Below are 50347 nucleotides of genomic sequence, written 5' to 3' on the forward strand. Positions count from 1 at the left end.
CAGGAATTTCGGCGAGCACCCTCAAGGGGGCCCATGGTCCCGGGTCTTCGTTACCGGCGCCGCGCGAACGGATCCATCGTGCTTTCCCACGCATGGCCCATCCGGGGAGGTTCAATTCCCGTGCGACCGGACGAGGCGGTTTCCCAACTTGCCTTCGCAAGCCTACCCTGGCCTGACCTGCCTAGGCGCAAGCGAGACCGTCTCTCCCACCCGCACCCTCCTGACCCTGCCCCCCACAACCAGAACGGTACCTGATCCGGCTCCTGTGAGGGCAGGCATATAGTATGGGGTGAGAGGCTATCAGACGGATTGGAGGGGACGGGAAGCGGCCTGTCATCCTTCGACTTCGCTCAGGATGAGTCCGTTTTGTGAGGCGCCAACGAAGCGCTCATGCTGAGCGACGTCGAAGCACGGGCGCAGGCTAGGGAGCTGCCGGCACGCTCTCCCACAAACCGTATCCCCGGCGGATGCCGGGGTCTCTTGCAGAAACTATGCGGCGCCAGCCGCGCGAGACTCCGGCATGCGCCGGAGAGGCCGGGAGAGGGGGGGACTCGGTCCCGGATATTTGCTTGCGCAAATTCCGGGATGACAGGAGGGGTCAGGCGGCGTCGGCTTCGGATTTGGCGACGGCGGCTTCGAAGCCCATGACGCGGTTCTTGCCGAAATTCTTGGCGACGTAGAGGGCCCGGTCGGCGCGCGACAGGAGGGTGGAAATCTCGTTCATCCGGTGGCCCCGGCAATAGCCGAGGCTGATCGTGACCGACAGGCGCCCGCCTTCAATCGGGACCGATGTGGTCGCGAGCTGCGCCACGAGACGGTCAAACGCCTCGCTCGCCTCGGCCTCTGAGGCAAAGATGCCGGCCAGCGCGAATTCCTCGCCACCAAGGCGCGCGACAATGCAGTCGTCCGGCGCGCGCGCGTTGAGCAGAGCCGCAATCTCGCGCAGGACATGGTCGCCGACATCATGGCCACGCGTATCGTTCACCCGCTTGAAATCATCCACATCGGCAATGGCGCAGAAGAACAGGCGATGGGTGAAATCGGCGCGGGCCTGGAGCTGGCGGGCACCTTCGAAAAAGGCGCGGCGATTGGGCAGGCCGGTCAGCTCGTCCATATGGGCAATGCGGAAATTCTCTTCGGCGAGACGGTAAACCTTGAGCCGGGTGCGCAGCATGATGACGCTGAGCGTGGGCGTGATGGTCAGCGGCAGGGCAATGGCGAAGGTCATGGCTGCCGTGCCATCAATCTCGCCATAAGCATGGATCCAGAGATAGACCGGCGTCACGACGCTGAGCAGGACCAGCATGGTCACCGACGCTCCGACGCGCACGGCCCAGGCTACATTTCGTTCAGACATCCGCAATGGCTCCGTCCCCCTCACGGCATCCCTATGACATGATGTGGTTAAATCCCCCGTCAGCGCGCAGGGCCAAATCGGCCGGCCCGGTTAAGGGTCTGGTAAGGCTGGAAGGGCGCGGAACATGAAAAAGCCGGCCCTGTGCGGGGCCGGCCGGGAGGCTTCCGGGTGTGCCGGGGATCAGCGGCGCATGCGGCGGGGCTGGTTGGCGACGCTGGTGACGTGTTCGGCCACGGCCGGTATCAGGCGCGGGCCATTATGGGTGCCGCGCCCGAGAAAGGTCAGCACGCTGCGTTTGGCGACATAACCGACCGCCGTGGTGAGGGCAGCGGTTCCGGCGGCGATGGCGAGTTGTTTCCAGAGTTTCATCAAAGGGCTCCTGTCGGGATGGGGGTCCCCCAATCAATGCGCGTCCGGGCCTGCCGGTTCCCGTGAACGCCGTTAGCGGCGGCCCAGGACGGGCGGCATCATCCGCCGGGTGCGCAGGGCGTGGGCGATATCCGACGGGGTCGGCGCATCTGGCGCGCGGTCAAGCTCGCTGTCGCCGAGGCGCGCATGGCGCAGGCCCTGCCGGAGAAAAATTTCTTCAGGACGTGTCGCAGCCGCATCGGCGGCGCGGCGCATGGTTTTCCAGAGATTCATGTCGTGTCTCCCTTGCTGGTGATGCGAGGGCGGGCGTGGGCCCGCCATGAAGGAAGTATAGCACATTGGACGCGGCGGCTTGAGTGAAACCCTTGTCAGGATAGCGCGCACGAAAAAGGGCCGCATCAGCTGCGGCCCCTGTTTCATCGGTCGGCCTGGCGGGTCAGTGCGCGGTGACCGGGTCGCCATACGGGCTGGAGACGCCCTTGTGTTGGCGGAACTGGCCGGACGTGTCGGCACCGTTCTGCGCAGATGTTTCGTCTGCGTCCTGGCGGTGCTGGCGGAGGAATTTGCGGCCGTATTTCTGGCCGGCAAAGGCGGCACCTGCTGCGCTCAGGATACCGGCAGCGATCATTAACTGGTTGCGACGTTTCATAGTCGTGTCTCCTGTGGTTCGCGTTGTCATGATGCGCGGCACCATCGCCGTCGCATTCACCTAATCAATGCATGGCCCCTGCCCCCTGTTCCGTTACAGACCTGCAAGGCGCTTTCCTTTGCCGGCGCCGGGCGCTAAAGGCGGGGCATGAGCCTGAAGACCCGCATCATCCCCTGCCTTGACGTGAAGGACGGGCGTACCGTCAAGGGCGTCAATTTCGTGGACCTGAAAGACGCGGGCGACCCGGTGGCGCTGGCGAAAGCCTATGATGCGCAGGGGGCGGACGAGCTGTGCTTTCTCGACATTTCCGCCACGCATGAGGGCCGGGGCACGCTGATGGACATTGTCTCGGCAACGGCAGAGCAATGCTTCATGCCGCTGACCGTGGGCGGCGGGGTGCGCAGCGCGGAAGACCTTGTGGCGCTTCTGAGGGCTGGCGCCGACAAGGTAGCGATCAATTCCGCCGCCGTGGCTGACCCCGGCGTGATCGCGCGATGCGCGGCAAAGGCCGGGTCGCAAGCCGTCGTCGTGGCGATTGATGCGCGGGCCGTGGGCGACCATTGGCAAATCTTCACGCATGGCGGCCGGAAAGAGACCGGCATCGACGCGGTGGCCTTTGCCAAGGAGGCCGAGGCGCGCGGGGCGGGAGAAATCCTTCTGACCAGCATGGACCGGGACGGCACGAAATCAGGCTATGATCTGCCCCTGCTGAAGGCGATCACCGGCGCGGTGAACATTCCCGTCATCGCCAGTGGCGGCGCAGGCAAGGTCGAAGATCTCGCCCCGGCCGTGATCGAAGGCGGGGCAACGGCGGTGCTGGCCGCCTCGATCTTCCATTTCGGAGAGGCGACGATTGCCGAGGCGCGCGCCGACCTGGCCCAGGCCGGAGCACCCGTCCGCCCCCTCTGACCGAAACGTCACAAAGCCTTCAATTGAGCTGCGCCCGCATTGGAGTAGTCTGACCGCTTACACACAAGCAGGAGGGAGACAGTCATGAAGGGTCATTGTCTTTGCGGCGCGGTCACCATCACCGTGCCGGACATCAGCGAGGTTGCGGCCTGTCATTGCGCGACGTGCCGGCGCTGGGGCGGCGGGCCACTGTTCACGCTGGACCATGACGGCAAGCTGGAAATCGAGGGCGAAGACAACATCGCGGAATACCAGTCATCGGACTGGGCCGAGCGGGCCTTCTGCAAGATCTGCGGCAGTCATCTCTACTACCATCTGAAGTTCCACGACCATTTCGCCCTGTCAGCCGGCCTGTTCCAGGATGCGAAGCTGACAAAGCTGTCGCAGCAAATCTTCATCGATGAGAAGCCGGATTTCTACGAATTGGCCAATGACACGCCGAAGCTGACGGGCGAAGAAGCCTTCGCCGCATTCAGCCCGGCAAATGGCGAGGATGCCTAGTCCGTAAAAGCGGGCTTGCGCTTCTGCATTTCGGCAAACACCGCTTCCATCTGGTTCGGTGTGCGGATGATCTTGTCCTGCTCGACCGATTCCGCCATCAGTAATTCGGCGTCGGTCGAATCCTGCATGGAATTGAAGATTCGCTTGGAAGCCTTGATCGCGTCCGGATTCTTCAGGGCGATCTGTTTCGCAAGTGCCATCGCGTCATCCAGCGGATTGTCAGAGACATGGGTGGCAAAGCCCATTTCCTGCGCCTCGGTGCCATTGAAAATGCGGTTGGTGTAGGTCAGTTCACGTAGCACGTCGTCGCGGACATTGCCGCGCCAGAGCGGGAAGCCGGCCATGTCGGGCACGAGGCCCCATTTCAGTTCCATGATGGCGCAGCGCGTGTCCGGGTGGACGAAGCGAATGTCCGCGCCCGACAGGATCTGGAAGCCGCCGCCAAAGGCGACGCCATGCGCCGCCGCGATGACCGGCGCCGGTATCTCCCGCCAGCCCCAGGCGACATATTGCGCGCGATTGGCAATGCCGTGGGTCCGGTCAGACAAGTTGTTCTTGCTGCCGGTGACGCTCTTGGACTCGTCGCTGCCGGAATCGCTGCCGAGGCTGGAGAGATCCAGCCCGGCGCAGAAGGCGCGGCCCTCGCCGGAGACTACCACGGCGCGCAGGCCTTTGGTCTCCTTCAACTGGGCGATGGCCTCATTGATCCCGTCGAACATGGCAGGGTCGAGGGCGTTCATCTTGTCGGTGCGGATGAAGCGAACGTCGGCAATGCCGTCGTCCAGCATGGTAATGGAGACCCGGTCTTTCATGACTCTCTTCCTGATCTGATGGCGTTTCCTGGGATTAAAGTGCGCGCACGGGCCCCCGCGTCAAGCGCCCGCGCTTCCTCACGTCGCGTAAGTGCGCTAAGCCATCGCCATGACAGATCTCGGCTCTCCTGACCGCCTTGCTGCGGCTTTGGCACATCTTGGCGACACCATCGACACGCGCGCGAAAGAGGGTGACGCCTCCACCTCGTGGACCGCAAAACTGCTGGCCAAGGGGCCGGAAGCCTGCGCGGAGAAAGTGCATGAAGAGGGGCAGGAACTGGCCGAAGCCGTGCGCCACGAAAGCGATGCGCATGTCGCCAGCGAAGCGGCCGATGTGCTGTATCACGCCTTTGTCGCGTTGCGCTCACGGGGCGTAAGTCTGGATGATGTGGCGGCTGCGCTGGAAAAGCGACAAGGCATCAGCGGAATTGACGAGAAGGCAGGGCGGGCGGGCTAGACCAAGCCCGCGCTTGTGCTTCGACTTCGCTCAGCATGAGCGCTTCTAAACTACGATCCTTACTGGACTCATCCTGAGCGAAGTCGAAGGATGTTTGGTAAACAACGCCTTAGGACACCTCTTTCGGGGCTTTCAGGCGGCGTTTGGTCTGGTGGGTGTCGGCCTTGTCGCCGGTGGGTTTCTCGCCGCGCATATAGTGGCGCTGCCAGCGTTCCTTCATGGCGTTTTCTTCGCCCGTCTTGAGGCGCTTGTTGAAGTCTGACCGGCTTTCGGTCCAGGCATTGTACTCCTTCACCAGATCCTCGTTCGAACGCAGCAATTTGCGCTCCGGCTGGACCTCTTCGAGCTTCTTGTGTTCCATCAGCGTGATGAAGGCGAAGGGCTCGTCCTTTTCGAAAATCACTTCGCCGGGGCGCGTCATCTGCCAGTTCATCGTGAAGGGGAAGGGCAGCCAATCGGTCTCGACCAGGCCCGTCAGCGGATAGATGCCATCCTTTGGCCAGTTTGGCGGGCCCGTGACCCAGACGCCCCAGCCGGGCGGCGTGCGGAACAGATGGCCGGTATGGAAGGTGACGATGCCGCGCATGAAATGCGCATCCGCAAAGCTGGAGATTGCGTTCGGATCGCCGCGCGTCAGGATCTGAATGTCTTCATTGCGCGTGCCGCCATTCCATTTGATCTTGATGTCCATCGGGCAGAGCAATTCCCAGCCGGTGGAATTGGCCATGGTCAGCGGCAGGCAACGATAGGGATGGCGATCTGTGAAGGCGTCCATCCAGTCTCGGTTGGAGCGCGCGGGCACCATTTGTGGCGCGACGTCGTAGATCTTGTAGCAATCGAGATGCATGAAGCGGTGTCCAGGGCAGTGCTTGACGGGAAGCTAAAGTCTTGGCCCAAAGAGCGCCATGACCGCAACCCCTGATGATCTCTTTGCCTATCTGGATGAATTGGGCATCGCCCATACCACGCAATGGCACGATGCCGTGTTCACCGTGGAGGAAGGTCGGGAGCTGAAAGCCTCGATGCCGGGCGGGCATACCAAGAATTTATTCCTGAGGGACAAGGATGGCGCCATCATCCTGATCGCGGCGGAGGCGCATTCCGAGCTGAAGCTTAACCGGCTGCACCGGCTGATCGGCACGCGGCGGCTGTCCTTTGGCCCGGCGGAATTGATGGAAGAATTGCTGGGCGTCACACCGGGATCGGTGACGGCGTTTGCCCTGATGAATGACCGGGAAGGGCGCGTGCGATTCCTGGTCGATGCCGCGCTGATGGCGCACGATCCGGTCAATTTCCACCCGCTGACCAATACCGGGACAACAGCGATTGCGCGGGACGATCTGGAGCGCTTCGCCCGTGCGACGGGGCATGGGTTTGAAGTGGTGGACTTTACCGTTTTGCTGGATGAGGCCTGAAAAAGCCAAGCCTGAAAAAGGGTGGGGCCGCCCATGACAGGCGACCCCGGGGATTGATCTGTGGAATAGTCAGGAAGCTGACTATTCAAACGTGTATTTGAACCGGACCCCGATCGAGCGCGGCGCGCCGACATGGGTGTAATAGGTCCGCTGGTAGACAGGACCCCCATCATCATCCGTCAGCACCTGATTGTAGAGGTTCGTGCCGACGACGCCGGTCTCGTAGAACTCGTCAAAGAGGTTGTTGACGAAGAAGGTCGCCTGCCATTCGCCGGTATCATACACGGCCGAGACATTCGCCAGCCCGAAGGAATCGAGCGTCAGGCCATCGCCGAGGCCACCTGTGCGGCTGAGCACATCGCCCTGCCAGGTGTAGCCGGCATTGAAGGCCAGCTCTGCGCCATTCTCCATAGGCATGACATAAGTGCCGAAGAGCGCGAACTGGTCTTCCGGTGAGCCGGGCAGGCGGTCGCCATCGCGGCCATCAAGCAGGACTGTGCCGAAGCCCGGAGGCGAGATGGTGCCAACGAGGCCGGGAGCATCTGCGGTCAGCGACGCCTCGGAATGGCTGTAGCTGCCGCGTACGGAGAGGTTCTCGCTTACGGCCCATGCGCCATTGACTTCAAAGCCCTTGGATTCAGCACCTTCCGCATTCACCGTGATCGGGATGGAGGCGTTGATCGTGGCAGAGCTGAGCTGCGGATCGGTCCATTCAATGTAGTACACCGCACCGTTCAGGGTGACACGGCCATCCATGAGCGTTGATTTGAAGCCAAGCTCGTAATTGGTCGTCGTATCCGGCCCAAACTGGCTCTCGTCCCGGGTGGAGAAATCGCCCGTTCCTGGACCGAATTGCTGGCCGGGCAGGAGCGCGCAGGCGCCCTGCTGATTGTCAGTCGGGTCATAGTCCGGGCAGACGCCGATACCGTTCGAGTTACCAATCCGGTAGCCTTCGCTGACCGTGAAATAGCCCAGCACATCATCGGTGACCTGATAAGATGTATTGAACTTGAACAATGTTCCGTCATCCGACTGGCTTGTCCGCTCGGTACCGTTCGGGCTACCCGCAGCAAAGTCAGCCTTCAGACTGTCTTCCATATCGCTGATGCCGACCGGCTGGAGATAGTCCGGGAAGGCGTCAAACAGCGGGAAGTCCACGTCACTGAAGGATTCCAGATCATATTCATAATAGCGGCCGCCAACCGTGACGGTCCATCTGTGGGTGATGTCGAAGCCGACTTCACCGAACAGCGCAGCTTCTTCAAGTTTGGAATAGAACTGGGAATAATATTCCAGATCGTCCGGGCGGTCGAAGCCGACATAGTCCGCATAGCCCGGCGTGTATTCCTGGGAATAGGAGGTCACGTCGGAATTGTTGTAGAACGCGCCGACGATCCAGTTGAACCGGCTGTCGGTGGTCGAAACAAGACGAACTTCCTGGTTGAATGTGTTCTCGCGGCCCTTCTCATGCGTGAAGGAGGTGAAGGTCGGAAACAGCTCATAGCTGTATTCGAGCGAGATCAGGAGGTCGGTCTGGTCGCGCTGGCCATTGTCGTCAAACCGGGAATAGCCGGTGGCAGACGTCAGCTCCGCAAAGCCGAGATCGGCTGTCAGTTCAAGCGCGAGCAACTGGTTGGTGATCTCGTTCGGCTCTTCCACACGCTTGGCAAGTTCATACTTGCCGGTCTGCAGCGTGCTGCGCCAGCTGGAGCCCTGACGGCCGTCGATTTCGGACTTCTGATAGTAATACGTCGCCGTACCGTCCAGCCAGTCGGTCGGCTCCCAACGCGCGGCGAGGCGACCGGAAAGCGTGCGCTCGCCATTGGCATCGGTCACGCCGCGCAGATTCGCGGCCACGTCAGACGGGTCAGTAAAGTCCGGATCCGGATCGGAGACGCCGATTTCCTGTACGATATAGGGATAGTCGATGAAGCCGGAATCGTCTTCGTAATCGACGGAGCCACGGATGGCGAAGTTCGGCGCAAAGGTCTTGTTGAAGGTCAGGCCCGTCTCATAGCTGAGGGAGCCGGCTTCGGAATATTTCGAAAATTCCGAGCGCACTTCCAGAAGGTCGCCGTCAAAGTCGGGCTTGTTCGGAATGTAGCGGATCGCGCCGCCCAGCGTTCCGGCGCCATACAGCGTGCCCTGGGGCCCGAGCAGGACCTCAACACGCTGCATGTCGTTGAGCTTCAGGTCCACGAAGACCGGAATCTCGCCGATATAGGTGGCCACCGTTCCGCCGCCATCATTGTTGCCATCGCCTGAGCCGAGACCGTCAGCATTCAGGCCACGGACGATTAGCGGGTTGCCCTGGCGACCGCCGCGATCAACGACATTGATTCCCGGTATGTAGGACAGCATGTCGGACAGTTCGTCGAAGCCCTGCTCCTCGATCTGCTCACCGCCGACAGCGGCGATGTTGAGCGGAATATCCTGGACACTTTCGGCGCGGCGAGTGGCCGTCACAGTGATGGTCTGGGCGCGCAATTCGCTGTCGCTGGCAGCGTCTTCCTGGGCAGCAGCGCCCAACGCAACCCCGGTCGCGAGCACGGCAAGGCTGGTTTGCCGCAATAGACTAGATTTAGACATTTGTAGAAACTCCTGTAGTTCCTACCTCACCTCCAGCATTAGGAGGCAGGGAAGAATTTGGTACAAGCGGCCGGTCCACATGGTCGCAAGTTTATGCCTCCGGCGTAGTATTTTTGGCACAGACATGCGCCTCTTTGGGGCAGTTCGGGAATAAAGGAGCAGGTGCTGACTAAAAATTGGGCATCTTCGCCAAATCGTGCGCTTCTTGATCAGGCAGCTGAGTTCCTGTCCCGGAAGGAATACCAGAAGGCCCATGCGGCTTGCATGGAAGCGCTGCAGCGCGATCCCGCTGAGGCGCGCGCATTCTACCTGCTGGGTGTTCTGACGGCAGACCATGCTAATCACGCCAAGGCGATCGACCTGTTCGACCGTGCCCTGACGCTCGGCCCACACCGTCCGGATGTGTTAGCCCAAAAGGCCCGCAATGAGATGGCCCTGCTTCGCCGTGACGCCGCCGTCCGGTCTGCGGACGCCGCTACAGCGCTTGCGCCCGAAGATGCGTTCACTCTCGACACGCTGGGCGTTGTCTACAGCCGCGCAGGCCTGCATGATCGGTCCCTCGATTTCTATCGCCGCGCCACGGCGACCGCCCCGGACATTTCCGCCTACCAGTATAATTTCGGCGCAGCGCTGCAGTTTGCCGGTCAGATGGACGAGGCCCGCACGGCCTATCGCAGATGCCTGGAACTCGATCCGTCAGACACGCGCGCGCTGGCCGCGATCGTGCAGATCACGAAACAGACCGAAACCGACAACCAGATTGCGGAGCTGGAAACGGTATTTCCGTCTGTCGCCGACAATGCCGATGATGCCCTGCGGATCGGTCATGCCCTGGCCAAGGCGCATGAGGATCTGAACCATCCTGCCGAGGCGATGGCATGGCTCGCCAAGGCGAAGGCGGCGAAATGGGCTGAGGTGAAGCATGATGCGGCATTTGATGACGCCATCTTTGCCGCCGCAGAGAAGACAACAGCCTTGCCGACAGCTGGCGGTCATGCCGGGGCCCGTCCGATCTTCATCGTCGGGATGCCGCGCACCGGGACCACGCTGGTCGACCGCATCCTGTCGAGCCACAGCGAGGTGACGTCTGCCGGCGAACTCGCCGATTTCGGGATCAGCCTGAAACAGCTTGCGGGCACACGGTCGAACTATGTGCTTGATGTCGAGACCTTGCAGTCCGCCGCGCAGGTGGACATGCCGGAACTCGGCCGGATGTACATGCAGCGCGTCGAGGCGACGCTGGGCCTCAGCGGACGATTCATCGACAAGCTACCGCTGAATGCGATCTATGCGCCGATCATCCTGGCGGCCCTGCCCGAAGCGCGGATCATCTGCCTGCGGCGCCACCCTGCCGACACGGTGCTGAGCAATTACCGGCAATTGTTTGCGACGCGCTTTCCCTATTATGACTACGCGCTGAATCTCGAGACCACGGCCCACTATTATGTCGGTTTCGACCGCATGGTCCGGCACTTCAGCGCATCGCTCCCCGCCGACCGGTTCACGCAAGTCCATTATGAGGATGTCGTTGGCGACATTGAGGGCCAGACACGACGGCTGCTCGATTTCTGCGGCCTGCCCTTCGAGGTACAATGCCTGGACTTTCACCAGAATGCCGCGCCGGTCGCCACGGCCAGTTCGGCGCAAGTGCGCGAACCGCTCTACACGCGCGCGCTGGCCCGGTGGAAACGCTATGAGGCGGACCTGGCTCCGGCGCTCGATATCCTGGAAGCAAATGGCTGCATCAATTCCGTTGAACGAAGCGGTCCCTAAGGCATCGCTGGCCATTCCGGCCAGAGGCACTAGACTTGTCCTCGCAAAAGGGAGACCGCCATGAAACACCGCCGCCTGGGCAAGAGCGCCATTTACGTGTCCGACATCTGCATGGGCACGATGACCTTCGGCGCGCAAACCGATGAAGCCGAAGCCCACAGGATTCTCGATGCCAGTTTCGAGGCGGGGATCAATTTCTACGACACTGCCGAAAATTATCCCGTGCCACCAAAGCTCGAATGGGCCGGACGCACCGAGGAAATCTTCGGCCGGTGGATGAAGACCAAGGATCGCGACCGCCTCATCGTGGCGACCAAGGTTTGCGGGCCGTCACATGGCTGGATCAAGGGATCCCAGCGCGGCGAGATGACGGCGCTGGACCGGCACAATATCCGCCGCGCCATCGATGCCAGCCTGACCCGGCTGCAGACCGACTATGTCGACCTCTACCAGACCCATTGGCCGGATCACGGGACGGACTTCGACGAGACGATGGAAACTCTGGACGATTTGGTCCGCGAAGGCAAAGTCCGCGTCGTCGGGTGCAGCAATGAAGATGCGTGGGGCCTGATGAAAAGCATCGAGGCGTCCAATCGGCTCGGCGCCGTGCGCTATCACACCATCCAGAACAATTTCAGCCTGAACAATCGCCGTTTTGAGGATGCGCTGGCGAAAGTGTGCCGCCGCGAAGGCGTCAGCCTGATCCCGTATTCGCCGCTGGCGGGTGGGGTGCTGTCGGGCAAATATCAGGACAATGCCCGGCCGGAAGGTGCGCGGTTCTCGCACTATCTCGACATGGGCGGGCGTCAGGCCGCAATGGCGCACCGATTCGTGAACGAAAAATCGCTCGAAGCGACGAGGCGCTACATGGACATCGCCAAAGAGGCCGGCATGTCGCCCGTGACGCTCGCCACCGCCTGGTCGAAGCAGCATGATTTCGTCGCCTCAACGATTGTCGGCGTGTCGAAATTCGACCAGCTGGCCGATATTCTTGCGGCGGCGGATCTCGAATTGTCTTCAGACGTAATGAAAGCGTGCGACGCGGTCGGACACGATGTGATGTATCCAATGGGGTGAGGCGATGAGACATAGGGCTGGACGTTCGACGGCGGTAATCCTGAGGGGCTGGCTGGCCATGGCGGGCCTCTCGCTGGCGCTGGTTGCGGGGTGTCACTCGGCGCCTGTCGTTGATGAGGCGCCAGTCGCGCAGGATGTCTCCGAAGAGGCGGGCCAGGCCCGTCTCGCGCCGCCCTCTGAACGCTATCCGGACCTGTTCCAGCGTATTGCGCTCAGCGGGCTGGTTGATCCGAAGGATTGGGTCGACGCCGAGCCGAAAGCGCCCACCGACATGATCAATGCCGCCTTCGAGCGCAAACGCCCGGCGACACAGGCGGAACTCTCGGCCTTCGTGGAGACCTATTTCGACCTGCCGGACAGCACGCCGGAGGCGGCCCCTGACCCGATTGTTCCAGACGGCCTGTCGCTGAGCGAGCATATCGAGGCGCTCTGGCCCCATTTGACACGGCAGGCTGATGCGGCAAGCGGGCAGGGGTCGCTGATCCCGCTGCCGGAACCCTATATTGTGCCGGGCGGACGGTTCCGCGAAGTCTATTACTGGGATTCCTATTTCACGATGACCGGGCTCGGGCCGGAGCATGAAGCGATCAAGCGCAGCATGGTGGAGAATTTCGCCTCGCTCATCCGCGAGGTCGGGCATGTGCCGAATGCGAACCGGACCTATTATCTCAGCCGGTCCCAACCGCCCTTCTTCTTCGCGATGGTCGGCCTGCTGACTCCGGACGATCCAGCGCAAAGCTGGGTGGAATACCTGCCGGAGCTGCAATCTGAATATGAATATTGGATGCAGGGGGACCGCGCGGTGGTTCTGGAGGATGGCAGTGTCCTCAACCGCTATTGGGATGCCCGGAATGTGCCGCGCGACGAGTCCTATATTCAGGATTTCACCACGGCAGCGCGAAGCGGGCGCGAGCCAGCGGAGATCTACCGGGAACTGCGCGCCGGCGCCGAAAGTGGCTGGGACTTCTCCTCACGCTGGCTGGCAGACCCCGAGGATTTGTCGACCATCCGGACCACATGGATCGTGCCGGTGGATCTCAATGCCTTGCTGTACGGGATGGAGCGCGCCATCGAAGCAGGCTGCGCGGAGATCGCTGACGTCATATGTGTGGACGACTTCTCTGCCCGCGCCCAAGCCCGCAAGCGCGCGATGAATACCTTCCTCTGGGACGAAACGCTCGGCGTGTTCAATGATTATGACCTGGAAGCCGGCCAGAGCACGGGACGTGTTTCTGCTGCGAGCCTCTATCCGCTCTTCTTCGGCGTGGCGACAGAGGACCAGGCCGAGCGTACCGCAGAGTTCACCCTGACACACTTGCTCGCGCCAGGCGGATTGCTTTCGACGCCGCTTGAGACCGGCGAGCAATGGGATGCGCCGAATGGATGGGCACCGCTACAATGGATCGCGGTAAACGGCTTTCGGGACTACGGGAACGACGCGCTTGCCGAAGAGATTGCCGCGCGCTGGCTCGCCACCGTGTCCCGCACCTATTGCGAGACAGGCAAGCTGGTCGAGAAATATGATGCAACAGAAGTTAAGCCGGGCGGGGGCGGAGAATATCCGTTGCAGGACGGATTTGGCTGGACCAATGGCGTTACGGTCGCTCTGCTCGAACTGTATCCGGATCTATCGGCCTACGGAGCGACCGTGCCATCCACAATCTGCACATCACCATAGAGTCGAGCCCCCACCCGCTTCTGTGTCGGATGGAGGCTCTTCCTTTGTTCCCACCAAAGCTTGTGGGATCTATTCCGGGCTGGGCCGCGCGCTGGCCAGGACTTCGCGCTTGCCGGCATGGTTCGGCGCTGAGATGGCACCTTCTTCTTCCAGTCGGTCGATTACGCCGGCAGCCTTGTTGTAGCCGATTTTTAGGCGGCGCTGGAGATAGGAGGTCGAAGCACGCTGGTCCCGCACGACAATGGCGAGCGCCTGGGCGTAGAGATCATCATCTTCGTCGCCCGTGCTGGTGCCGAGCATCGCGTCCATGACGGCCGATCCGGTTGAGCCATCTTCCGGCGCTTCGAGAACGTCCATGACATAGTCCGGCTCGCCCTGTTCCTTCAGCCAGTCAACCACTGTGCCAACTTCTTCATCGGAGACGAAGGGGCCATGCAGGCGCTGGGATTTCTTGCCGGGCGCCTGATAGAGCAAGTCGCCCATGCCGAGCAACTGTTCGGCGCCTTGTTCGCCCAGGATCGTCCGGGAGTCGATCTTCGTCGTCACCATGTAGGAAATCCGTGTCGGGAAGTTCGCCTTGATCGTACCCGTAATAACGTCTACGGACGGACGCTGGGTTGCGGTAATCAAATGAATGCCTGCCGCACGGGCCATCTGGGCAAGGCGCTGGACACAGCCTTCGATTTCCTTGCCGGCCACCATCATGAGATCGGCCATCTCGTCGATCACGACGACGATGTTCGGGATGTGATCCGTTGGCAGAGCTTCGGTTTCGTAAATCGGCTTGCCGCGCTCATCAAAGCCCGTCTGGACCTTGCGGACCAATTCGTCGCCATTGGCGCGGTACTTCGCAGCCTTGTCATTGAAGCCGGCAAGGTTCCGCACGCCCGCCTTGGACATCAGCTCGTAACGGCCTTCCATTTCGCGCACCGTCCACTGCAGGGCGTTCACCGCCTTCTTCGGATCGGTCACAACCGGCGCCAGCAGGTGCGGGATACCTTCATAGATCGACAGTTCGAGCATTTTCGGGTCGATCATGATGAAGCGGCACTGTTCCGGCGAGTGGCGATAGAGCAGCGACAGGATCATCGCGTTCACGCCGACAGACTTACCGGAGCCCGTCGTACCGGCGATCAGCAGGTGAGGCATCTTGGCAAGATCGACCACGGTCGGGACGCCGCCAATGTCCTCGCCGAGCGCCATCGGCAAGCTGGCGCGGGTGCTGGCATAGGCTTCGGCCTGCAGCAGGGTACGGAGGTAAACCGTATCGCGGTCTTCGTTCGGCAGCTCGATACCGATCGCGTTCTTGCCGGGCACAACTGCGACACGTGCCGAGATGGCGCTCATCGAGCGGGCAATATCATCGGCCAGGGAGATCACGCGGGAAGATTTGACGCCCGGTGCCGGTTCCATTTCGAACAGGGTGATGACCGGGCCGGGGCGCACTTCCTTGATACGACCGCGTACACCGAATTCTTTCAGGACGTCGGTCAGGCGCGCGGCCTTTTCGAGCAGCGCGTCCTCGTCCACCGTGTCGCCGCGCTCTTCAGGCATCTGAAGCAGGTCGATGGATGGCAGGCGCGTCGACTTGCGACGGCGGTCCGATTTGGTCACGCGGGGCTGGCTTGGCAATTTCGGCTTGGAGACGGGGACCGACAGGCGGCGCGTCTGGATCGGCTCAATGCCGTCATCCTCGTCATCATAGATGTCGGCGTCGAGCGCGGTTTCGTCTTCCGCGTCATAGAGTTCGTCTTCGTCATCATACTCGACATCATAGGAGTCGGCGTCGACATATTCGTCATCGCCCTTGATGACACGGGCGCGGCCCATGTCACGGCCGGCGTCCAGTTCCTCGTCCTCAAGGTCGCGCGGTCCCGGCTTGAAGTGCGAGATGACGCCAAACAGGAAGCCTCCGATGCCGGTGGCCTGGCGAGCTGCGTGGCGTCCGGACTTGGTCGCGGCCTGGTGGAGGAGGTGTGCATCGCGGCGACGGAAGCCGAGCGCAGAAAGTGCCGCCCATGCGGACGCCATACCCAGAACGACGCCGGCCCATGCGTTCGGCGACGGCAGGAGCAGCGCGCGGAACGGCATGGACGCATAATAGAAGAGCGCGTCCCCCACGACGCCCCCAAGACCCGCAGACAGCGGCCAGCTTTCCGGCACGGGCCAGGCCGCAAAGAACGCGGTCGAGAGGGGCACAAAGGCGAGCCCCATCATCCAGCGGCGCACGCGCGGTACACCGATCAGGACTGTGCGCATGGCCCCACCAATCATCATGGCCAAACCGGCTGCCCAGGCCGACCAGCCAAGCATCTGGCGCGACAAATCCGCGAAGATGGCGCCGGGACCGCTGAACAGATTCTGCACTTCTGCATCGGTCGCCGCATTCCAGCTGGGATCGCTCGGCATGTAGGAGCCGACGCTGCCACATATAAAGACGCCTATTCCGAAAGCCGCTGCCCCTGTCAGGATCCGCCAGACCGGGTCGCTGACGCTCGGGATATCGTCTTCGGTATAAACATAATCTGTCATGAGGTGGGGCAGCTCCACTTGTGTCGCGGGAGCCCACACTTTGCCCCAACACGCTTAACGCGCGGCAAACGCCGGTGAAACTTGTGCATCTGCCGCATTAACTTTTTCCACGCACCGAATACAGGACGAAAACAGGCAAAAAACCCCGCATTGATCGAAATCAGGCGAGCTGATCCAGCCTAAAGAATCGCGTGTAATCTCCGTAATATTGGGAACTGGAGCCACCGCACTCCCATTGATCGGGCGAGACCAACACCAAAGGAGAGCTCAAGATGAAACGCACATTGATCATTCCCGCGACAATCGCCCTGTTAACAGGTATGGCCGCAACCGCTCAGGAACCTAACGCGACCGACATGGATGTTAACGCCTCCGCGAGCATGGAAAAAACTTCTGACACTCAAAACATTGATGAGCTATCGATCGAGGAACTGAATGCGCTGCAACTGAAAGTGCTGGAAGACCCGAAAGCGTCCGACGCAACGACTGAGACCGATACAATCATCATGGCCGAGGCTGACACCAGCATGAACGCCGAAACTGACGTTGAAACCGGTCTGGATACCCAGGAGACCTATGATCCCGCCATCACCAACCCGGAACAAATGGATCCGGCCGGCGATGTGAAGACGCCTGACTGGGACGAAACCCAGTCCGCAGACGTCACAGTCGATGGGTCCGTGGATGCCGACATGAACGACACCACCACGGCTGAAGCTGACATTACGGCCGATACCGAGATGGGTGTGGGTGGTCCAGACTACGCGTCCGAGACCGACGCCATGGCTGACCTTGCCATGCAGGGCACAATTGCCGATCTGGCTGCGGAAGACCCGCGCTTCACCACATTCGTGGCGATGGTTGAACAGGCAGGCCTGACCGACAAACTGGACGGTGATGCTGAATACACTGTGTTCGCGCCGACCAATGCCGCATTCGAGAAGCTTGACCCTGAGCTGGTGACGAAGCTGAAATCCGGCGATGCCAATGACAAGCTGACCTCCATTCTGAAGGCGCACATTGTCGAAGGTGAAACGCTGAGCAGCAATATCGCCGACGGCGAAATGAGCGTTGCCACGCTGGCCGATGCGGACATTTCCGTGAACAAGTCAGGTGACAGTGTGACCATCGGAAACGCAACTGTGGTTGCCGCTGACATCGATGCCTCGAATGGCGTCATTCATGCGGTCGATACGGTGATCATGCCGGATGAGGAATCCTAAGGCGGCATCACCCCACACATCCTGATTATGAAAAGCCCCGGCAGAGTGATCTGCCGGGGCTTCTTGTTGGACTGTCGCAAAGCCTAGTTCGCGAATTCCGGATAGGCTTCCAGACCGATCTCTGCCTTGTCGAGACCCATCTCTTCTTCCTCGGCCGTCGGACGTACGCCGATGGTAAGTTTCAGGATGTACCAGACAATCGAAGAGGCGATCATGACAAAGACACCGGTCAGGACCACGCCGACCAGCTGGCCGAGATAGCTCGGATCCCCTGCTTCGTTCGGCGCAATGGCGTTCGTATAGGAGAACGGAACGATCATTGTGCCCCAGATGCCGCAGACGAGGTGGGCCGGGATGGCACCGACGACGTCATCGATCTTCAGCTTGTCGAGCAGCGGGACGAACACAACGACCAGGATACCGCCCACACCGCCGATGAGGATGGATGCGAGCATGGTCGGCGCCAGCGGCTCTGCCGTGATGGAAACGAGGCCACCGATCGCGCCGTTGAAGACCATGGTTGCATCAACCTTGCCCTTGTAAAGGATCGACGTGGTGAACATTGCTGCCAGCACACCGCCTGCGGCAGCGAGGTTTGTGTTCGCGAAGATCTGCGAGACGGAGTTGATGTCTGCTGCCGTACCCGCAGCAAGCTGCGAGGCACCGTTGAAGCCGAACCAGCCGAACCACAGAATGAAGGTACCCAGTGCTGCGAGCGGGATGTTGTTGCCCGGCATCGGATTAACCTGCTTGCCGAAATACTTGCCGATGCGAGGGCCGATGATGATGGCCCCTGCGAGCGCTGCCCAGCCACCGGTCGAGTGCACCAGCGTGGACCCGGCGAAGTCGGAGAAGGCCCATTTGGAGTCGAGATAACCAGCACCCCATTCCCAGGACACGACGATCGGGTAGATGAAGGCGGTGAGGACGGCCGTGAAGATCAGGAACGGCCAGAGCTTCACGCGCTCTGCCACTGTACCGGACACGATGGATGCGGCCGTGGCCACAAACACCATCTGGAAGAACCAGTCGGATGCCGGCGCATAGCCTGCATCGCTTTCGACGGCGAGATCGCCGCCATCCCATGGTCCGGGCGTGGTGCCCAACAGGCCGCCAATGGATTCAGCCGGATAGGCCATGTTGTAACCGACGACCCAGAACATCAGACCGGCGATGGAATAGAGTGCCACGTTCTTGGTGGACTGCATGGCTGCGTTCTTGGAGCGGACGAGGCCCGCCTCAAGCATACAGAAGCCGGCCGCCATGAGCATGACGATGATGCCGCCAATGAGGAACAAGTAGCTGTTGTCGACATAGGCGCTGGCGCTTCCCGCAACGCCCTCTTCCAGCGCAGCAAGCCGCGCCTCGATGTCTGCATCCTGAGCGTAGGCAGCTGCCCCGACCATTAATGCGGCCGGCAGCAAGGCTGCTCCGCGTATCATATTCTTTAGTGTTTGGCCCATCTGGCCCCTCCTTCGTCACGAGACTGCAGAGCTCGGGACCCCCCGTGCTCTCCCAGAACCGATATGATTGTGCGCCCGCAGGAAAGTCGCACGGGCATAGGGGCAGACCGGTTTTTCTGATGGGGCATGGTCAAAGCGTGGGCAGGGATGCGGCGAATCGCCTAATTCTCCATCATCGCTGGACGATCCGTGCGAGGACACCTAGCTAAGAGCCATGACGAAAACCGCCCTTCAGTCTGACCACACGTATGACCTCGCCATTGTGGGCGCAGGACCGGTGGGCACGACCCTGGCGATTCTGGCCGCCAATCGGGGCTTTTCTGTAATACTTATTGACGCTCGCCACCCTGACGCCGTGCCGCGGCAGGACACGCGGACCTTTGCGATTGTCCGCGGCAGCTGGCGCCTCTTGGGCGCGGCCGGTGTGACTGAGGCCCTGGGCGGATTGACCGAGCCGTTGAACGGACTTGAGGCAATTGATGGCGGTACGCACTGGTTCGGGGCACCCGGCGTGCTTTTTGGCAATGAAGACCTGCCAGACGATCCAGACGGGCAGCCGCTTGGCCAGATGGTGCCGGCGGCCGCGCTTCAGGCCGCACTGGATGAAGCGTGCGGGAGAACCGACGGCATCGACTGGAGACGCGGCCAATTGTTTGAAGGGATGGAGACCGGGCCCGCCGGCGCCACCCTGACGCTGTCAGACGGGCGCCGGATCGAGACCCGCCTTGTCGCCGCGTGTGACGGCATGAAATCCTCCGTGCGCGCAGCGGCAGGCATCACGACCGAAGGGCATGATTACAACCAGTCGGTCTTTGCGGCGAATGTGAAGCTGGCGCGTCCGCATGGCGGCATTGCTCGCCAATTGTTCACGCCGGAGGGCCCGTTCGCCACGCTGCCCATGCCGGACAATCGCGCAAACCTTGCCTGGTACATGAAACGCGGCGCCGCTGAGGCGATTGCCGCCATGCCGGTTGAGGACATCAATGCCGAGCTGAATGCGCGGTTCGCTGAGTTTGCCGGACCGATGGAGATCGACGGGCCCTATTCCGCCTATCCGCTGATCATGCAATTGGCGACCCGAATGGTCGGGGCCCGGACGGCCCTTCTGGGCGATGCGGCGCACCGGATCAATCCGCTTGCCGGACAAGGACTGAACCTCGGGTTCAAGGATGTTGGGGCCCTGATTGATGTGATGGGCGAAGCACGCGATGTCGGTCTTGATCCGGGGTCGGATGTCAGTCTGGAACGCTACGAGAAATGGCGGCGCTTCGATGCCACCGCCGCCGCCATGTTCATGGACGGCATCGACCGCGCTTTTACCAATGACAGCAATTTTCTGAAGCCCTTGCGGGGGCTTGCGCTGACCTTGGCTCAACGGGTCCCGCCCCTGCGCCAGGCTTTGGCGCGTCAGGCGAGCGCGGACCAGAACCATTTGCCGAGCCTGATGCGCTAGGCGCCGATGGTCAGCTCTCTCAGGAATTTCCAGGTATAAAGCCCGGAATCATGGCCATCTGAAAACTTGATGCGGATCGCATACCGTCCGACCGGATCAGCGCCGAGTACGGAAATGTCCTGCGGCACAGGCGGTTGCGGTGGGCGCGGGCCACTGCCATGACCGCGAACTTCCGCAGACGGGCTTTCCTCGCGCAGGCGCTTGTAAGGGATGACACCAGACGCGCCGTCCTCGAATTCGACGAACAATTCCTGTGCGGATTTGCGAAAGGCCAGACGTACCGGCCAGGACGGATCGCTCATCGCGCGGAATCGCCTGCAGGCCGCGTCTCATCCAGATCACGCGCCTCGTCCGCCAGCATGATCGGAATGCCGTTTCGGATCGGGTACGCCAGCCGGGCCTTGGGCGAGACAAGTTCGTCATTGGCGCGGTCATACGTCAGCGGCTGGCGGCTGACCGGACAGATCAGGATTTCCAGCAGGCGGGGATCGACCCCGGAGGGGCCCTTGCGCGGGGCTCCCGTATCTTTGCCACTCTCTTCAGACATGAACGCCCCTATTGCAGCGTGCCGCCATCCTGGCCGGACACATCCATTTCCAGGAGGGTGATGAGCGTTTCCGCGCGATCTTTCAAGGTGGGCGCCTCAACGAGCGCCTGTTTTTCCATCACCGAGAAGGGACATCCCGAACAGAGGGCATTCACGAGGGTTTCGAGCGGCGCCTCTTCCACAGCCGACCAGTCGGTCGCCATGTCATGGGTCTCCGTATAGTCATGCAGCGCGCCCACGAGGCGGGTGCGGTCTGGCAGGCGCGCCGGCGGCACATCCTTCAGATCGTCAACATAGGGAGTCCAATCAGCTTCCACCTGACGATAAGGTGTCATGACAGAGAGTTCGTTGGAGACATCAAAGCGCGCAATCCCGGACAGGGTAATCAGATACCGGCCGTCGCCGGTTTCGGACCAGGTCGTGATGCGGCCTGCACAGCCGGTCTGGGCAATATCCGGCTTGGCGCGCGTGCCCCCGACGGTCTGGATCATGCCGATCATCCGGTCACCCTGGATGACGTCATCCACCATGTTCAGGTAGCGCGGCTCGAAAATGTTCAGCGGCAATTGCCAGCGCGGAAACAGCAGCGCGCCGGGCAGGGGAAAGATGGCCAGCTGCTCCGGCAGGTCTGACACGCGCGTATAGGTCGGCTGGGTCATGGGCTCGCGCCTCTTTCTGCTTGGGCCTGAAAGAGATGTGGAGCGAATGCTCCCTCAGGCAAACATCAGCGATGCAAGCCGCCGGCGGCCACTCACCGTCGCCGGATCTGTTGCGCCCGCCGCTTCAAACATCTGTAGCAGTTTTTCCTTGGCCTTGCCTTCGCCCCAGTCGAGCGAGGTGCCGAGAATGATCAGCAGATGGTCGATTGCATCGCCAAACCGGCCAGCCGTGGCGTATTTCTCTGCAAGCTCGAACCGCTTTTCGTGATCATCCGGATTGGCGAGGACGGCAGACAGAGCTTCTTCGAATTCGTCCGGCTCGGCCGCCGCGTCGCCCATCATCTCGATGGCCGTGCGCACGCCTTTGACGGCACTGTCATTTTGCTTGTCCGCCGGGATCATGTCGAGCGTCGCGGTGGCGCGCTCCTTGTCCCCATTGGCGAGGTAGCAGCGCGCGAGACCGGCAATGGCCGTCACGTTTTCCGGTTCCTGTTGGATGACAGCCGCATAAATCTGTGCCGCCGTGCCGATATCGCCCGCCTGGCTTGCGGCTTCGGCCTGGTCCAGCGCTTCGGCGATCATCTTGCCGGTATCGGTGCCGCTCATCAGTTTTTCGATGAAGGCATTGATCTGGCTTTCCGGCAGCGCGCCCATGAAGGCGTCGACCGGGCGGCCTTTGTCAAAGGCATATACGGCCGGAATGGAGCGCACGCCCAATTGGCCGGCATAGGCCGGGTTCTCGTCAATATTGATCTTCACCAGCTTCACCTGGCCATTGCGCGACTCGACCGCCTTTTCGATGATCGGGCCCAAGGTTCGGCATGGGCCACACCAGGGCGCCCAGAAATCCACAATCACAGGCTGTTGCTCGGAAGCCTCCACGACATCGGCGATGAAGTCCTGGTCGGTTGTGTCCTTGATGTGAAGCGAAGCCGTATCGGTCATAAGCTGTGTCCTTGAATATCTGCAGGGAACATGGGCCGGAGACCCGCTTTTCGCAAGAAGCCGTCCTGATACCAAACCGGCCAAGCTGTGTTCATCTGGCAGTCAATCTGGAGATGCGATCCGGTGAAGCTGAATGCGGCGCAACGAAAAGCGACGAAAATACCTTTTTCGCGCCCTGTTTCTGCAAGGTCGGCGCGCTTAAGTGTAGAGCCATTGGTCAACGAATTGAGGAGACCGCACAATGTTGAATTTCCTGGCAAGCCTCGGCGCAATTACCGCCATCGCCGCATCCCCCTTTGCGATGGGCCTGCAGGCCACAGAGGCCGCAGCCCCCGCACCCCAAGTCACCCAGCCCGCCGGCCTGAGCGATGCTGATCGGTCCCGTCTGCTGGAGCGCGCCTCGACAGCGCTGGCAAAAGTAAAGACCGCGAGCGGCACGTTCGAGCAGCTTGCCCCGGACTATACTGAATCGACCGGGCGTTTTGCCCTGTCGCGTCCCGGCAAGGTCCGCTTCGAGTATGACGCGCCGACCCCACTGCTCGTAGTCAGCGACGGCACAACTGTGGCGCTGCAGGATTCCGAACTGGAAACCACCGACCGTGTGCCACTCGGCACCACGCCGCTGGCCCTGTTGCTGGATGACGAGATCGATTTCGCCACCGAAGCGGAAGTGCTCGACGTGACGACCGGCAATGGCCGGGTCGCGATCACACTGCGCGACCAGTCCGGCGAGATGGACGGCACGCTGACCCTGTTGATGCAGGAAAGCGATATGGCCCTAACCGGATGGCGCACAGTGGATAGCGGCGGGAACATGACTCAGGTCCAGCTGACGGACGTCAATTACGGCAAACGCCTGAACCCGCGCCTGTTCGTCCTCAAGGATTTTGATGAGAATTGAGGTGGGTTTTGATCTCAGACGACTCAAAACTGGAGCGCTGGCGACACAGCCAAGCACATAACACAATATTCACTTGAATATTTTTGCGGGAGTGACATCTTTGCAACTGTGGACGACGCAGATACCCCGCGCAGCAATTGACCCCCCCGCTGTGAACTAATGCGTTGTCACCGTCGGAGCCTTCCCCTCCCGACGAGACGTGCAAAGCAAGCGTCTGGCGCGCCCGAACTTCCCCGCGTTCGGGCGCGTTGACGTTTCCAGAAACACTGTTACGCAGCGTGAATGTCGAACTCTCTCAAAATTGTCAGCTGGAACATCAATTCGGTCCGCTTGCGCGCGCCGAATGTTGAAGCCTTTGTCGCCGCCGAACAGCCGGACGTGATCTGCCTGCAGGAAACGAAATGCCAGGACGGGGAATTCCCGGAAAAGGCGTTTCGCGAAATGGGCTTGCCGCATCTCGTGCTGAACGGTCAGAAGGGCGGTCATCACGGTGTGGCCATCGCCTCGCGCCTGCCCATCGAGCGCGTTGAGTCCCCCGATCTTTGTCGCCACGGACATTCCCGTGTGATCGCTGCGAAAGTCGCGGGCGTCGAGATTCACAATATCTACTTGCCCGCCGGCGGCGATGAGCCGAACCCGGACGTGAATGACAAGTTCGCCCACAAGCTGGATTTCCTCGAACGCCTCGGGCCCGCCTACAAGAAGCAGGGCAAGACGCCGCGCGTGCTGGTCGGTGACCTCAACGTGGCGCCACATGAAAATGATGTCTGGTCGCACAAGCAATTGCTGAAGATCGTCTCACACACGCCCGGTGAGACCGAACGGCTCGAAGACTCCCGCAACCAGGCTGCGTTTGCGGACATTGCGCGCCTCGCCGTCGAGGACCACCAGAAACTGTATTCCTGGTGGAGCTATCGCGCGAAGGACTGGGCCAAGAGCAATCGCGGGCGCAGGCTCGACCATATCTGGATGAACCCCGCCGCCCTGCCGGATACGAAACTGGACACGTTCAAGATCCATCTCGGCTGGCGCGGCGGCTGGAAACCGTCAGACCACGCGCCGATCAGTGTCGAGATGAAGGTCTAGGGCTGGAGACGGTATCCGCCGGCATCTGTCAGCAACAGGCGGGCATTGGCCGGGTCGGGCTCGACCTTCTGCCGCAGACGATAGATGTGGGTTTCCAGCGTGTGCGTGGTGACCGTGGCATTGTAGCCCCAGACCTCTGACAACAGCTCGTCCCGCGCCACCGGCTTGCCCTGCGCGCGGTAGAGATATTTCAGGATGTTGGTTTCCTTCTCCGTCAGGCGCACCTTGCGACCGTCTTCGGTTACGAGCAGCTTCATCGACGGCCGGAATTCATACGGGCCGACCTGGAAGGTCGCATCCTCGGACTGCTCAAAGCTGCGCAAATGCGCCCGCACCCTGGCCAGCAAGACCGAGAATTTGAACGGCTTGGTCACATAGTCATTCGCGCCGGATTCTAGGCCGAGGATCGTATCGGCGTCGCCATCCTGTCCGGTCAACATGATGATCGGGGCACGGACCCCCTTCTGGCGCATCAGCTTGCAGGCTTCGCGGCCATCCATGTCGGGCATGTCGACATCCAGCAGCACAAGGTCGATCCGTTCGGCCAGCGCTTGGGTGATGCCTTCATTGGCATTTGCCGCCTGCAGGGTCTCGAATCCATCATGCAGGTCGAATTGCTCCGCGAGGGCTTCGCGCAGGTCTGCATCATCATCAACCAGCAGGATCGTCTTCTTACCTGTCACGGGCATCTCCTTGGACATCGGCCATCGCTGTGTATTGCAGCTCGCGCCAGATGCCATAAGACTTTGCCTGACACGCAATCACAAGTTTGGGAGCCTTCCGTGAGCATGAAATTCACTGCGACGCAAACGGGCAAGCTCTCCGGGCCCGGATTTACGGCGCGGTGCGTGCTCGGCAAGGGCGGCGTGGTTTCCGCGTCGCAGAAGCGCGAGGGCGACGGCGCATCGCCGGCCGGCGTTTGGCCCATACGGAATGTCTTCTTCAGGCCCGACCGGCTGGACCCGCCTGCAACCAGCCTGCCACTTGTCCCGCTGAAGCCTTATGATGGCTGGTGCGACGCGCCGGAGCACCCTCTGTACAACCGTCCCGTATCCCTGCCTTTTGCGGCGAGCCATGAGAAATTGTGGCGCGATGACCATGTCTATGACGTGATTGTCGAGCTCGGCTATAATGACGACCCGGCCGAACCGGGCCGTGGCAGTGCGATCTTCATGCATGTGGCCAGGCCGAATTTCGAACCCACGGAAGGCTGCATCGCACTGGAGCGGGAGGATTTGCTGGCCTTGCTCGAAGTGATGCTGCCGGACACCGAGATCGAAATCTCGTTCTAGGCAGTGTAATCGCGCGCCCCGAACAGGGCCGACCCAACCCGCACATGCGTTGCACCGAAGCGGGCGGCGATATCGTAATCTGCACTCATGCCCATGGAAAGTTGCGTGAGACCGAGCCTACGGGCGATCTTGGCGAGCAACGCGAAATGCGGCCCGGCAGGTTCTTCTACGGGCGGGATGCACATCAAGCCGACCACATCGAGCCCCTGGTCGCGGGCGGCGCGGAGAAGCTCCTCGACGCCATCGGGCGCGACACCCGCCTTTTGCGGCTCCTCGCCCGTATTCACTTGGATCATATATTGGCGTTTCTGCCCGGTCTTCTCTTCCGCCTTGGCCAATTCGCGGCAGAGTTTTGGGCGATCAAGCGTTTCAATCACATCGAACAGGCGCACAGCGTCTTCGGACTTGTTCGATTGCAGCGGGCCGATCAGGCGCAGTTCGAGATCCGGGTAATCTGCCCGGCGGTCTGCCCAATGCGCGTAAGCTTCCTGCACGCGGTTCTCGCCAAACACGCGCTGGCCAGCCGCCAGGATCTCCTCCAGCGCGGCGTCCGGCTGCGTCTTGGTCACCGCCACGAGTGTGGGCGGCGTTTTAGAAAGGCCCCCAAGATCGCTCAGGATCTCGGCGCGGCGCTTGGCAATTCCGGGGAAGTCCGTATCAATCATCTTGATGGCGCAGAAACCCCAAGATGAGGCAAGACGCAAGCTGATCTCTGCGGCAAGACGGGCAGGGTGCCATTTGCCGTCCTGGCTGCCGCCGGCCCTCTTCCTGACCGATCCCCAGCGAACCCCTGATCCGTTATCCGTCGCCGAGCACCTGCCGGCCGGGTGGGGCATTATCTATCGTCATTATGGCGCCGCGCACCGTCTATGGCAGGCCCGCCAGCTGTCCGACATTGCGAACCGGCGGGGCCTTGCCCTGCTGATCTCGGCAGATCCTGGTCTCGCCATCAAGGTCGGCGCAGCGGGCGTACACTGGCCGTTCTCACAGAAAGACAAAGCCCGGAAATGGCGGGGACGGTTTGATCTCATGAGTGTGAGTGCGCATGGACGCGAGGAATTGCGCCAGATTGATGCGCACATCTTCGATGCGGCGCTCGTCTCGGCTGTGTTTCCATCGAAGAGCCCATCGGCCGGATCTCCGCTGGGCACTCTCACCTTGCGCAACCTGTCAAAGCATAGCCCCGTGCCCCTCTATGGGCTCGGCGGTGTGAATTCCCACAACGCATCAAGCATCTGCGATGCAGCGGGATTGGCAGCAATAGAAGGAATAAGGGACCCGTTCAGGTCCTAGAATTTGAAAGCGGATTTGAGCCGGATGCCAGCTTCGACTTCGCGGGATTCCCACGTCGATGTGTCATTCAGTTCGTCTGCGCCCACGCTGACTTCACCGCCGACAGAGAAGCGCGGGGTGATGCGGAACGTGGCGCCCGCCTGCATTTCCTCACGCGGAAGCGGAGACAGGTCATTACGGGACACCTTGTCGATGTTCAGCTGCCAGCGTGTGTCGCCGCCAAACTGCATCGAGAATTCCCGGTCTGCCTGGGCCTGCCAAACAGGTTCGGCGCTGGCCGGCTTGGCCTGCGCAAATTGGCGATACCATTCGGACTTGGCCGCAGAGGTTTCGGAAATGCTGGGGGTTGCCATTTCCATGGCAGGTGCAGGTACGTCATCCTGCGCCGCAGCTGGCATGGCCAGCGCGCACAGTGCGATCACGATTGTTGCAAAGCCCAGCTTCATTTTTCTAAGCACCTCTGATTGGGAAAATAGTCAGAGGAGCGGGTAAAGAGAAGATTAAGAATCTGACAGGCCAGCAATTCTAGTCCGATAGTGTGATTTCTATCACAATCCCCTCAGGGGAGTTTTTGCCGGACAAAAGAGCTAACGTGTTTGGCTGAGACAGGTTCAGGCTGTTTTCGGCGTATCCGAGGGTAATTTTTGCATGTTTTGTGACAGCGTGGGAAACGCCAATTTTCCAGGCATCTCCCTCCAATCCCGTCAATTTGTCCTCCGCCCAGCCGTATTCTGCGCCGAGAACATAGTCGCCCAGGGATTTGGTGACGCCCGCCGTCCATGAATCATAGTCACCCTCTCCCTCAATGCCATTGTCGGTGGCCAGCCAGGAGGCGCCGATCGAGATGGTCTCGAATTCGGCTTTTGCCCCGAGTGACCAAGTGGTGACCTGGCCATAAAGCGCGGACGCATAGGGCGGCGCCTCGACCTCCGCCGTGCTGGCCCCCAGCGCGCCGCTAAGCCTTATTCCTTCACTGCGCAGCAGGCGTGAGACATTGACCGCGCCTTCGATCGCATTGACCAGCGTGATCGGCGCGGCGCCCGGCAGGTTGCGATCCGCATCCCGGTCAAGGCCCCGGACATCAGCTTTTGGCGTGAAACTCAGGCCGGCACGAATGCCAATAAGGCGCGGCGTCGTGTAGGTGATCTTTGCGGAGGGTCCGGTCAGATCATGCCGGGTCGTAACCATGTCGATGCCCGTCGGATCGAGGGATTGGCGGCCACTGGCGAGTGTATCGAAGACCGACGGCGCATTTTCCTGAAAGCGGGCAGCCACCCCCAGATCCCGGCCAAGACGCACCTCGCCATAGCCGCCCTCGACATAGGCATAGGCCGTTTCAATTTCGGCGCGGGTGTCGGCTTCTTCCGGCTCAGCCCCGATAGCCAGGCCTGTGAAGGCCCCCTGATACCCAAACCCCGTGCCCTCGGCCGCGGCGGCCAAGCCACTGAACCCTGCACGCTGGGGATGGTCCTTCTGCACTTCGAGCCGGCCGGCAACGCCGATCTCAAGCCCGTTTTCGAGGATGCGATTGGTTGATACGCCAGCCCAGGCACGCGCCAGAACCTGTTCGTCGCCCTCCGGCATGATAGCCATCGTTGTCCCGAAATCTGTCTCGGTCTCCCACGGGTTCCAATCATCTTCCCATTGCGCATGCGCCAGCGGGCTGGCAAGCGCTGCAGCGAAAAGGGTGACTTGCGCGAATTTCATACCGGTCCTCCATGGTTGACGACGCGCAGATCAGCACTGGCGAGCCCGTACACCCCTTGTTATACAAACGGCCGTCAACAAGGTCTTGCACTCAGGAACTTTCTTCATGGTCAAATATGTTTTCTCTGCGGCGATTGCCGGCATGCTGATGGTTTCAGGCTGCCAGTCCAAATCGGGCGGCAACGCCGAAGCCCGTGTCATCCAGCAGAATATCGGTAGCGTGAACCCATATCTCTGGCGTGCATCGCTCGACACGTTCGAAGATCTGCCTGTGGCAACTGCCGATCCGATCGGCGGCCTGATCACGTATGACTGGAAATCGTATGCCGCCGCGCCGAATGAGCGCATCAAGGCAACCGTCTACATTCTCGATACGCGCCTGCGCGCCGATGGCGTGAAGGTCTCCGTGTTCCGTCAGGAAAAGAACGAAGCCGGCGAATGGGCTGATGTGGACGTCGATCCGGAAACCGCGCTCCAGCTCGAGAACAAGATTCTGGATCGGGCGCGTCTGCTGAAGAACTCCCAGCTGGGCTAGGCCCGGCTGAGCGAATTATCCGGAAAGGTCAGGGGCATGGCGACCCGTTACGATCCGCAGATCGCGGAACAGAAATGGCGTGCAGCCTGGGACAAGGCTGCACTCTTCAACGCAAAGTCTCCCGCTGAGGCAGGCGATGCGCCGAAAGCCTACGTGCTGGAGATGTTCCCGTATCCGTCCGGGCGGCTACATATGGGCCATGTGCGCAATTACGCGATGGGCGATGTCGTTGCCCGTCACAAGCGCGCCAAAGGATATAATGTGCTGCACCCGATGGGATGGGATGCGTTCGGCATGCCAGCCGAAAACGCCGCCATGGAGCGCAATGTCCATCCGGGTGAATGGACCTACCAGAACATCGCCTCGATGAAGGCCCAGTTTTCGAAGCTCGGCCTGTCGCTCGACTGGAGCCGGGAATTCGCGACCTGTGACCCGGAATATTATGGTGCGCAGCAGGGCCTGTTCCTGAAATTCCTGGAAAAGGGCCTCGTCTATCGCAAGGCCTCGAAAGTGAATTGGGACCCGGTCGACAATACGGTGCTGGCCAATGAACAGGTCATCGACGGGCGCGGCTGGCGCTCGGGCGCACTGGTGGAACAGCGCGAACTGACCCAATGGTTCTTTCGCATCACTGATTACGCTGAAGACCTGCTGACTGAAGTACAGAAGCTGGAGCGCTGGCCAGAAAAGGTGCGCACCATGCAGGCCAACTGGATTGGCCGGTCGGAAGGCCTGCAGATGCGCTTCGAATTCGACAGCGCCGCGCCCGCAGGTTTCGACACTGGCGTCGAGATTTTCACGACCCGTCCCGATACGCTGTTTGGCGCCAGCTTTATTGCGCTGTCGCCGGACCATCCACTGACCGTTCAGCTGGCCGAACAGTCCGATGAACTGAAAGCCTTCCGCGCGAAATGTGCCCAGATCGGCACCAGTGAAGAAGCTATCGAAAAGGCTGACAAGCTGGGCTTCGATACCGGCTTGACGGTGAAGCATCCTTTTGACGAGTCGAAGATCCTGCCCGTCTGGGTCGCGAACTTCGTCCTGATGGGATACGGCACAGGCGCCATTTTCGGCTGCCCGGCGCACGACCAGCGCGATATCGACTTTGCCCGCAAGTACGGCCTGAGCGTCACGCCGGTTGTTCTGCCACCGGACGCAGACGCCGCCACGTTCGATGTCGAGGACGAGGCCTATACCGGCCCCGGCAGCATCTTCAATTCCGACTTCCTGGACGGGATGGCGATTGATGATGCCAAGCGCGCAGCTATCCAGAAGGTCGAATCCATGGGGCTCGGCCAGGGCAAGGTGAACTACCGCCTGCGGGACTGGGGCGTCTCGCGCCAGCGCTATTGGGGCTGCCCGATCCCGGTCATCCATTGCGACAGCTGTGGCATCGTCCCTGTGCCGGAATCTGATTTGCCGGTGAAGCTGCCGGAAGAAGTGTCCTTCGACCAGCCGGGTAATCCGCTGGAACGCCACCCAAGCTGGAAACATGTCGACTGTCCGACATGCGGCGCGGCGGCGCGACGTGAAACGGATACGCTGGACACCTTCGTCGACAGCTCCTGGTACTATTCCCGCTTCGCCAGTGCAGACGATCTGGAAGAGCGCGCCTACTGGATGCCGGTCGACCAATATGTCGGCGGCGTCGAGCATGCCGTCCTCCACCTGCTCTATGCGCGCTTCATTGCGAAGGCGATGCGCGATGTCGGCCTGCTGGACCTGCCGAGCGGAGAGCCGTTCGCAGGTCTGTTCACGCAAGGCATGGTGACCCACGAGACCTATAAATCAGCGGCCGGAAAATGGCTCCAGCCCTCAGAGATTACACGCGACGGCGATACCTGGATCGAGACTGCTACCGGCGCAATTGCGACGACAGGCCCGATCGAGAAAATGTCGAAGTCGAAGAAGAATACGGTCGATCCGGATGCCATCATCAGCCAGTTTGGCGCAGACGTGGCGCGCTGGTTCGTTCTGTCGGATTCCCCGCCCGAGCGGGATGTCGAGTGGACGCAGTCCGGTGTTGAAGGCGCATCCCGATTTGCCCAGCGCCTGTGGAGCGTGTTCGACGCGCTGCCGGAAAACGCCAGCATCGAACCGGGCGCTGATGCCGACTCGACGGCGCTGCGCAAGACAAGCCACAAGGCCGTCGCCGCCATCGACAAGGCGATTGAGGAATTCCGCTTCAACTCGGCCGTGGCCAGTATCCATGAATGGGTCACCGCCTTGAAAAAAGCAGAATCTGCTGGCGAGGCTGTTCTTGGTGCGCGGATTGAAGGCGCCTCCATGCTGGCCCGCTGCGTGACGCCGTTCATGCCCCATCTGGCAGAAGCCTGCTGGGAGCGGCTCGGCCAGCCCGCGTTCGTCTCGTCTGCGCCGTGGCCGGTGGCAGATCCCGCCCTGCTGGCGGATGATGAGGTCACGATGGCGGTCCAGGTCAATGGCAAGCGGCGCGCTGAAATCACCGTGCCGAAGAGCATGGACAAGGATTCCGTCGAAGCCGTAGCGAAAGCACATGCGGACGTGGCCAGCTTCATCGAAGGCAAGTCCGTGAAGAAAACCATTGTCGTGCCGGGCCGCATCGTGAATATCGTGGTGGCATGAAACAGCTCCTTGCTCTGCTCGCCTTCGCCCTGATTGCCGGATGTGGTTTCAAGCCTGTCTATTCGACGGGCAGCGGTGCGAATTACACCGGCGGCGTCATCGCGGTCGAGCCGATTGATGGACGGTCCGGTTACCTTCTCCGGCGCGCCCTACAGGAAGAACTGGCCATTGGTCTTCCAAATGTGGCTGAACCGGCAACGCTGACCGTCGACCTGACGGAAAATCTCTCCCGGCTTGCATTTCAACAGGATGGGGCCGCCTCACGTTCTAATGTCACAACGTCCGCAAACTATACGTTGGCGCGTGAAAGCACATCCATCCACGGGTCTGCGGTGGGTGAAGTAAGCTTTGCTGTCCCCGACAGTTCCTTCGGAGACATTGCTGCACAGAAAAGCGCATCGGAACGCGCGGTGAAGCTTCTGGCGAAAAACATCGTGGACGATCTCCGGCGCCAACTTTCGGTGCAGTGATGTTGCTCAAGGGCAAACAGGCTGCTGACTTTGCCCGCAAGCCGAAACCTTCGGTATGGGCAGTCCTGGCCTTCGGAGAAGATTCCGGACTGGCTTCAGATGCCGCCCTCTCCCTGATCAAGGCCTGGACACCCAAGGGCACCAGCATGGACGTCACCACGCTTGATGACGATTCCATTCGCAAGGATCCGACTCTCCTGTTCGATGGTCTTGAAGCGGTTTCCCTGTTGGGCGATCCGCGGGTTATTCGCGTCCGGACCAGCGGTGACAAGATCGCCGCCCTGCTGATCGAGGCGATTCAGAAAGGCGACTCACAGGAAGGCTACTATTCCGCGCGGCTGATCATTGAAGCTGGAAGCCTGCAGAAACGCTCGAAGCTCAGAGCCACCGCAGAGTCGGCGCAACTCACCGCATGTCTTCAATTGTTCGCGGATGACGCCGGCGACATTGAGAAGCGTGTGAAGGATGTGCTGAAATCCGAAAGTGTCGAGATCACAGCCGAGGCGCTCGCCCTGTTCGTCGGAGACCTGCCGGGCCACCGCAACCTCGCCAATTCCGAGATCGAAAAACTGGCGCTCTATGCGCGCGGGCTTGGCCGACCTCTGGGTGTGGAAGATGTCCGCGCGCTGTCGGCCACCGATATTGATCACAATCTGTCAGCGGCTATCCGGGCGGCGCTCGACGGAAAACCGGCACTTGTCCATTCCGCGCTCGACCGTCTGGCCGTTGCCGGGACCAGCGGGATTTCCATCCTCCGCTCGCTGCAATTTGAAACGATGCGCATGCTCGATGCACAATCCCGGATCGCCGCAGGACAATCCAATCCCGGCATGAAACTGCGGCCGCCGGTCTGGCAAAGCGAATGGGGCCTGTTCAGCGCGCGGCTCAGGAAATGGCCGACCAAGCGATTGATGCGGGTCATGGAGCGCATCTACGAAGCCGAGCAGCAGGCCAAGTCAGGCTCCGGCAGCGCCGACCCAGTAATACGTGTACTGATGAATGAAATCGCGCGCGCCGCCGAGATGGCAAGCTAGACGCTAGATCTTGCGCTTGGCCGTCAGGCGCCGGCACACATCGTCGAGCTGTTCCAGGTCACGATACTTGATGCGCAATTCGCCGCCATTCTTGCCATGCCGGATATCCACATCGAGCCCGATGGACCGCGACAGGTCGGCTTCCAGCGCTTCCGTGTCGACATCCTTGTCGTCCGGTTTGGGCCGGGCTGCCTTGGTCTCGATCGGCGTGTCTTCGCGGGCAGCCTTGGCATGGGCCTCGACCTCGCGAACCGTCAGGCCCTTCTCGACCGCCAGTTCGACGAGCGCTTCCGGGTCCGGCGCACCGAGGGCGGCGCGTGCATGACCGGCCGTGATATGGCCTGCGCGCACATGCTCGCGCGCGCCTTCCGGCAATTGCAACAGGCGCAGCGTATTGGTGATGTGAACCCGGCTCTTGCCGACGCTGGTGGCGAGACTGTCCTGTGTCCGGCCGAAGCGCTTCATCAGCGCCTCATAGGCTTCGGCTTCTTCAATCGGGTTGAGGTCGGAACGCTGGACATTCTCGATGATGCCGATTTCAAGCAGTTCAAGCTCATCTGTATCCCGCACTACCGCGGGAATACTGGTCAGACCGGCAAGCTTTGCGGCGCGCCAGCGGCGCTCCCCTGCGATGATCTGGTACTTGCCCTTTTCCTTCGGATCAGGACGCACGAGAATTGCCTGGAGGACGCCCTTGGATTTCAGGGAGCCAGCAAGCTCTTCGAGCGCCGCTTCATCAAATGTGCGGCGAGGCTGCTTCGGGTTGCGCCGAATGTCGTCGAGGGCGATCTCGTTCGGACCGCCCGTGCCGCCATCTGTAGTCTTTGCTTCAGGTGTAGAGACAGCTTCGACCTCGCCGATCAGGGCAGACAGGCCGCGTCCAAGGCGGGAGGGTTTGCTCTTTGCGTCGTCACTCATATTGGTCAGGCCGCGCGGGCTTTCTCTCTTTGAAGGACTTCCGAAGCGAGGCGGATATAGGCTTCACTGCCGGGACAGCGATAATCGTACAACAGGGCCGGTTTGCCGAAGGATGGGGCTTCGGACAGGCGGACATTCCGCGGTATGACCGTGTTGTAGACCTTGGCCCCGAAGAAGGCGCGCACTTCGTCGGCGACCTGGTCGGACAGATTGTTCCGACGGTCATACATGGTCAGAACCACGCCCTGGATTTCAAGGTTCGGATTGAGCCCTGAGCGAACCACTTCGACCGTGCGCAGCAACTGGCTCAGGCCTTCCAGCGCCAGGAACTCGCACTGAAGCGGAACCAGAAGCGCATCCGCGGCCGTCATTGCGTTCAATGTGAGCGACGACAAGGATGGCGGGCAATCGATCAGGATGTAGTCATACTTGACCAGTTCACCCTGCGCCGAGCGTTCCACATAGTCCTGCAGGGCATCGCGCAATTTGTAGGAGCGGTGGGCATCATTGGCCAATTCGGTTTCTACACCGGACAGGTTTTCATCACCGGGAACAATATCCAGACGCGGCACGATTGTGGACAGGACGGCCTCTTCAAGCGGAATCCGGTCCACAACGATGTCATAAGATGTCTGGTGCCGGTCCTTGCGCTCAATACCGAGACCCGTGGACGCGTTGCCCTGGGCATCAAAGTCGACAATCAGGACGCGCCGGCCCACGGCGGCCAATGCCGTGCCGAGATTGATGGACGTCGTTGTCTTCCCGACGCCACCTTTCTGGTTCACGACTGCGAAAATTCTAGGTTTACCGCTAACCACGCTTGAGCTCCCTCACGATCAAAATCACGCCTGACCCACCAGTGCGACTTGGAATCGCCTCATAGGCGAAGTTCCATCTTTGTTGGGCGTCCGTCAATTCTTCTTTCCAGCGTTCGCCCTTGAGAAAAACCCCTGTTGCGCCGTTTTCCATCCAGGGCGATGCGTAATCGAGCAATTTCGGAAGCGGCGCAAACGCCCGGGCCGTGACAATATCCGCTCTGGAGGGCGGTGCGTCCTCGATGCGGCCCTGATAGACCGATGCATTCAGCCCTGCCGCTTCGATGGCGGCGCGAAGAAATGCGCATTTCTTCCCAACACTCTCCATCATCGTCACATGACCCTCCGGCCGCGCCGCTGATACGATGAGTCCCGGAAAGCCCGCGCCGGAACCTAAATCCACGCAGCGCGTAGTTTCAGGTATAAATGGGAGAATCTGGAAAGAATCTGCCACATGGCGGGTCCATATCTGGGGCCACTCACGCGGACCGATCAGATTTGATCGTTGTCGCCACGCGTCGAGAGTTAAGATCACGGCGTCCAATCTTTCCGATGTTTCACGTGAAACATCGAATTCGGCCAAAAAGGCCGCGCGGTCTTCGGAATTCATCATGAGAGTTAACCGGCTTTCTTGCGGCGCTTAACATATCCTAAGAGCGCGGTCAGAGCGCCGGGCGTCACGCCTTCAATCCGTCCGGCCTGTCCAAGGGTTGATGGACGGACCGCTACCAGTTTCTGGCGCACTTCATTCGACAAGCCGCCGATCCCGGAATAGTCGAGATCGGATGGGATCATCAGATCCTCATCACGCCGAAGCGCGGCGACATCCGCCGCCTGGCGTTCGAGATATGAGGAATAAAGCGCTTCAATTTCGATCTGGTTCCCGATCTCATCGGATATCTCCAAAACGTCAGGCCAGACAGAGCCGAGCGTTTTCAGATTGATGTCCTTGTAAGAGAGATATTCCCAGGCGGACCTCACGCGGCCATCCTGATTCACCGACCACCCGGCTTGCGCCGCCTTTGCGGGGGACAGGGTCAGTGATGTCAGGAGATCCCGGGCGAACTCGAGCGCCTGGTGTTTCACGTGAAACACGTCTGCCCGGTCAGACCCAACACACCCGGCGGCAATACCCTTTTCGGTCAGGCGCTGGTCGGCATTATCCGCCCGTAGTGCCAATCGGTATTCCGCGCGGGAGGTGAACATCCGATAGGGTTCGGTCACACCGCGCGTGACGAGATCATCGATCAGGACGCCAATATAGGCTTCCGCCCGATCAAAAATGACGGGGTCTTTCCCGGCAGTGGCCCGAGCCGCATTCAATCCAGCGACAAGGCCCTGCGCTCCGGCTTCTTCATAGCCGGTAGTGCCATTGATCTGGCCTGCGAGATAGAGGCCGGGCAGAACCTGGACTTCGAGCGCCGACGACAAGGCACGTGGGTCAACATAATCATATTCAATGGCATAGGCGTGTTGAAGGATCTTGGCGGCCTCAAGACCCGGAATGGTCCGAAGGAAACGTTCCTGTATCTCTTCGGGCAGGGAGGTCGAGATTCCGTTTGGATACACGGTGTGATCGTCCAGGCCTTCCGGTTCCAGGAAGATCTGGTGGCGGTCCTTGTCGGCGAAGCGATGAACCTTGTCTTCAATGGACGGGCAATAACGCGGTCCACGACCAGCAATTGCGCCAGAATAGACGGCAGACTGTTCGATATTCTCCGCTATGATTGCGTGGGTTTCGGGCGTCGTCCATGTAATGCCACACTGTACCTGTGGCACAGTAATCGCGTCCGTTAGATAGGAAAACGGGATCGGCGACTCATCAGCCGGCTGCATTTCCAAACGGTCCCAGGCGATGGTACGGCCATCGAGGCGCGCCGGCGTACCTGTTTTCAGACGCCCCATCGGCAGGCCAAGTCCATAGAGCCGGTCCGACAGGCCAATTGCAGGTGCTTCACCGACCCGGCCGGCAGGGATACGTTTCGCGCCGATATGGATGATGCCTTTCAGGAATGTGCCTGTCGTAATCACGACAGACGGCGCACGATAAATTTCGCCTTTCAGGCCAATCACGCCAGCGACGTGTTCATCTTCCACGATCAGGTCTTCAGCCCCATCCTCAATGATGGTCAGGTTTGGATAGTCGGCCAGTTCCGCCTGCATGGCATCGCGGTAGAGCTTCCGGTCGATCTGGGAGCGCGGCCCCCAGACAGCCGGACCCTTGGACCGGTTCAGCATCCGAAACTGAATGCCCGCCTTGTCCGCAAGACGTCCCATCAATCCGTCGAGCGCATCGATCTCGCGCACCAGATGACCCTTGCCCAGTCCGCCAATGGCGGGATTGCAACTCATCTCGCCAATGGTCGCGCGCTTGTGGGTGACGAGCGCCGTACGCGCACCCGTGCGCGCCGCAGCCGCAGCCGCTTCGCAGCCGGCATGACCGCCGCCCACCACAATTACATCAAACTGGTTCATCTCGCTCATGGCGCTACTTCGGATCCGGGTTTCAGAAAGGCGCTATATAGCGGCTCGACGCCTCAAACCCTAGGGGTCATTTGCCGATGCAGAACTGGGAGAACACCGCACCGAGCACATCTTCCACACCCACCGAGCCCACTACCGCGCCCAGATGCCGGATCGCCAGGCGTACATCTTCAGCGGCAAGCTCCGGGCCGGTACCATGCTCCAGAGCTTCGCGTGCCGCGATGAGACAGGAAAGCCCGTCAACGAGACGTGCCCGGTGACGCGCCCGCGTAATCACGGGAGCTTCAACAGATGCGGCCTTTTTGGAGATGCAATCCGCCAGCGCCTTTTCAAGTTCCGGCACGCCATCGCCGTCTTTTGCGGAGATCTTGTGGTCATATTCGGGGAGCCAGGCTGCCAGATCGGCATCGGCCTTGTTTACCACCACCATATCCGTCGTTTGGCGGAAGGGGGAGGACAACACCCCCAGCTCGGGCGCACTTCCGTCAACCATGAACAGGCGCAAATCCGCCTCGGCGGCGACACGCTCTGCGCGGCGCACGCCTTCAGCTTCGATTTCGTCCTCTGTTTCGCGCAGGCCTGCCGTATCCGACAGCCAGACGATTTGACCGCCCATGACACGGCGCACTTCGATAACGTCGCGGGTTGTGCCGGGGCGGGACGTCACAATGGCAGCATCGCGACCCGCAAGCCGGTTGAGCAGGGTAGATTTGCCGGCATTCGGTGCGCCGATAATCGCAATGCGAAAGCCATCTCGGATCTTCTCTCCGATACCCCGATCGCCAAGTGCTTCCTCGATTTCGTGGATCAGTCGCGTCAGTTTCCGGATGACCGGCGCCGTCGTTTCTTCCGGCGCATCTTCCTCGTCCGGGAAATCCACGACCACTTCGACCAGGGCAAGTATGCCTGTCAGGTCTGCCCGCCACTGGTCATACTGTTCGGTAAGACCGCCCGTTAGCTGGCGCAGGGCCTGCGCTTTCTGGGCATTGGTCTCGGCTTCAATGATGTCGGCGACGCCTTCGGCCTCGGTCAGGTCGATCTTGCCCGCTTCAAAGGCGCGGCGTGTGAATTCGCCCGGCTCCGCGAGGCGCACACCCGGCTCACTCGTCAGTGTACTGATTGCATGAGTAATGACCGCGGGGCCGCCGTGAAGATAAAGCTCCAGCGTGTCTTCGCCCGTATAGGAATGCGGCCCCGGCATGAAGACGGCCAGGCCCTCATCAATGAGGTTGCCGTCTTCATCGCGGAACCTGGTCAGCGTCGCGCGGCGCGGTTCGGGGAGGCCGCAATCGAGCAGGGCGCCTGCCAGTTTCCAGATCCGGTCCCCGGAGAGCCGGATAATGCAGATCGCAGCAGGGGGCTGGCCCGAGGCGAGGGCGCAGATCGTATCGCGCTCGCTCATGGCCAGGCTCGCTCCGCTAGTTCTTCATCGCTTCGAAGAACTCATCATTATTCTTCGTCTGACGCAATTTATCCAACAGGAAGTCGATGGCATCATTCGTGCCCATGGGGCCGAGGATACGGCGCAGGATGTAGATCTTGGACAGCTGATCGGCTGGCGTGATCAGTTCTTCTTTCCGCGTACCGGACTTCATGATGTCGATGGCCGGGAAGGTCCGCTTATCGGCAATCTTGCGATCCAGCACGACTTCGGAGTTACCCGTACCTTTGAATTCCTCGAAGATGACTTCGTCCATGCGGCTGCCGGTATCAATCAGGGCCGTCGCAACAATGGTCAGCGAGCCGCCATTCTCGACGTTCCGCGCGGCGCCGAAAAAACGCTTCGGACGCTGCAGGGCATTGGCATCCACACCCCCGGTCAGCACCTTGCCGGAGCTTGGCACGGTCGTGTTGTAGGCGCGGCCGAGACGCGTGATCGAGTCGAGCAAGATGACCACGTCGCGCTTGTGCTCGACGAGGCGCTTGGCTTTTTCAATTACCATTTCTGCGACCTGGACGTGACGGGTTGCCGGCTCGTCAAAGGTCGAAGCGACAACTTCACCCTTCACGGTGCGGCGCATGTCGGTGACTTCTTCCGGACGTTCATCGATCAGCAGGACGATCAGGTAACATTCCGGATGATTTTCCTCGATGGCCGAGGCGATGTTCTGCAGCAGCACCGTCTTACCTGTCCGCGGCGGCGCAACGATCAGGGCGCGCTGGCCCTTACCAATCGGCGCAACGATGTCAATCACCCGGCCAGAGCGATCCTTGCGGGTCGGATCATTGCTTTCCATGCGCAGGCGCTCTTCAGGATAGAGCGGCGTCAGGTTGTCGAAGTGGACTTTCTTGTTGGCCTTGTCCGGCTCTTCGAAATTGATCCGAGACACGTCTGTCAGCGCAAAGTAGCGCTCACTGTCCTGCGGCGCCACGATCGGCCCTTCGACCGTGTCACCTGTGCGGATATTGCCCTTTTTCAGGACTTCCGGGCTGACATAGATGTCGTCCGGGCCGGGAAGGTAGTTGGATTCCGGCGAGCGCAGGAAGCCAAAGCCGTCGGTCAGGACTTCCAGCACGCCCTGGCCGGTGATTTCCACTTCACTGTCAGCGAGTTCCTTGAGGATGGCGAACAACATGTCCTGCGTCCGCATGGACGAGGCATTCTCGATCTCCAGCTCCTCGGCATAGGCGAGCAGTTCCTCCGGCGACTTCGCCTTGAGATCGCTGAGTTTCACACTGGTGATGTCGTCGAGCATGGAAGAGGCCATGGATGAATTCCGGATAAGGGGCTTCTGTAAGGAATGCAGGAGCCGGATTTTGAAATCGGGGGGTCTTCGCCCGCGCAAGGACTGCGCAGCGGTTTCCGTGCATATGGGGCCAGAAGGCCCAAATCGTCAAGGGGGCGGGCGCTGAGGCGCCTAGAACGGCCGGACGATGACCATGATGACAATCCCAATCAACAGGAGAAACGGCACCTCGTTCAGCATTCGCAGGCGCTTGACCGTGATGCCGTCACCGCCGCGGTCAATCTTCTTGCCAATGCCGATGAAATAGCCATGAAGGCCGGACACGATCAGGACGAGCAACAGTTTCACATGCATCCAGGGCATGCTGAGCAGGGACGGGTTCAGCCACAACATGGTCAGGCCGAAGATCCAGACCAGGACAAGGCTGGGGTTCAGGATAATCTTGCGCAATCTGTTCGAGGCATCCTTCATCGTCTCGAACAAGGGTTCGCCCGGCTTGCTGGAGAGCTGGTGAATCTTGTAGCGCGGATAAACCAGCAAGCCTGCCATCAGCGCGATCACGAACACGACATGTGCGGCTTTCACCCAGAGATATGGCATCAGGCATTTTCCTTGCGAACAGGATTGGCACGCTGGCCCACTTTCGGATGGGACATGCGGTTCGGGCATTTCTTCCAATCGGTCGGACAGAGCCGGGAGCCGGCACAGGACCGGATCGACAGGTCTTCGGAGAGTGTTTGCAGAACCTCGTCGCGCAGCATGGAAATGAATTCCTCATGCACGCCCAGTGCTTCGACCCGCGTATAGCTTGCCGCGCCATGCTGTTCGGCGACCAAGCGATATTCCTCGCCCAGTTCGACCAGGGTTTCGATATGTTCGGAGACAAAGGCGATCGGCGCGATCAGGATGTTCTTTCCATCCTTTGCGGCTGTCTCGACTTCTTCTTCGGTAGGCGGGCCGATCCATTTCAGCGGACCGACACGCGACTGGTAGCATGGCACGATTTCCCAATCGGATGGTACGCGACCAGCAATCATCTCCGCCATGGTCTCGCACTGCCATTGATAAGGGTCCCCATCCTTCACGATCTTTTCGGGCAGGCCGTGCGCAGACAGCAACAGCCGGACATCGCCCGGCTCACCTGCGGCTTTGTAAGCTTTCATGATCTGATCGACATGCGCCGAAATCAGCCCTTCGGCGAATGGGTAGCAACAGATCGTCTTGGCCGGGCCCTTGTAGGCCTTGTTCCAGGCTGTGAGGGACGAACCCGTCGTGGTCGTGGAGAATTGCGGATAGAGCGGCAGCAGGATCACGTCATCTGCGCCCCAGGCTTTCACTTCGGCTGCGGCTTCTTCCGTGAAGGGGTGCCAATAGCGCATGGCGACGAAACAGCGGACCTCGTCCCCCGGCAGCTTTTCCGTCAATGCAGCTGTCAGCGCATCGGCCTGTTTTTCCGTTTCCGGCAGCAGGGGTGAACCGCCGCCGGCATCCATCATGGCGTAGTTCTTGATGACCGACGGGGCGCGGGTTGTGGAGATGAGCCGAGCCAGGAACCAGCGAACGGGCAGGGGCGCCGTAATGATGGCCGGATCCCGGAAAAGATTCTTCAGGAAGGGCTGCACGGTCTTGTCTGAATCCGGTCCTCCCAGATTGAACAGAACAATTGCGATCTTGCGGCCCATGAGTCCTAGCCCTTTCGAATGATTTCCAGCACGCGCTCGACATGCGCGATCGGTGTTTCCGGCCGGATGCCATGTCCGAGATTGAACACGTGCGGCCGACCTTCGTAGGCTGAGATAAGTTCGCGAACCCGGTCGTCGAGTCTCGAACCGCCTTCAATGAGCAGCAGTGGGTCAAGATGTCCCTGCACCGGGAAACCCGCGGGCAGGGCGCTGTTCACGAAGGATGGCACGGCCGCGGTGTCGAGGCCGACAGCTGTGACGCCTGTCTCCTGGACATATTCCGGAAGCATCGCTGCGGCCCCGCGCGGGAACCCGATGATCGGCACGGTGATGCCCATCTCCCGCAGACGCGCAACCAGCTTTTTTGTCGGCGCAATGATAACTTCCCGGAAGATATTGTTCGGAAGGCCCTCGGCCCAGCTGTCAAACAGCATCAGGGCATCTGCACCGGCTTCAACCTGCGCCGCCATATAGTGCGCGGTGGCATCACTGATGAGGTCAAGCACGGCAGCGAGTTCGTCCGGCTTGCCATGAGCCCACCGCCAGGCGAGCGACTTGTCCGTCTTGCCGCGCCCTTCGATGGCATACAGCCCAACCGTCCAGGGCGAGCCGGCAAAGCCGATCAGGGCGGTACTTTCAGAAAGGGATGCTTTCACCCGGGACACGGTTTCATAGACAGGCGACAACCGATCCGCCGCCTTTTGAGGAGGGACAGCAGCCAGATCCGATGATTGCTCGATCTGCTGGACGATGGGGCCAACACCTTTTTCGAACCGCACACCCAGGCCCATCGCATCGAGGATCAGCAGGATGTCGGCAAACAGGATGGCCGCGTCCATGCCATAGCGGCGAACAGGCTGCAGCGTGGCTTCGGCTGCCATGGAAGGCGTGTAGCAGAAATCGAGAAAGTCTTTGGCCCGTCCTCTGAGCTCGAGATATTCCGGGAGGTGTCGACCAGCCTGTCGCATCATCCATACCGGAGGCGGGGAGACCACCTGTCCCTCAAGTACCTGAATCAGCTTAGGCTTGGCGTTCATGCCTCAGGCCCCCTTCCATCCCAAAATCAAACAAAGCCCGTCAGGGCGCTTATAACTATTAGACCGTGTAATTCGTGGAGAAAGGCCACACACAGGAATTGTCCAGCTAAATCCACAGGGGAGTCACAGGGTGTCGCACCCCGGTAAGGTTTCGTTAACTGTCGGTTTTACCGAGGTTAACGAGGGGTTAACACCCCAGCTGGAGTCACAGGTGCGAACGAAAGGGGATTCTACCGGAGTCGAATTCTCGGACTGTGACTCGATTGTGAATCCATTTGGGGGAATTCCTCTATTCACAGAGGAGTCACAGGTCTTGTGTGTTTCGCCAACCTCGGCAACACAGGGGGCATGAACAAGCCACCCGCCCGTCTCAGCATATATTTCAATGTCCACCTGGTATCTGATAGTACCGGTGAGACCCTGAACGCCATCCAGCGCGCGGCCTGCGCCCAGTTCCAGAACGTACAACCGCTGGAGCACAATTACTATCTCGTCCGGTCCGAACGCCAGCTTGAGCGTGTGATGCGCGAGATCGAAGCGGCGCCCGGCGTGGTCTGGTACACGATCTCTGATGAGACGCTGCGGACAAAGCTGGAAGCGTTCTGCCGTGAGCGGGGCGTCTCGACCTTGCCCGTGCTGGATGCGTCCGTGGCCATGCTCGGCCGACATCTGGGAGTATCGGCCAATCGCATCGTCGCCGGTCAGCATGCGCTGGATGATGACTATTTCGAGCGGATGGAAGCGATCAATTTCACGCTGGCCCATGATGATGGCCAGAATGTCGACGGCTTGCGCAATGCCGACGTGATCCTGCTGGGCGTCAGCCGGACCTCGAAGACGCCGACCAGTGTCTATCTTGCAAACCGCAAGGTGAAGGCGGGCAATATTCCGCTCGTGCCCGGCGTGCCGCTGCCCGGCTTTGTGGAAGAGCTTGGCCCGAAAGGCCCCTTGATCGTTGGCTTGAAAATCAGCGCAGAGCGCCTTGTCCAGATCCGGCGGCAGAGACTGATCTCCCTGCAGGAAGACGAGCACACGATCTATGCCGATGAGGCCGCAGTGCGCGATGAAGTCACCCAAGCCAACCGCCTGTTCCAACGCAACAAGTGGAAGACGATTGATGTGTCCCGCCGGTCGGTCGAGGAAACCGCCGCCGCGATCCTGAACCTGCTGAACGAGCGGAACGCCCATCTATGAGCCAGCGCATCATCCTGGCCTCCGGCAGCCAGAGCCGCCGCGCCGTCCTGGCCGCAGCTGGCGTCGAGGCTGAAACCATCAAGCCCCATGTGGACGAGGATGCGGCGAAGGCGTCTTTCCGCGCCAGCGACATGAAAGTGCGCGACCAGGCCATGCAACTTGCGGAGCTGAAATCCGTGAAGATCTCCATGCGCGAGCCGGGGCTGGTGATCGGCTGCGACCAGATGCTGTCGCTCGACGCGGAAGCCTTTGACAAACCAGTCGACCTTGCGGATGCGCGCAATCATCTCGTGAAATTGTCCGGCAAGGCGCATACGCTGGAAACTGCGATTGTCATCAGCGAAGAGGGCAAACCGGTCTGGCGGCATCTGGCTCGGCCGAAACTGACCGTCCGCAAATTGAGCGACCAGTTCATCGACACCTATATCGAGACAGTGGGAGAGCCACTCCTGTCGACGGTTGGCGCTTACCAGCTCGAAGGCTTGGGCGTGCAATTGTTCACACGGATCGAAGGCGACTATTTCTCGATCCTCGGCCTGCCCTTGCTGCCGCTTCTGGATTATCTGCGCACACGCGGAGTTTTGCTGTCATGACCAAGCTTTATGGAGTTGTCGGAGATCCGGTCAGCCATTCCCTGTCGCCGGTGATCCACAATGCCTGGATCCGCGAGCACGGGCTCGATGCGACGTATGAAGCGCTGCACGTGCCGAAAGGCGAGTTCGAATCCGGGCTGTCTTCGCTGCAAGATCGGCAAGCGCTGGGGCTGAACATTACGCTGCCGCACAAGGAAGCCGCCATTCAGCTTGCCGAGAGCGCGAGCGAGGTGGCCCGCAAGATCGGCGCGGCCAATACATTGGTCCGGCTCAAATCCGGTGGCTGGCTCGCGGAGAATACGGACGCGCCCGGCTTCACGGAATCCCTGGCTCAGGCAAATATCGAGATTGCTGACCAGAATGTCTGCCTGCTCGGAGCAGGGGGCGCTGCCCGGGCGGTGGCGCTCGCTCTGTCCGACATGCGGGCAACCCTGACGATCTGCAACCGCACCGAGTCGCGGGCCGAGGAACTGGTGAAGCATCTCAACATCAATGCGGATATTCGGGGCCTCGAACACGCCGAAGCCGAGATGGGCAAGGCGGATGTCGTGATCAACACGCTGAGCCTCGGCCATACGGGCCGGACGCTGGATTTCCCGGAAGGGAAGCTGCGCACCTTCTACGATATTTCCTATGGCAAGCCGGCCAAGGCAATGCTTGAGCAGGCCGAGACGGCTGGCTGGAAACCGCTGGACGGGTTGAGCATGCTGGTTGCGCAGGCCGCATTCAGTTTCGAGCTGTGGTTCGGCATCCTGCCGGACATGGAATCCGCACTGGCCCGGTGTCGAAAACTGGTGGAGGCAACGACATGATCATCCTTGGACTGACCGGATCCATTGGCATGGGAAAGTCTGCCACGGCGAGCCTGTTCCGGGACGAGGGTGTGCCTGTCTATGATGCGGACGCTGCCGTCCATGCGCTCTATGCCAAGGGCGGCGCGGCGGTGGCTCCTGTCGAAGCGGCCTTTCCTGGGGTGACCCTCGACAGTGCGATTGATCGTATGGCGCTGCGGGAACGCGTGCTGGATGACGCCGAAGCCATGCGCCGGTTGGAAGCCATTGTACATCCGCTGGCGGGTGATGCGCAGAAGCAGTTCCGTGACGAAGCGCGTGATGCCGGCGCGCCCTTTGTCCTGCTGGATATTCCGTTGCTCTATGAATCTGGCGGCTATGCCTATTGCGACTATGTCACCGTGGTGACGGCGCCAGCAGATGTGCAGCGCGAGCGCGTGCTGTCCCGGCCGGGCATGACGGAGGAGACGTTCGAATCGATCCTGGCGCGTCAGATGCCGGATGCAGAAAAGCGCGCACGGGCAGATTTCATCATCTCCACAGCACATGGTTTCGAGTTTGCTACCGACTGTGTCCGCGCGATAGTATCGCTGATGAATCGTTTGGTTGAAGAGGCAAATTCATGAGTGAAGACATCCGCGAACTGGCGTTCGATACCGAGACGACAGGCCTCCACCATCTGGAAGGGGACCGGGTGATCGAGATCGGCGCGGTCGAGATGATCAACCACATTCCGACGGGACGCACATTCCGGACGCTGATCAATCCGAAACGCTCGGTGTCCGAGGATACAGTCCGCATTACCGGGATCACGGATGATGATCTGAAAGACGCGCCTTTCTTCGAGCACCCCTCTGTTGTGGACGCGTTCCTCGAGTTCATGGGCGACGCCATTCTGGTGGCGCACAATGCCGGGTTTGACCGGAACTTCCTGAACATGGAGCTGGAGAAATGCGGGCGCGCGCCGATCCCGACCGACCGCTGGGTCGATACGGCGATGATGGCGCGGAAGAAATATCCGGGCGCGCCGGCGAATCTCGACGCGCTCTGCCGCCGGTTTGAAATTTCGCTGGAAAGCCGGACATTCCACGGCGCGCTGCTCGATAGCCAGTTGCTGGCGAGCGTCTATCTCGAATTACTCGGCGGGCGGGCACATGCCTTTACGTTCGAGAGCGAGGAAGAATTGAGCCGGAGTGAGCGGAAACGCTCTGCGCGTCAGCGGCCGGAGCCGCTTCAGTCTTTCATCCTGGAGGAAGAGCGCGCCGCCCATGCTGCCTTTGTGGACAGTCTGGGCGATGACGCGATCTGGAAGAAGGTCGGCTGATCAGGCCTGACCGGTTTCGCCGCCGGACGGCGCAGCGGCGCCGCCTTCAGCTGCTGCGCGCTGGTATTGCGACTGGTAGAGCTGGACGAAGTCGACCGGATCGATCAGCAGCGGCGGGAAGCCGCCTTCGCGCGTAATCTCGGCAATGATACGACGCGCGAACGGGAAGAGTAGGCGCGGGCATTCGATCAGCAGCATCGGTTCCATCTGGCCCTGCTGGGCATTCTGGATCTGGAACAGGCCAGCATAGTCGAGTTCGCAGATGAACAGGACGGTCTGTTCGGCAGTCGCTTTTGCGGACAGTTTCAGGGACACTTCATAGAGGCCATTGCCGTCTGCATGGGGCGTCGCGCCGACATCGATGCCGAGGTCGATATTGGGCTGGGCCTGGACCGGACCGTGGCCAGGATTCTCGAATGACAGATCCTTGATGTACTGTCCGAGGACCCGCATGGCAGGGGCCTGAGGCGGCGTGCCCTGCGGTTGGGGGTTTTGCGGTGCGCTGGCATCTGTCATGCTGAATCCTCCCTGAATCTGAAGCCGCGCGCCTAGCATGTGGCCCCGTCAGGCGCAACGTATCACTGGCATCATGGGGCCGTTCGTCCTATTTAGGTAATTACGTAATGCATCGGAGGAAGTTACGCGTTCATGTTTGATCCTGTGATCCAGGTTGTCATCCTTGCGGCCATCGCCCTGTTTGTCCTGTTCCGCCTCTATACGGTGCTGGGACGCGGCGAGGACAATTCCCCTGTCCAACGTACCGAACCCCAGCCCAAGTCGCGGCCCGTGGATACCGGCGCAAGCGACTTGCCTCTGCCGAATGCCGACAATGAGCGTCCGATCTTTACAGGTCCGGCAGCCGGGGGGCTGGAAGACATCTACAATGCCGACAACAGCTTCAGCGAGGCGAGTTTCATGCGCGGCGCGAAGGCGGCCTATACGATGATCGTCACGGCCTTTGCCGCCGGCGACCGCGCCACGCTGCGCCCGCTGCTGGATGACGACGTCTACGAAGCCTGGGACCAGGCCATTACCGACCGCGAGACGAATGGGACGCCTGCCTTCGACCTGTTGCGCATCCGGCGCGCCGAAATCGAGAGCGCCGAAATGGACGGCAACATGGCCCGCATCTGGGTGCGCTATGAAGCCGAACTCGGCGATGGCGAGACCACGCGCACGGCCCGCGAGCTGTGGGCCTATATGCACGACGTGACCGCAAACGATCCCAACTGGATCCTGGATGACGTGGAAGAGGCCAAATAGGCAGCCTTCCACCGGAAAGCGCGCATCCGGGGCGTGACAGCCCGCCCGAAAGCATTCCATAAATGGCGCCATGCTTCGCCGTCTCCTCCTGCTTGCCAGCGTGCTTGCCCTGGCCTCGTGCCAGTCTGCGCCGCCACCCGCCCCGTCGCCCAAGCCGTCGCCGACACGGCCGGTCGATGTTGCCCCCTTGCCACCTGCAGCGATTGAGCGCCCGGCGAGCTTCCGGGAGCTGCCGGACTGGGACGTGGCGACGATTGAATTGCCGCTCAGCGCGTTCAAGCGGTCGTGCGTGAAACTACAGGACCGGTCGGCGGGCGATTACATGGCCAATGTTGCGCCCTGGGCCGGATATGTTGCCGAATGGCTGCCGGTCTGTGATGCAGTGAACAAGGCCAGGGATGATGAGAGCGCGCGGCGCATTCTGGAATCCCTGTTCACCCCCGTTGAGATCATCGACCCGAACGGCAACAGCCGGTTCACGGGCTATTTCGAACCGCTTTACGAGGCGCGCTACACGCCGACGCCGCCCTTTACCGAGCCTGTGCCTGCGCTGCCGGCTGACCTCGTGCCGAATGGCGCGAGCCCGCAGCAGCGCCTGCGCAATGGCAGCCTGAGGCCGTATCCCTCCCGCGCGGAGATCACGACGTCCGGGGTCAGCGCGATTGCCTATGCTCATCCGGCGGATGTCTTCTTCCTCCAGATCCAGGGCTCGGGCCGCTTGAAATTCCCGGACGGGCGCACTGTGCGCGCCGCTTATGCCGCGCATAATGGCCACCCGTTCCGCTCCACTGCCAACTGGCTGATGGAGACGGGCCGGATCACGGCAGGTGAGGCGAGCATGCAGGGCATTCGCGCCTGGATGGACCGGGCCGGACCGATCGAGACGCGGATGGCGATGAACCAGAATCCGCGCTTCGTGTTTTTCCGCGCGCTGCCGGAAGGCGACCCGATGCTGGGGCCGGAAGGGGCGCAGGCCGTGCCACTGACGCCGCTGTCTTCCATGGCCGTCGACACCAACGTCCACCCGCTGGGTGTGCCGATGTATGTGCAGACGACAGCGCCGGGCCTGGGCGGGGACTGGGCCGGGATGCTGGTGGCGCAGGATACCGGCGGCGCGATCAAGGGCGCGGTGCGCGGCGACCTCTATTTCGGCACCGGGCCGGAGGCGGGCGAGCGGGCCGGCACGATGAATGCGCCCGGCCGGCTATGGGTGTTCCTGCCCAAGGCGGTTGCGGCGCGGATCAACAGCACTGACATGGCGGCGCTTGGGTTCCATGCCGGCACGCCCTAGATTGCGGCCATGACCAAACGTCGCCTGACCCCGGAAGAATCCCGCGCCTGGGCAAGGGTGGCCAGCACGATCAAGCCGATCGGCCCGGCGCAGGACAGCCTCGATGATTTCGAGCGCGCCCTGGAAGCCGGCGAGCCGGTCTCGCCCAACCGATCCCGCAATGCCTCAGCGGCAGGCCTGATCGCCGCCGCCGGGCGGGCCCCGGAAAAACCGAAGGCCACAGCGCGCGCGGCCGACCGCAAAGGCGAGAAACGGGTCAAGCGCGGACGGCTGGAACTGGCCGGGAAGATCGACCTTCACGGCCATACGCAGGCCTCTGCCGACGCGATGCTGAACGCCTTCCTGCAGCGCAGCCGGGCCGAGGGCGCGCGCTGCGTGCTGGTGATTACAGGTAAAGGACGCGGGGGCGAGGGGGTACTTCGGCGGAATTTCCTGGACTGGGTTCAGGGACCTCAGGCGAGCCATCTTGTGTCGGGCTATTCAGAGGCGCACGTGCGTCATGGCGGGGCGGGGGCGTTTTACCTGTTTCTCCGGCGGGCCGGCGCGCCCGGAACTCCTCGGACAGGGCGTTGAGCCTCCGCATGGTTTCCGCCTCTTCCTCTGCCAGCACGTCCGGACTGAGGGCGTGCATGATCTGTATCGGGCCGTAGAGATTCTCCAACGGTCGTTGTTCAAAGGCATCGACTTCTGCGTGCAGATAGTCGTGCTTTTTCGTGATGCGCCGCAGATACTTCACGATGGTCCGGTGACTTTGCAAATGATAGGTCGGCTGGAATTTCCGCCGGAACGTGTTGCGGTGGCGGGCTTTGCGTCGTGACATGGGCATGTCTCCTCTGAGTGGGCTCTCCTCTCAGCACCCGAAGCCGGACTGGCGCTCGCCATCCGGGTATTCCGTATTCCAGCTCCGCGAGGCGAAGCCGAGGCGCGGCAGGCGCCGT

Annotated in this window: 52 protein-coding genes; 25 read left to right on the forward strand and 27 right to left on the reverse strand. The window is 61.0% G+C overall.

Going from position 1 to position 50347, the window contains the following annotated elements; translation table 11 throughout:
• Positions 1 to 598: 598 nt before the first annotated feature.
• The 4 genes from V7660_RS00205 to V7660_RS00220 all read right to left on the reverse strand — a co-directional run bounded on the left by V7660_RS00205 (position 599) and on the right by V7660_RS00220 (position 2375).
• Positions 599 to 1357 (reverse strand): GGDEF domain-containing protein, encoded by a 759-nt coding sequence (locus tag V7660_RS00205; RefSeq protein WP_335601097.1) that lies wholly within the window; start codon positions 1355 to 1357, stop codon positions 599 to 601.
• 180 nt (positions 1358 to 1537) lie between these two features.
• Positions 1538 to 1726, reverse strand: a complete 189-nt coding sequence (locus V7660_RS00210) for a hypothetical protein (RefSeq protein ID WP_335601098.1) — start codon at positions 1724 to 1726, stop codon at positions 1538 to 1540.
• Between the two features lie 72 nt (positions 1727 to 1798).
• Complete coding sequence (locus V7660_RS00215; protein ID WP_335601099.1) at positions 1799 to 1999, reverse strand: hypothetical protein; 201 nt, start codon at positions 1997 to 1999, stop codon at positions 1799 to 1801.
• Between the two features lie 163 nt (positions 2000 to 2162).
• Entirely contained in the window at positions 2163 to 2375 is a 213-nt protein-coding gene (locus tag V7660_RS00220; RefSeq protein ID WP_335601100.1) for a hypothetical protein, read from the reverse strand.
• A 147-nt stretch (positions 2376 to 2522) separates the two neighbouring features.
• Between V7660_RS00220 and hisF the strand changes: the two genes are divergently transcribed.
• Both hisF and V7660_RS00230 read left to right on the forward strand, forming a co-directional pair.
• The gene (gene hisF, locus V7660_RS00225) at positions 2523 to 3284 is read left to right on the forward strand and encodes an imidazole glycerol phosphate synthase subunit HisF (protein ID WP_335601101.1); all 762 of its coding nucleotides are present in this window, start codon (positions 2523 to 2525) and stop codon (positions 3282 to 3284) included.
• Positions 3285 to 3368: 84 nt separating this feature from the next.
• On the forward strand, positions 3369 to 3785 hold the full coding sequence (locus V7660_RS00230; protein WP_335601102.1) for a GFA family protein: 417 nt from the start codon (positions 3369 to 3371) through the stop codon (positions 3783 to 3785).
• On the opposite strand, the gene V7660_RS00235 is transcribed toward V7660_RS00230, so the two are convergent.
• Positions 3782 to 4597 carry a crotonase/enoyl-CoA hydratase family protein gene (locus V7660_RS00235; protein ID WP_335601103.1) on the reverse strand — a complete coding sequence of 272 codons (816 nt, stop codon included), beginning with the start codon at positions 4595 to 4597 and terminating at the stop codon, positions 3782 to 3784. The genes V7660_RS00230 and V7660_RS00235 overlap by 4 nt on opposite strands.
• Before the next feature lie 109 nt (positions 4598 to 4706).
• Between V7660_RS00235 and hisE the strand changes: the two genes are divergently transcribed.
• Complete coding sequence (gene hisE, locus V7660_RS00240) at positions 4707 to 5054, forward strand: phosphoribosyl-ATP diphosphatase (protein ID WP_335601104.1); 348 nt, start codon at positions 4707 to 4709, stop codon at positions 5052 to 5054.
• Between the two features lie 109 nt (positions 5055 to 5163).
• Here the strand turns inward: hisE and V7660_RS00245 are convergent, their stop codons facing one another.
• On the reverse strand, positions 5164 to 5901 hold the full coding sequence (locus V7660_RS00245) for a DUF6065 family protein (protein ID WP_335601105.1): 738 nt from the start codon (positions 5899 to 5901) through the stop codon (positions 5164 to 5166).
• A 58-nt stretch (positions 5902 to 5959) separates the two neighbouring features.
• Between V7660_RS00245 and V7660_RS00250 the strand changes: the two genes are divergently transcribed.
• Positions 5960 to 6469: a prolyl-tRNA synthetase associated domain-containing protein gene (locus tag V7660_RS00250; protein ID WP_335601106.1), complete on the forward strand. Its 510-nt coding sequence runs from the start codon at positions 5960 to 5962 to the stop codon at positions 6467 to 6469.
• An 81-nt stretch (positions 6470 to 6550) separates the two neighbouring features.
• On the opposite strand, the gene V7660_RS00255 is transcribed toward V7660_RS00250, so the two are convergent.
• Positions 6551 to 9058 carry a TonB-dependent receptor gene (locus tag V7660_RS00255; RefSeq protein WP_335601107.1) on the reverse strand — a complete coding sequence of 836 codons (2508 nt, stop codon included), beginning with the start codon at positions 9056 to 9058 and terminating at the stop codon, positions 6551 to 6553.
• 162 nt (positions 9059 to 9220) lie between these two features.
• Here V7660_RS00255 and V7660_RS00260 point away from each other — a divergent pair, with 162 nt between their 5' ends.
• The 3 genes from V7660_RS00260 to treF are packed head-to-tail and all read left to right on the forward strand — an operon-like array spanning position 9221 to position 13586.
• Complete coding sequence (locus V7660_RS00260; protein WP_335601108.1) at positions 9221 to 10831, forward strand: tetratricopeptide repeat-containing sulfotransferase family protein; 1611 nt, start codon at positions 9221 to 9223, stop codon at positions 10829 to 10831.
• Between the two features lie 60 nt (positions 10832 to 10891).
• Positions 10892 to 11908 carry an aldo/keto reductase gene (locus V7660_RS00265; RefSeq protein WP_335601109.1) on the forward strand — a complete coding sequence of 339 codons (1017 nt, stop codon included), beginning with the start codon at positions 10892 to 10894 and terminating at the stop codon, positions 11906 to 11908.
• A gap of 4 nt (positions 11909 to 11912) precedes the next feature.
• The gene (gene treF / locus V7660_RS00270) at positions 11913 to 13586 is read left to right on the forward strand and encodes an alpha,alpha-trehalase TreF (RefSeq protein ID WP_335601110.1); all 1674 of its coding nucleotides are present in this window, start codon (positions 11913 to 11915) and stop codon (positions 13584 to 13586) included.
• Positions 13587 to 13655: 69 nt separating this feature from the next.
• Here treF and V7660_RS00275 read toward each other — a convergent pair whose 3' ends face one another.
• Positions 13656 to 16118, reverse strand: coding sequence for a DNA translocase FtsK (locus V7660_RS00275; RefSeq protein ID WP_335601111.1), 2463 nt, complete (start codon positions 16116 to 16118; stop codon positions 13656 to 13658).
• 272 nt (positions 16119 to 16390) lie between these two features.
• Between V7660_RS00275 and V7660_RS00280 the strand changes: the two genes are divergently transcribed.
• The gene (locus V7660_RS00280) at positions 16391 to 17341 is read left to right on the forward strand and encodes a fasciclin domain-containing protein (protein WP_335601112.1); all 951 of its coding nucleotides are present in this window, start codon (positions 16391 to 16393) and stop codon (positions 17339 to 17341) included.
• A gap of 83 nt (positions 17342 to 17424) precedes the next feature.
• On the opposite strand, the gene amt is transcribed toward V7660_RS00280, so the two are convergent.
• Entirely contained in the window at positions 17425 to 18804 is a 1380-nt protein-coding gene (amt, locus tag V7660_RS00285) for an ammonium transporter (protein ID WP_335601113.1), read from the reverse strand.
• Positions 18805 to 19018: 214 nt separating this feature from the next.
• Here amt and V7660_RS00290 point away from each other — a divergent pair, with 214 nt between their 5' ends.
• Positions 19019 to 20257 (forward strand): FAD-dependent monooxygenase, encoded by a 1239-nt coding sequence (locus tag V7660_RS00290; RefSeq protein WP_335601114.1) that lies wholly within the window; start codon positions 19019 to 19021, stop codon positions 20255 to 20257.
• On the opposite strand, the gene V7660_RS00295 is transcribed toward V7660_RS00290, so the two are convergent.
• Genes V7660_RS00295 through trxA form a run of 4 tightly spaced genes read right to left on the reverse strand, consistent with a single transcriptional unit; the run spans position 20254 to position 22408 of the window.
• Positions 20254 to 20559: a DUF971 domain-containing protein gene (locus tag V7660_RS00295; protein ID WP_335601115.1), complete on the reverse strand. Its 306-nt coding sequence runs from the start codon at positions 20557 to 20559 to the stop codon at positions 20254 to 20256. The genes V7660_RS00290 and V7660_RS00295 overlap by 4 nt on opposite strands.
• A complete protein-coding gene (locus tag V7660_RS00300) occupies positions 20556 to 20804 on the reverse strand; it encodes a Trm112 family protein (RefSeq protein WP_335601116.1) in 249 nt (82 codons plus the stop codon). Before V7660_RS00300 ends, V7660_RS00295 begins: the two co-directional genes overlap by 4 nt.
• Positions 20805 to 20812: 8 nt before the next feature.
• Positions 20813 to 21463, reverse strand: a complete 651-nt coding sequence (locus tag V7660_RS00305; RefSeq protein WP_335601117.1) for an LON peptidase substrate-binding domain-containing protein — start codon at positions 21461 to 21463, stop codon at positions 20813 to 20815.
• A gap of 54 nt (positions 21464 to 21517) precedes the next feature.
• Positions 21518 to 22408: a thioredoxin gene (gene trxA / locus V7660_RS00310; protein WP_335601118.1), complete on the reverse strand. Its 891-nt coding sequence runs from the start codon at positions 22406 to 22408 to the stop codon at positions 21518 to 21520.
• A gap of 241 nt (positions 22409 to 22649) precedes the next feature.
• On the opposite strand from trxA, the gene V7660_RS00315 reads away from it, so the two are divergent.
• Entirely contained in the window at positions 22650 to 23309 is a 660-nt protein-coding gene (locus V7660_RS00315) for a LolA family protein (protein WP_335601119.1), read from the forward strand.
• A gap of 282 nt (positions 23310 to 23591) precedes the next feature.
• A complete protein-coding gene (locus tag V7660_RS00320; protein ID WP_335601120.1) occupies positions 23592 to 24395 on the forward strand; it encodes an exodeoxyribonuclease III in 804 nt (267 codons plus the stop codon).
• Here V7660_RS00320 and V7660_RS00325 read toward each other — a convergent pair.
• The gene (locus tag V7660_RS00325; protein ID WP_335601121.1) at positions 24392 to 25078 is read right to left on the reverse strand and encodes a response regulator transcription factor; all 687 of its coding nucleotides are present in this window, start codon (positions 25076 to 25078) and stop codon (positions 24392 to 24394) included. The genes V7660_RS00320 and V7660_RS00325 overlap by 4 nt on opposite strands.
• A 105-nt stretch (positions 25079 to 25183) precedes the next feature.
• Between V7660_RS00325 and V7660_RS00330 the strand changes: the two genes are divergently transcribed.
• Entirely contained in the window at positions 25184 to 25687 is a 504-nt protein-coding gene (locus V7660_RS00330) for a L,D-transpeptidase family protein (protein ID WP_335601122.1), read from the forward strand.
• Here the strand turns inward: V7660_RS00330 and V7660_RS00335 are convergent.
• The gene (locus V7660_RS00335) at positions 25684 to 26352 is read right to left on the reverse strand and encodes a YggS family pyridoxal phosphate-dependent enzyme (protein ID WP_335601123.1); all 669 of its coding nucleotides are present in this window, start codon (positions 26350 to 26352) and stop codon (positions 25684 to 25686) included. The genes V7660_RS00330 and V7660_RS00335 overlap by 4 nt on opposite strands.
• 4 nt (positions 26353 to 26356) lie before the next feature.
• Between V7660_RS00335 and V7660_RS00340 the strand changes: the two genes are divergently transcribed.
• Complete coding sequence (locus V7660_RS00340; RefSeq protein ID WP_335601124.1) at positions 26357 to 26980, forward strand: thiamine phosphate synthase; 624 nt, start codon at positions 26357 to 26359, stop codon at positions 26978 to 26980.
• On the opposite strand, the gene V7660_RS00345 is transcribed toward V7660_RS00340, so the two are convergent.
• Entirely contained in the window at positions 26977 to 27426 is a 450-nt protein-coding gene (locus V7660_RS00345; RefSeq protein ID WP_335601125.1) for an NtrZ family periplasmic regulatory protein, read from the reverse strand. The genes V7660_RS00340 and V7660_RS00345 overlap by 4 nt on opposite strands.
• Before the next feature lie 79 nt (positions 27427 to 27505).
• Positions 27506 to 28687 carry a porin gene (locus tag V7660_RS00350; protein ID WP_335601126.1) on the reverse strand — a complete coding sequence of 394 codons (1182 nt, stop codon included), beginning with the start codon at positions 28685 to 28687 and terminating at the stop codon, positions 27506 to 27508.
• 106 nt (positions 28688 to 28793) lie between these two features.
• Here V7660_RS00350 and V7660_RS00355 point away from each other — a divergent pair, with 106 nt between their 5' ends.
• From V7660_RS00355 to holA, 4 genes are read left to right on the forward strand one after another with little or no spacing between them, the layout of a single operon-like run.
• Complete coding sequence (locus V7660_RS00355; RefSeq protein WP_335601127.1) at positions 28794 to 29222, forward strand: DUF3576 domain-containing protein; 429 nt, start codon at positions 28794 to 28796, stop codon at positions 29220 to 29222.
• A gap of 36 nt (positions 29223 to 29258) precedes the next feature.
• Positions 29259 to 31826 carry a leucine--tRNA ligase gene (gene leuS, locus V7660_RS00360; protein WP_335601128.1) on the forward strand — a complete coding sequence of 856 codons (2568 nt, stop codon included), beginning with the start codon at positions 29259 to 29261 and terminating at the stop codon, positions 31824 to 31826.
• On the forward strand, positions 31823 to 32296 hold the full coding sequence (gene lptE, locus V7660_RS00365; protein WP_335601129.1) for an LPS assembly lipoprotein LptE: 474 nt from the start codon (positions 31823 to 31825) through the stop codon (positions 32294 to 32296). Before leuS ends, lptE begins: the two co-directional genes overlap by 4 nt.
• Positions 32296 to 33330: a DNA polymerase III subunit delta gene (gene holA, locus V7660_RS00370; protein ID WP_335601130.1), complete on the forward strand. Its 1035-nt coding sequence runs from the start codon at positions 32296 to 32298 to the stop codon at positions 33328 to 33330. Before lptE ends, holA begins: the two co-directional genes overlap by 1 nt.
• A gap of 3 nt (positions 33331 to 33333) precedes the next feature.
• Here the strand turns inward: holA and V7660_RS00375 are convergent, their stop codons facing one another.
• The 9 genes from V7660_RS00375 to hemE form a co-directional block, all read right to left on the reverse strand.
• Positions 33334 to 34248 carry a ParB/RepB/Spo0J family partition protein gene (locus V7660_RS00375; RefSeq protein WP_335601131.1) on the reverse strand — a complete coding sequence of 305 codons (915 nt, stop codon included), beginning with the start codon at positions 34246 to 34248 and terminating at the stop codon, positions 33334 to 33336.
• 5 nt (positions 34249 to 34253) lie between these two features.
• Positions 34254 to 35066: a ParA family protein gene (locus V7660_RS00380; RefSeq protein ID WP_335601132.1), complete on the reverse strand. Its 813-nt coding sequence runs from the start codon at positions 35064 to 35066 to the stop codon at positions 34254 to 34256.
• Positions 35059 to 35676, reverse strand: a complete 618-nt coding sequence (gene rsmG / locus V7660_RS00385; RefSeq protein WP_335601133.1) for a 16S rRNA (guanine(527)-N(7))-methyltransferase RsmG — start codon at positions 35674 to 35676, stop codon at positions 35059 to 35061. Before rsmG ends, V7660_RS00380 begins: the two co-directional genes overlap by 8 nt.
• Positions 35677 to 35681: 5 nt before the next feature.
• Positions 35682 to 37547 (reverse strand): tRNA uridine-5-carboxymethylaminomethyl(34) synthesis enzyme MnmG, encoded by a 1866-nt coding sequence (mnmG, locus tag V7660_RS00390; protein ID WP_442910006.1) that lies wholly within the window; start codon positions 37545 to 37547, stop codon positions 35682 to 35684.
• A gap of 67 nt (positions 37548 to 37614) precedes the next feature.
• Positions 37615 to 38949, reverse strand: a complete 1335-nt coding sequence (mnmE, locus tag V7660_RS00395) for a tRNA uridine-5-carboxymethylaminomethyl(34) synthesis GTPase MnmE (RefSeq protein ID WP_335601134.1) — start codon at positions 38947 to 38949, stop codon at positions 37615 to 37617.
• Positions 38950 to 38965: 16 nt separating this feature from the next.
• Positions 38966 to 40255 carry a transcription termination factor Rho gene (gene rho, locus V7660_RS00400; RefSeq protein ID WP_348211942.1) on the reverse strand — a complete coding sequence of 430 codons (1290 nt, stop codon included), beginning with the start codon at positions 40253 to 40255 and terminating at the stop codon, positions 38966 to 38968.
• 150 nt (positions 40256 to 40405) lie between these two features.
• Complete coding sequence (locus V7660_RS00405; protein ID WP_335601135.1) at positions 40406 to 40834, reverse strand: CopD family protein; 429 nt, start codon at positions 40832 to 40834, stop codon at positions 40406 to 40408.
• Positions 40834 to 41916: a ferrochelatase gene (gene hemH, locus V7660_RS00410; RefSeq protein ID WP_335601136.1), complete on the reverse strand. Its 1083-nt coding sequence runs from the start codon at positions 41914 to 41916 to the stop codon at positions 40834 to 40836. The genes V7660_RS00405 and hemH overlap by 1 nt, the downstream gene beginning before the upstream one ends.
• A 5-nt stretch (positions 41917 to 41921) precedes the next feature.
• A complete protein-coding gene (hemE, locus tag V7660_RS00415) occupies positions 41922 to 42953 on the reverse strand; it encodes a uroporphyrinogen decarboxylase (protein ID WP_335601137.1) in 1032 nt (343 codons plus the stop codon).
• Between the two features lie 348 nt (positions 42954 to 43301).
• On the opposite strand from hemE, the gene V7660_RS00420 reads away from it, so the two are divergent.
• From V7660_RS00420 to dnaQ, 5 genes are read left to right on the forward strand one after another with little or no spacing between them, the layout of a single operon-like run.
• Positions 43302 to 44147 (forward strand): pyruvate, water dikinase regulatory protein, encoded by an 846-nt coding sequence (locus V7660_RS00420; RefSeq protein WP_335601138.1) that lies wholly within the window; start codon positions 43302 to 43304, stop codon positions 44145 to 44147.
• On the forward strand, positions 44144 to 44740 hold the full coding sequence (locus V7660_RS00425) for a Maf family protein (RefSeq protein ID WP_335601139.1): 597 nt from the start codon (positions 44144 to 44146) through the stop codon (positions 44738 to 44740). The genes V7660_RS00420 and V7660_RS00425 overlap by 4 nt, the downstream gene beginning before the upstream one ends.
• A complete protein-coding gene (aroE, locus tag V7660_RS00430) occupies positions 44737 to 45552 on the forward strand; it encodes a shikimate dehydrogenase (RefSeq protein ID WP_335601140.1) in 816 nt (271 codons plus the stop codon). Before V7660_RS00425 ends, aroE begins: the two co-directional genes overlap by 4 nt.
• Positions 45549 to 46157 (forward strand): dephospho-CoA kinase, encoded by a 609-nt coding sequence (gene coaE, locus V7660_RS00435; RefSeq protein WP_335601141.1) that lies wholly within the window; start codon positions 45549 to 45551, stop codon positions 46155 to 46157. The genes aroE and coaE overlap by 4 nt, the downstream gene beginning before the upstream one ends.
• Positions 46154 to 46855: a DNA polymerase III subunit epsilon gene (gene dnaQ / locus V7660_RS00440; RefSeq protein ID WP_335601142.1), complete on the forward strand. Its 702-nt coding sequence runs from the start codon at positions 46154 to 46156 to the stop codon at positions 46853 to 46855. Before coaE ends, dnaQ begins: the two co-directional genes overlap by 4 nt.
• Here the strand turns inward: dnaQ and secB are convergent, their stop codons facing one another.
• The gene (gene secB, locus V7660_RS00445; RefSeq protein ID WP_335601143.1) at positions 46856 to 47371 is read right to left on the reverse strand and encodes a protein-export chaperone SecB; all 516 of its coding nucleotides are present in this window, start codon (positions 47369 to 47371) and stop codon (positions 46856 to 46858) included.
• Between the two features lie 132 nt (positions 47372 to 47503).
• Between secB and V7660_RS00450 the strand changes: the two genes are divergently transcribed.
• The 3 genes from V7660_RS00450 (at position 47504) to V7660_RS00460 (ending at position 49982) form a co-directional block, all read left to right on the forward strand.
• Positions 47504 to 48118, forward strand: a complete 615-nt coding sequence (locus tag V7660_RS00450; protein WP_335601144.1) for a Tim44/TimA family putative adaptor protein — start codon at positions 47504 to 47506, stop codon at positions 48116 to 48118.
• Positions 48119 to 48188: 70 nt separating this feature from the next.
• Positions 48189 to 49409 carry a murein transglycosylase A gene (mltA, locus tag V7660_RS00455; RefSeq protein ID WP_335601145.1) on the forward strand — a complete coding sequence of 407 codons (1221 nt, stop codon included), beginning with the start codon at positions 48189 to 48191 and terminating at the stop codon, positions 49407 to 49409.
• 9 nt (positions 49410 to 49418) lie between these two features.
• The gene (locus V7660_RS00460) at positions 49419 to 49982 is read left to right on the forward strand and encodes a Smr/MutS family protein (RefSeq protein WP_335601146.1); all 564 of its coding nucleotides are present in this window, start codon (positions 49419 to 49421) and stop codon (positions 49980 to 49982) included.
• Positions 49983 to 50347: the final 365 nt, after the last annotated feature.

Source organism: Hyphomonas sp. (genome assembly GCF_036964145.1).
Lineage (GTDB): Bacteria > Pseudomonadota > Alphaproteobacteria > Caulobacterales > Hyphomonadaceae > Hyphomonas.

Coding starts and splice junctions, on each gene's coding strand:
- V7660_RS00205 (WP_335601097.1), bottom strand. CDS start 1,357: ATGTCTGAACGAAATGTAGCCTGGGCCGTGCGCGTCGGAGCGTCGGTG.
- V7660_RS00210 (WP_335601098.1), bottom strand. CDS start 1,726: ATGAAACTCTGGAAACAACTCGCCATCGCCGCCGGAACCGCTGCCCTC.
- V7660_RS00215 (WP_335601099.1), bottom strand. CDS start 1,999: ATGAATCTCTGGAAAACCATGCGCCGCGCCGCCGATGCGGCTGCGACA.
- V7660_RS00220 (WP_335601100.1), bottom strand. CDS start 2,375: ATGAAACGTCGCAACCAGTTAATGATCGCTGCCGGTATCCTGAGCGCA.
- hisF (WP_335601101.1), top strand. CDS start 2,523: ATGAGCCTGAAGACCCGCATCATCCCCTGCCTTGACGTGAAGGACGGG.
- V7660_RS00230 (WP_335601102.1), top strand. CDS start 3,369: ATGAAGGGTCATTGTCTTTGCGGCGCGGTCACCATCACCGTGCCGGAC.
- V7660_RS00235 (WP_335601103.1), bottom strand. CDS start 4,597: ATGAAAGACCGGGTCTCCATTACCATGCTGGACGACGGCATTGCCGAC.
- hisE (WP_335601104.1), top strand. CDS start 4,707: ATGACAGATCTCGGCTCTCCTGACCGCCTTGCTGCGGCTTTGGCACAT.
- V7660_RS00245 (WP_335601105.1), bottom strand. CDS start 5,901: ATGCATCTCGATTGCTACAAGATCTACGACGTCGCGCCACAAATGGTG.
- V7660_RS00250 (WP_335601106.1), top strand. CDS start 5,960: ATGACCGCAACCCCTGATGATCTCTTTGCCTATCTGGATGAATTGGGC.
- V7660_RS00255 (WP_335601107.1), bottom strand. CDS start 9,058: ATGTCTAAATCTAGTCTATTGCGGCAAACCAGCCTTGCCGTGCTCGCG.
- V7660_RS00265 (WP_335601109.1), top strand. CDS start 10,892: ATGAAACACCGCCGCCTGGGCAAGAGCGCCATTTACGTGTCCGACATC.
- treF (WP_335601110.1), top strand. CDS start 11,913: ATGAGACATAGGGCTGGACGTTCGACGGCGGTAATCCTGAGGGGCTGG.
- V7660_RS00275 (WP_335601111.1), bottom strand. CDS start 16,118: ATGACAGATTATGTTTATACCGAAGACGATATCCCGAGCGTCAGCGAC.
- V7660_RS00280 (WP_335601112.1), top strand. CDS start 16,391: ATGAAACGCACATTGATCATTCCCGCGACAATCGCCCTGTTAACAGGT.
- amt (WP_335601113.1), bottom strand. CDS start 18,804: ATGGGCCAAACACTAAAGAATATGATACGCGGAGCAGCCTTGCTGCCG.
- V7660_RS00290 (WP_335601114.1), top strand. CDS start 19,019: ATGACGAAAACCGCCCTTCAGTCTGACCACACGTATGACCTCGCCATT.
- V7660_RS00295 (WP_335601115.1), bottom strand. CDS start 20,559: ATGAGCGATCCGTCCTGGCCGGTACGTCTGGCCTTTCGCAAATCCGCA.
- V7660_RS00300 (WP_335601116.1), bottom strand. CDS start 20,804: ATGTCTGAAGAGAGTGGCAAAGATACGGGAGCCCCGCGCAAGGGCCCC.
- V7660_RS00305 (WP_335601117.1), bottom strand. CDS start 21,463: ATGACCCAGCCGACCTATACGCGCGTGTCAGACCTGCCGGAGCAGCTG.
- trxA (WP_335601118.1), bottom strand. CDS start 22,408: ATGACCGATACGGCTTCGCTTCACATCAAGGACACAACCGACCAGGAC.
- V7660_RS00315 (WP_335601119.1), top strand. CDS start 22,650: ATGTTGAATTTCCTGGCAAGCCTCGGCGCAATTACCGCCATCGCCGCA.
- V7660_RS00320 (WP_335601120.1), top strand. CDS start 23,592: ATGTCGAACTCTCTCAAAATTGTCAGCTGGAACATCAATTCGGTCCGC.
- V7660_RS00330 (WP_335601122.1), top strand. CDS start 25,184: ATGAAATTCACTGCGACGCAAACGGGCAAGCTCTCCGGGCCCGGATTT.
- V7660_RS00335 (WP_335601123.1), bottom strand. CDS start 26,352: ATGATTGATACGGACTTCCCCGGAATTGCCAAGCGCCGCGCCGAGATC.
- V7660_RS00340 (WP_335601124.1), top strand. CDS start 26,357: ATGGCGCAGAAACCCCAAGATGAGGCAAGACGCAAGCTGATCTCTGCG.
- V7660_RS00345 (WP_335601125.1), bottom strand. CDS start 27,426: ATGAAGCTGGGCTTTGCAACAATCGTGATCGCACTGTGCGCGCTGGCC.
- V7660_RS00350 (WP_335601126.1), bottom strand. CDS start 28,687: ATGAAATTCGCGCAAGTCACCCTTTTCGCTGCAGCGCTTGCCAGCCCG.
- V7660_RS00355 (WP_335601127.1), top strand. CDS start 28,794: ATGGTCAAATATGTTTTCTCTGCGGCGATTGCCGGCATGCTGATGGTT.
- leuS (WP_335601128.1), top strand. CDS start 29,259: ATGGCGACCCGTTACGATCCGCAGATCGCGGAACAGAAATGGCGTGCA.
- lptE (WP_335601129.1), top strand. CDS start 31,823: ATGAAACAGCTCCTTGCTCTGCTCGCCTTCGCCCTGATTGCCGGATGT.
- holA (WP_335601130.1), top strand. CDS start 32,296: ATGTTGCTCAAGGGCAAACAGGCTGCTGACTTTGCCCGCAAGCCGAAA.
- V7660_RS00375 (WP_335601131.1), bottom strand. CDS start 34,248: ATGAGTGACGACGCAAAGAGCAAACCCTCCCGCCTTGGACGCGGCCTG.
- rsmG (WP_335601133.1), bottom strand. CDS start 35,676: ATGATGAATTCCGAAGACCGCGCGGCCTTTTTGGCCGAATTCGATGTT.
- mnmG (WP_442910006.1), bottom strand. CDS start 37,547: ATGAGCGAGATGAACCAGTTTGATGTAATTGTGGTGGGCGGCGGTCAT.
- mnmE (WP_335601134.1), bottom strand. CDS start 38,949: ATGAGCGAGCGCGATACGATCTGCGCCCTCGCCTCGGGCCAGCCCCCT.
- rho (WP_348211942.1), bottom strand. CDS start 40,255: ATGGCCTCTTCCATGCTCGACGACATCACCAGTGTGAAACTCAGCGAT.
- V7660_RS00405 (WP_335601135.1), bottom strand. CDS start 40,834: ATGCCATATCTCTGGGTGAAAGCCGCACATGTCGTGTTCGTGATCGCG.
- hemH (WP_335601136.1), bottom strand. CDS start 41,916: ATGGGCCGCAAGATCGCAATTGTTCTGTTCAATCTGGGAGGACCGGAT.
- hemE (WP_335601137.1), bottom strand. CDS start 42,953: ATGAACGCCAAGCCTAAGCTGATTCAGGTACTTGAGGGACAGGTGGTC.
- V7660_RS00420 (WP_335601138.1), top strand. CDS start 43,302: ATGAACAAGCCACCCGCCCGTCTCAGCATATATTTCAATGTCCACCTG.
- V7660_RS00425 (WP_335601139.1), top strand. CDS start 44,144: ATGAGCCAGCGCATCATCCTGGCCTCCGGCAGCCAGAGCCGCCGCGCC.
- aroE (WP_335601140.1), top strand. CDS start 44,737: ATGACCAAGCTTTATGGAGTTGTCGGAGATCCGGTCAGCCATTCCCTG.
- coaE (WP_335601141.1), top strand. CDS start 45,549: ATGATCATCCTTGGACTGACCGGATCCATTGGCATGGGAAAGTCTGCC.
- dnaQ (WP_335601142.1), top strand. CDS start 46,154: ATGAGTGAAGACATCCGCGAACTGGCGTTCGATACCGAGACGACAGGC.
- secB (WP_335601143.1), bottom strand. CDS start 47,371: ATGACAGATGCCAGCGCACCGCAAAACCCCCAACCGCAGGGCACGCCG.
- V7660_RS00450 (WP_335601144.1), top strand. CDS start 47,504: ATGTTTGATCCTGTGATCCAGGTTGTCATCCTTGCGGCCATCGCCCTG.
- mltA (WP_335601145.1), top strand. CDS start 48,189: ATGCTTCGCCGTCTCCTCCTGCTTGCCAGCGTGCTTGCCCTGGCCTCG.
- V7660_RS00460 (WP_335601146.1), top strand. CDS start 49,419: ATGACCAAACGTCGCCTGACCCCGGAAGAATCCCGCGCCTGGGCAAGG.